Annotated in this window: 60 protein-coding genes and 1 tRNA gene (1 of these 61 running past the window's edge); 43 read left to right on the forward strand and 18 right to left on the reverse strand. The window is 36.2% G+C overall.

Annotated elements, in window-relative coordinates:
• Window positions 1-283 precede the first annotated feature (283 nt).
• From U8521_RS07900 to U8521_RS07915, 4 genes are all read right to left on the reverse strand, one after another.
• Window positions 284-961 (reverse strand): type 1 glutamine amidotransferase domain-containing protein, encoded by a 678-nt coding sequence (locus U8521_RS07900; protein WP_334352378.1) that lies wholly within the window; start codon window positions 959-961, stop codon window positions 284-286.
• Between the two features lie 60 nt (window positions 962-1,021).
• Complete coding sequence (locus U8521_RS07905; RefSeq protein ID WP_334332723.1) at window positions 1,022-1,330, reverse strand: ArsR/SmtB family transcription factor; 309 nt, start codon at window positions 1,328-1,330, stop codon at window positions 1,022-1,024.
• A 99-nt stretch (window positions 1,331-1,429) separates the two neighbouring features.
• On the reverse strand, window positions 1,430-2,665 hold the full coding sequence (gene glyA / locus U8521_RS07910) for a serine hydroxymethyltransferase (protein WP_334332722.1): 1,236 nt from the start codon (window positions 2,663-2,665) through the stop codon (window positions 1,430-1,432).
• 12 nt (window positions 2,666-2,677) lie between these two features.
• The gene (locus tag U8521_RS07915; RefSeq protein WP_334332721.1) at window positions 2,678-3,487 is read right to left on the reverse strand and encodes a DNA/RNA non-specific endonuclease; all 810 of its coding nucleotides are present in this window, start codon (window positions 3,485-3,487) and stop codon (window positions 2,678-2,680) included.
• Between the two features lie 196 nt (window positions 3,488-3,683).
• On the opposite strand from U8521_RS07915, the gene U8521_RS07920 reads away from it, so the two are divergent.
• The 3 genes from U8521_RS07920 (at window position 3,684) to U8521_RS07930 (ending at window position 6,412) form a co-directional block, all read left to right on the forward strand.
• Window positions 3,684-4,280 (forward strand): sugar O-acetyltransferase, encoded by a 597-nt coding sequence (locus tag U8521_RS07920; RefSeq protein ID WP_334352379.1) that lies wholly within the window; start codon window positions 3,684-3,686, stop codon window positions 4,278-4,280.
• Window positions 4,281-4,641: 361 nt separating this feature from the next.
• On the forward strand, window positions 4,642-5,397 hold the full coding sequence (locus U8521_RS07925) for an SDR family NAD(P)-dependent oxidoreductase (RefSeq protein ID WP_135371335.1): 756 nt from the start codon (window positions 4,642-4,644) through the stop codon (window positions 5,395-5,397).
• Between the two features lie 25 nt (window positions 5,398-5,422).
• Complete coding sequence (locus U8521_RS07930; protein WP_334352380.1) at window positions 5,423-6,412, forward strand: 2-keto-3-deoxygluconate permease; 990 nt, start codon at window positions 5,423-5,425, stop codon at window positions 6,410-6,412.
• A gap of 44 nt (window positions 6,413-6,456) precedes the next feature.
• Here the strand turns inward: U8521_RS07930 and htpX are convergent, their stop codons facing one another.
• Window positions 6,457-7,365 carry a zinc metalloprotease HtpX gene (gene htpX, locus U8521_RS07935; protein WP_334332716.1) on the reverse strand — a complete coding sequence of 303 codons (909 nt, stop codon included), beginning with the start codon at window positions 7,363-7,365 and terminating at the stop codon, window positions 6,457-6,459.
• A gap of 12 nt (window positions 7,366-7,377) precedes the next feature.
• Window positions 7,378-7,926, reverse strand: coding sequence for a LemA family protein (locus U8521_RS07940; protein WP_334332715.1), 549 nt, complete (start codon window positions 7,924-7,926; stop codon window positions 7,378-7,380).
• A gap of 163 nt (window positions 7,927-8,089) precedes the next feature.
• Between U8521_RS07940 and U8521_RS07945 the strand changes: the two genes are divergently transcribed.
• A complete protein-coding gene (locus tag U8521_RS07945; RefSeq protein ID WP_334352381.1) occupies window positions 8,090-9,166 on the forward strand; it encodes a serine hydrolase domain-containing protein in 1,077 nt (358 codons plus the stop codon).
• 165 nt (window positions 9,167-9,331) lie between these two features.
• Here the strand turns inward: U8521_RS07945 and U8521_RS07950 are convergent, their stop codons facing one another.
• The 4 genes from U8521_RS07950 to U8521_RS07965 form a co-directional block, all read right to left on the reverse strand.
• Entirely contained in the window at window positions 9,332-9,958 is a 627-nt protein-coding gene (locus U8521_RS07950; RefSeq protein ID WP_334352382.1) for an NUDIX hydrolase N-terminal domain-containing protein, read from the reverse strand.
• A gap of 58 nt (window positions 9,959-10,016) precedes the next feature.
• Window positions 10,017-10,841: a helix-turn-helix domain-containing protein gene (locus U8521_RS07955; RefSeq protein WP_334352383.1), complete on the reverse strand. Its 825-nt coding sequence runs from the start codon at window positions 10,839-10,841 to the stop codon at window positions 10,017-10,019.
• Window positions 10,842-11,010: 169 nt separating this feature from the next.
• Complete coding sequence (nfsA, locus tag U8521_RS07960) at window positions 11,011-11,748, reverse strand: oxygen-insensitive NADPH nitroreductase (RefSeq protein ID WP_334352384.1); 738 nt, start codon at window positions 11,746-11,748, stop codon at window positions 11,011-11,013.
• A complete protein-coding gene (locus U8521_RS07965) occupies window positions 11,732-12,124 on the reverse strand; it encodes a nuclear transport factor 2 family protein (RefSeq protein ID WP_334332710.1) in 393 nt (130 codons plus the stop codon). Before U8521_RS07965 ends, nfsA begins: the two co-directional genes overlap by 17 nt.
• Before the next feature lie 173 nt (window positions 12,125-12,297).
• Here U8521_RS07965 and U8521_RS07970 point away from each other — a divergent pair, with 173 nt between their 5' ends.
• Together U8521_RS07970 and U8521_RS07975 are read left to right on the forward strand one after the other, a co-directional pair.
• On the forward strand, window positions 12,298-13,752 hold the full coding sequence (locus U8521_RS07970; protein WP_442886148.1) for a 6-phospho-beta-glucosidase: 1,455 nt from the start codon (window positions 12,298-12,300) through the stop codon (window positions 13,750-13,752).
• Between the two features lie 97 nt (window positions 13,753-13,849).
• Window positions 13,850-16,117 carry an ATP-binding cassette domain-containing protein gene (locus U8521_RS07975; RefSeq protein WP_334352385.1) on the forward strand — a complete coding sequence of 756 codons (2,268 nt, stop codon included), beginning with the start codon at window positions 13,850-13,852 and terminating at the stop codon, window positions 16,115-16,117.
• Window positions 16,118-16,649: 532 nt separating this feature from the next.
• On the opposite strand, the gene U8521_RS07980 is transcribed toward U8521_RS07975, so the two are convergent.
• The 3 genes from U8521_RS07980 to U8521_RS07990 form a co-directional block, all read right to left on the reverse strand.
• A tRNA-Glu gene (locus U8521_RS07980) sits at window positions 16,650-16,722 on the reverse strand.
• 57 nt (window positions 16,723-16,779) lie between these two features.
• On the reverse strand, window positions 16,780-16,998 hold the full coding sequence (locus U8521_RS07985) for a hypothetical protein (RefSeq protein ID WP_334352386.1): 219 nt from the start codon (window positions 16,996-16,998) through the stop codon (window positions 16,780-16,782).
• Window positions 16,995-17,666 carry a CPBP family intramembrane glutamic endopeptidase gene (locus tag U8521_RS07990; RefSeq protein WP_334332707.1) on the reverse strand — a complete coding sequence of 224 codons (672 nt, stop codon included), beginning with the start codon at window positions 17,664-17,666 and terminating at the stop codon, window positions 16,995-16,997. Before U8521_RS07990 ends, U8521_RS07985 begins: the two co-directional genes overlap by 4 nt.
• Before the next feature lie 95 nt (window positions 17,667-17,761).
• On the opposite strand from U8521_RS07990, the gene U8521_RS07995 reads away from it, so the two are divergent.
• The 3 genes from U8521_RS07995 to U8521_RS08005 all read left to right on the forward strand — a co-directional run bounded on the left by U8521_RS07995 (window position 17,762) and on the right by U8521_RS08005 (window position 22,391).
• Window positions 17,762-19,483 carry an ABC transporter ATP-binding protein gene (locus tag U8521_RS07995; RefSeq protein ID WP_334352387.1) on the forward strand — a complete coding sequence of 574 codons (1,722 nt, stop codon included), beginning with the start codon at window positions 17,762-17,764 and terminating at the stop codon, window positions 19,481-19,483.
• The gene (locus tag U8521_RS08000) at window positions 19,483-21,354 is read left to right on the forward strand and encodes an ABC transporter ATP-binding protein (RefSeq protein ID WP_334352389.1); all 1,872 of its coding nucleotides are present in this window, start codon (window positions 19,483-19,485) and stop codon (window positions 21,352-21,354) included. Before U8521_RS07995 ends, U8521_RS08000 begins: the two co-directional genes overlap by 1 nt.
• Window positions 21,355-21,422: 68 nt before the next feature.
• Window positions 21,423-22,391: a serine hydrolase domain-containing protein gene (locus U8521_RS08005; RefSeq protein ID WP_334352390.1), complete on the forward strand. Its 969-nt coding sequence runs from the start codon at window positions 21,423-21,425 to the stop codon at window positions 22,389-22,391.
• Between the two features lie 74 nt (window positions 22,392-22,465).
• Here the strand turns inward: U8521_RS08005 and U8521_RS08010 are convergent, their stop codons facing one another.
• Entirely contained in the window at window positions 22,466-23,809 is a 1,344-nt protein-coding gene (locus tag U8521_RS08010; protein ID WP_334352391.1) for a MurT ligase domain-containing protein, read from the reverse strand.
• Window positions 23,810-23,961: 152 nt separating this feature from the next.
• Here U8521_RS08010 and U8521_RS08015 point away from each other — a divergent pair, with 152 nt between their 5' ends.
• From U8521_RS08015 to U8521_RS08120, 22 genes are all read left to right on the forward strand, one after another.
• The gene (locus U8521_RS08015; protein ID WP_334332702.1) at window positions 23,962-24,558 is read left to right on the forward strand and encodes a thymidine kinase; all 597 of its coding nucleotides are present in this window, start codon (window positions 23,962-23,964) and stop codon (window positions 24,556-24,558) included.
• Between the two features lies 1 nt (window position 24,559).
• Complete coding sequence (gene prfA, locus U8521_RS08020) at window positions 24,560-25,657, forward strand: peptide chain release factor 1 (RefSeq protein ID WP_334332701.1); 1,098 nt, start codon at window positions 24,560-24,562, stop codon at window positions 25,655-25,657.
• Window positions 25,602-26,483 carry a peptide chain release factor N(5)-glutamine methyltransferase gene (gene prmC, locus U8521_RS08025; protein WP_334352446.1) on the forward strand — a complete coding sequence of 294 codons (882 nt, stop codon included), beginning with the start codon at window positions 25,602-25,604 and terminating at the stop codon, window positions 26,481-26,483. The genes prfA and prmC overlap by 56 nt, the downstream gene beginning before the upstream one ends.
• A 3-nt stretch (window positions 26,484-26,486) precedes the next feature.
• On the forward strand, window positions 26,487-27,497 hold the full coding sequence (locus tag U8521_RS08030) for an L-threonylcarbamoyladenylate synthase (protein WP_334332700.1): 1,011 nt from the start codon (window positions 26,487-26,489) through the stop codon (window positions 27,495-27,497).
• Window positions 27,498-27,508: 11 nt separating this feature from the next.
• Window positions 27,509-28,138, forward strand: a complete 630-nt coding sequence (gene upp, locus U8521_RS08035) for a uracil phosphoribosyltransferase (RefSeq protein ID WP_135371311.1) — start codon at window positions 27,509-27,511, stop codon at window positions 28,136-28,138.
• Between the two features lie 87 nt (window positions 28,139-28,225).
• Window positions 28,226-28,936: a F0F1 ATP synthase subunit A gene (gene atpB, locus U8521_RS08040; protein WP_334332699.1), complete on the forward strand. Its 711-nt coding sequence runs from the start codon at window positions 28,226-28,228 to the stop codon at window positions 28,934-28,936.
• A 23-nt stretch (window positions 28,937-28,959) separates the two neighbouring features.
• On the forward strand, window positions 28,960-29,172 hold the full coding sequence (gene atpE, locus U8521_RS08045) for a F0F1 ATP synthase subunit C (RefSeq protein ID WP_010020175.1): 213 nt from the start codon (window positions 28,960-28,962) through the stop codon (window positions 29,170-29,172).
• 69 nt (window positions 29,173-29,241) lie between these two features.
• Window positions 29,242-29,763 (forward strand): F0F1 ATP synthase subunit B, encoded by a 522-nt coding sequence (gene atpF, locus U8521_RS08050; protein ID WP_442885975.1) that lies wholly within the window; start codon window positions 29,242-29,244, stop codon window positions 29,761-29,763.
• Window positions 29,750-30,298 carry an ATP synthase F1 subunit delta gene (gene atpH / locus U8521_RS08055; RefSeq protein WP_334332698.1) on the forward strand — a complete coding sequence of 183 codons (549 nt, stop codon included), beginning with the start codon at window positions 29,750-29,752 and terminating at the stop codon, window positions 30,296-30,298. Before atpF ends, atpH begins: the two co-directional genes overlap by 14 nt.
• Before the next feature lie 15 nt (window positions 30,299-30,313).
• Window positions 30,314-31,852: a F0F1 ATP synthase subunit alpha gene (gene atpA, locus U8521_RS08060; protein ID WP_334332697.1), complete on the forward strand. Its 1,539-nt coding sequence runs from the start codon at window positions 30,314-30,316 to the stop codon at window positions 31,850-31,852.
• Window positions 31,853-31,869: 17 nt separating this feature from the next.
• Window positions 31,870-32,787: a F0F1 ATP synthase subunit gamma gene (locus U8521_RS08065; protein ID WP_334332696.1), complete on the forward strand. Its 918-nt coding sequence runs from the start codon at window positions 31,870-31,872 to the stop codon at window positions 32,785-32,787.
• 19 nt (window positions 32,788-32,806) lie between these two features.
• Entirely contained in the window at window positions 32,807-34,258 is a 1,452-nt protein-coding gene (atpD, locus tag U8521_RS08070) for a F0F1 ATP synthase subunit beta (RefSeq protein ID WP_442885970.1), read from the forward strand.
• A gap of 17 nt (window positions 34,259-34,275) precedes the next feature.
• The gene (locus U8521_RS08075) at window positions 34,276-34,704 is read left to right on the forward strand and encodes a F0F1 ATP synthase subunit epsilon (RefSeq protein WP_334332695.1); all 429 of its coding nucleotides are present in this window, start codon (window positions 34,276-34,278) and stop codon (window positions 34,702-34,704) included.
• 123 nt (window positions 34,705-34,827) lie between these two features.
• Entirely contained in the window at window positions 34,828-35,058 is a 231-nt protein-coding gene (locus tag U8521_RS08080; protein ID WP_135371318.1) for a DUF1146 family protein, read from the forward strand.
• Between the two features lie 28 nt (window positions 35,059-35,086).
• The gene (gene murA, locus U8521_RS08085; protein WP_334332694.1) at window positions 35,087-36,409 is read left to right on the forward strand and encodes a UDP-N-acetylglucosamine 1-carboxyvinyltransferase; all 1,323 of its coding nucleotides are present in this window, start codon (window positions 35,087-35,089) and stop codon (window positions 36,407-36,409) included.
• A 104-nt stretch (window positions 36,410-36,513) separates the two neighbouring features.
• On the forward strand, window positions 36,514-37,503 hold the full coding sequence (locus U8521_RS08090) for a rod shape-determining protein (protein WP_334332693.1): 990 nt from the start codon (window positions 36,514-36,516) through the stop codon (window positions 37,501-37,503).
• 77 nt (window positions 37,504-37,580) lie between these two features.
• Complete coding sequence (locus tag U8521_RS12765; RefSeq protein ID WP_442886149.1) at window positions 37,581-37,694, forward strand: DNA-directed RNA polymerase subunit beta; 114 nt, start codon at window positions 37,581-37,583, stop codon at window positions 37,692-37,694.
• A gap of 1 nt (window position 37,695) precedes the next feature.
• Entirely contained in the window at window positions 37,696-37,989 is a 294-nt protein-coding gene (yidD, locus tag U8521_RS08100; protein ID WP_334332691.1) for a membrane protein insertion efficiency factor YidD, read from the forward strand.
• 10 nt (window positions 37,990-37,999) lie between these two features.
• Window positions 38,000-38,221, forward strand: a complete 222-nt coding sequence (locus tag U8521_RS08105) for a DUF2969 family protein (protein ID WP_334332690.1) — start codon at window positions 38,000-38,002, stop codon at window positions 38,219-38,221.
• 11 nt (window positions 38,222-38,232) lie between these two features.
• Window positions 38,233-39,432, forward strand: coding sequence for an FtsW/RodA/SpoVE family cell cycle protein (locus U8521_RS08110; RefSeq protein ID WP_334332689.1), 1,200 nt, complete (start codon window positions 38,233-38,235; stop codon window positions 39,430-39,432).
• A 9-nt stretch (window positions 39,433-39,441) separates the two neighbouring features.
• Window positions 39,442-39,738, forward strand: a complete 297-nt coding sequence (locus U8521_RS08115; RefSeq protein WP_334332688.1) for a glycine cleavage system H family protein — start codon at window positions 39,442-39,444, stop codon at window positions 39,736-39,738.
• Between the two features lie 103 nt (window positions 39,739-39,841).
• Window positions 39,842-40,699: a helix-turn-helix domain-containing protein gene (locus tag U8521_RS08120; RefSeq protein WP_334352392.1), complete on the forward strand. Its 858-nt coding sequence runs from the start codon at window positions 39,842-39,844 to the stop codon at window positions 40,697-40,699.
• Window positions 40,700-40,770: 71 nt separating this feature from the next.
• Here U8521_RS08120 and U8521_RS08125 read toward each other — a convergent pair whose 3' ends face one another.
• From U8521_RS08125 to U8521_RS08135, 3 genes are all read right to left on the reverse strand, one after another.
• Window positions 40,771-41,244, reverse strand: a complete 474-nt coding sequence (locus U8521_RS08125; RefSeq protein WP_334332686.1) for a universal stress protein — start codon at window positions 41,242-41,244, stop codon at window positions 40,771-40,773.
• A 76-nt stretch (window positions 41,245-41,320) separates the two neighbouring features.
• Window positions 41,321-41,599 (reverse strand): hypothetical protein, encoded by a 279-nt coding sequence (locus U8521_RS08130; RefSeq protein WP_334332685.1) that lies wholly within the window; start codon window positions 41,597-41,599, stop codon window positions 41,321-41,323.
• A 6-nt stretch (window positions 41,600-41,605) separates the two neighbouring features.
• On the reverse strand, window positions 41,606-42,892 hold the full coding sequence (locus U8521_RS08135; RefSeq protein WP_334332684.1) for a replication-associated recombination protein A: 1,287 nt from the start codon (window positions 42,890-42,892) through the stop codon (window positions 41,606-41,608).
• Between the two features lie 51 nt (window positions 42,893-42,943).
• Here U8521_RS08135 and U8521_RS08140 point away from each other — a divergent pair, with 51 nt between their 5' ends.
• Window positions 42,944-43,543 carry a DUF1054 family protein gene (locus tag U8521_RS08140; protein WP_334332683.1) on the forward strand — a complete coding sequence of 200 codons (600 nt, stop codon included), beginning with the start codon at window positions 42,944-42,946 and terminating at the stop codon, window positions 43,541-43,543.
• A 307-nt stretch (window positions 43,544-43,850) separates the two neighbouring features.
• On the opposite strand, the gene rpsD is transcribed toward U8521_RS08140, so the two are convergent.
• On the reverse strand, window positions 43,851-44,462 hold the full coding sequence (gene rpsD / locus U8521_RS08145) for a 30S ribosomal protein S4 (protein WP_334332682.1): 612 nt from the start codon (window positions 44,460-44,462) through the stop codon (window positions 43,851-43,853).
• A 324-nt stretch (window positions 44,463-44,786) separates the two neighbouring features.
• Between rpsD and U8521_RS08150 the strand changes: the two genes are divergently transcribed.
• The 11 genes from U8521_RS08150 to minD all read left to right on the forward strand — a co-directional run.
• Entirely contained in the window at window positions 44,787-46,475 is a 1,689-nt protein-coding gene (locus U8521_RS08150) for a septation ring formation regulator EzrA (RefSeq protein ID WP_334352393.1), read from the forward strand.
• Window positions 46,476-46,550: 75 nt separating this feature from the next.
• A complete protein-coding gene (locus U8521_RS08155; RefSeq protein WP_334332680.1) occupies window positions 46,551-47,696 on the forward strand; it encodes a cysteine desulfurase family protein in 1,146 nt (381 codons plus the stop codon).
• A gap of 9 nt (window positions 47,697-47,705) precedes the next feature.
• Window positions 47,706-48,923 (forward strand): tRNA uracil 4-sulfurtransferase ThiI, encoded by a 1,218-nt coding sequence (gene thiI, locus U8521_RS08160; RefSeq protein ID WP_334332679.1) that lies wholly within the window; start codon window positions 47,706-47,708, stop codon window positions 48,921-48,923.
• A gap of 650 nt (window positions 48,924-49,573) precedes the next feature.
• A complete protein-coding gene (locus U8521_RS08165) occupies window positions 49,574-52,222 on the forward strand; it encodes a valine--tRNA ligase (RefSeq protein WP_334332678.1) in 2,649 nt (882 codons plus the stop codon).
• A gap of 73 nt (window positions 52,223-52,295) precedes the next feature.
• Window positions 52,296-53,561, forward strand: coding sequence for a bifunctional folylpolyglutamate synthase/dihydrofolate synthase (locus tag U8521_RS08170; protein WP_334352394.1), 1,266 nt, complete (start codon window positions 52,296-52,298; stop codon window positions 53,559-53,561).
• 9 nt (window positions 53,562-53,570) lie between these two features.
• On the forward strand, window positions 53,571-54,209 hold the full coding sequence (gene radC / locus U8521_RS08175; RefSeq protein ID WP_334332676.1) for a RadC family protein: 639 nt from the start codon (window positions 53,571-53,573) through the stop codon (window positions 54,207-54,209).
• A gap of 93 nt (window positions 54,210-54,302) precedes the next feature.
• Window positions 54,303-55,304 carry a rod shape-determining protein gene (locus tag U8521_RS08180; protein WP_334332675.1) on the forward strand — a complete coding sequence of 334 codons (1,002 nt, stop codon included), beginning with the start codon at window positions 54,303-54,305 and terminating at the stop codon, window positions 55,302-55,304.
• A gap of 45 nt (window positions 55,305-55,349) precedes the next feature.
• Window positions 55,350-56,210, forward strand: coding sequence for a rod shape-determining protein MreC (mreC, locus tag U8521_RS08185; protein WP_334332674.1), 861 nt, complete (start codon window positions 55,350-55,352; stop codon window positions 56,208-56,210).
• Window positions 56,210-56,749 carry a rod shape-determining protein MreD gene (gene mreD, locus U8521_RS08190; protein WP_334352395.1) on the forward strand — a complete coding sequence of 180 codons (540 nt, stop codon included), beginning with the start codon at window positions 56,210-56,212 and terminating at the stop codon, window positions 56,747-56,749. Before mreC ends, mreD begins: the two co-directional genes overlap by 1 nt.
• Window positions 56,750-57,418, forward strand: a complete 669-nt coding sequence (locus U8521_RS08195) for a septum site-determining protein MinC (protein ID WP_334352396.1) — start codon at window positions 56,750-56,752, stop codon at window positions 57,416-57,418.
• 2 nt (window positions 57,419-57,420) lie between these two features.
• A protein-coding gene (gene minD, locus U8521_RS08200; RefSeq protein WP_334332671.1) for a septum site-determining protein MinD crosses the window boundary here: on the forward strand, window positions 57,421-57,671 show its beginning. Its footprint extends 547 nt past the window's final position; 251 of the gene's 798 nt are visible here — the first part of the coding sequence; it begins with the start codon at window positions 57,421-57,423; its stop codon lies beyond the right edge, outside the window.

A 57,671-nucleotide genomic window follows, 5' to 3' on the forward strand; every position in this document is an offset into this window, starting at 1 on the left:
AAACAAACATGGATATGATCAAAGTTGGTCAAGTGACATTACATCCATGATGCTTCAAGGGGCAATGACGCTCTTCTGCGTGAATATGAAGCGAATAATGAAATTAATCAATGATAAATAGGGATAAATAGCGAAGTAGAAACACAAAAATATCGCAAAATTATGAAAAAAAAGGAACCTTAAGGTGAAAAACACTTTAAAGTTCCTTTTTGTTTTAATTGAAACTGATAATCAACAGAAGAACGTTGATTTTTCAGCAGCCTCCAAATTTTGTGAAGGTTTTTTAATCTAAATTTTTGATTACTAACTTAGCAACAGCTCGAGCTGAAAAAGGATTTTGACCAGTGATCAATTGATCATCTTGGATAGCGAATTCCTTGTATGCTCGTTTCTTTTGGAAATTGGCACCGTGCGATTTGGCAACATTTTCATTGAGAAAAGGTACGACTTTTCTTTTGCCAGCTAGAATTTCCTCGGCAGTTGTGAAGCCAGTGATGTTTTTACCGGCAATTAAGTATTTGCCGTTGGCATCTGTAACATTTAAGAGGCCAGCGATTCCGTGACAAACTGAAGTTATGAGACCACCTTGTTGATAGATTTTTCTAGTGATCTCTTGAAGTTTAGGGTCAGTAGGGAAGTCCCACATCACACCGTGACCGCCCGTGTAGTAAATGGCTGAATAATCTTTGGGATTGATTTGTTCCGGCTTGAGGGAATTAGTCAGTGCTCTTTGTTGAAAATCTGAACTAGCGTAAATATCCATCGTGGATTTATCGGTATATTTGAAACTGCGAGGATCTAGAGGAACGAATCCACCTTTAGGGCTTACGTAATCGACGGCAAAGTTGGCGTTAGTTACTTCATCCACAAATTCGGTGGCTTCACCTAACCAGAGTCCGGTTGCTTGTTGTGTGCCGTGATATCTGATCGTGTTAGTTAAGACAACTAAAATTTTTTTCATAATTTTCTCCTGATTATAGGTTTAAACGTTTGAACATATAAATCAAAAATAAATCTCATCTTATTTCGATGAAATACTTTTTTCCAGTGAAATAGTCAGATCCTTTAATAACTGAACAGTATCATCTAAAGAAACACGATAAAACCGTTCTTTACCGAGTTTGTTGACGGCAATGACACCAGCATTTAGCATTAATTTTAAGTGATGGGAAACAGCTGGACGTGACAGATCCAATTGGTCAGTGATCTGATTGACCGTCAATTCTTTATTTTTGCATAATAGTAGAATGATTTTTTGGCGGTTCTCATCTTGAAAGATATTGAAGATGGGCATGCCTTTTCTAAATAGATTCATTGTTTCTTCTGCCATGTTAATTTCTCCATACGTTTAAATGTTTAAACGTATGATAATGTATCTTTGATCAAAAGTCAATAAAAAAAACAGAGCGAAAGCTCTGTTTTTCTTTATTTAGTTAAATTCAACTGGATGCTTGTCAGTCAATGCTTTTGTACGAGCATCTAATTTCTTTAATTCTTCTGGATTGTCGTGATTCTTGATAGCGTCAACGATAATGTGTGCTACTTCTTCACAATCTTCTTCATCAAAGCCTCTTGAAGTGATGGCAGGTGTACCTAAACGTAGTCCGGATGTCAATTTAGGAGGTAGTGGGTCGTTAGGAATAGCTTCCTTATTAGTTGTGATGTGGATGGTATCGAGCAAGTTTTGTACTTCCATACCATTTAGACCACTTTCTGTTAAAACGACATTTAACAGGTGATTGTCTGTGCCACCAGTTAATACTGATAAGTTATCCGCTTCATTAATAACTTTTGCCATGGCCGCAGCGTTCTTAACAACTTGTTCCATGTAAGTTTTGAATTCAGGTTGAAGATCTTCACCAAAGGCAACAGCTTTACCAGCAATGACGTGTTCCAATGGACCGCCTTGTGTTCCTGGGAAGACAGCTGAATTGATTTTCTTACCTAATTCAGCTTTGGCAATGATCATACCACCACGAGGACCGCGTAAAGTCTTGTGGGTAGTAGTTGTCACGATGTCAGCCACACCAACTGGAGTAGGGTGAAGACCAACGGCAACGAGTCCGGCGATGTGAGCCATATCGACCATCAAGTATGCACCAACTGAATCAGCGATTTCACGGAATTTCTTGAAGTCAATGATACGGCTGTATGCTGAAGCACCAGCGACGATTAAATGTGGTTTAACTTCTGTCGCAATTCTTTGAACGTCATCGTAATCAATTAGGCCATCAGCGTTAACTCCGTATGAGTGAAAGTTATACATCTTACCTGAGAAATTCACTTTTGAACCGTGGGTTAAGTGTCCACCAGCATTTAGATCCATACCTAAAACAGTATCACCAGGCTTCAAAACGGCTTGATAAGCTGCTGCATTGGCTTGTGAACCTGAATGTGGTTGAACGTTAACGTATTCGGCGTTAAATAATTTTTTGGCGCGGTCGATTGCGAGTTGTTCGATTTGGTCGATGTATTCGCAACCACCATAATAACGATGCCCAGGGTATCCTTCAGCGTACTTGTTAGTTAAAACTGATCCTTGAGCCTTTCTAACATTATCAGAAACAATATTTTCAGAAGCAATCAACTCAATATTTCTATTTTGTCGTTCTTCTTCTTTTTTGATTAGATCAAAAACTTCTGTATCTCCTGTACTATATTGCACTGCAATCACTCCTTAGTTATTATTTACTACACTTGTACCATCGCTATAGTTAATCTTGACACCTTGTTCAATGTTGAAAATGTAGACGTTGAAGTAAATTTGTTTATCTACTTGGCCGTCACTAGTCAACGATTCAGCCATCATCTGCACACCACGAGCGACTAATTCATCATTTCGATAGATCGGTTTGACCCGGTAACGAATGAAATTATTAGGATTTTGCTTGAGGTAATAAGCAATATCATTCTCATGTTTGAGCATTTCGGGTGAATTCAATGAACGTGTACCGGTTATCAAATTTTTCGGATTATTGTTCTGTCCGGTCAATTGAAAACCAATCAGGTGTGATCGATTGTATAGCCAGCCACCTTTGATTCGTTTGTTGTGCCAACCAGTTGGGTTAACATATAAGGCTTCACGTTTCTCGGTAGGCATTAAGCTTTTGCTTAATAGTGCATCGGCTTGAATTGCACGATTCAGATTGTCCAAATCAGCGAATTCTTGCCAAGGACCATTTGAGACATTTAGTTCGGATTTTGTGAAAGTAGGTGTATTATTATTGACCTCAATTTCCTGAGTACCATTGTAGTCGAGATTAGCTAAATTGGATGTATCATAACTTTTAGTTTTCTCAACTTGTTTTGGATTATCACCAGTTTGTCCGGTATTATTTTGCAGATTCTCATAAATTCCCGAACCTCCAGCGATAACCAGGATGATTCCCAGTGAAACTAACTTACGATGCAGTCGTTTTTTTGGCCTGACCATAAAGGTCGTAAATAAGACGATTGCTCCCAAGACAACGAGTAATAACATGTACATAAAAATCTTTCCCCTCACTATGAAGATTTTAAAAATCTCCAGCTTTCATTTTATCATAAATTTTCAGAAAACTTGAACAATATCCATGGATTTAAGGATATTTATTCGGATATAATATTTATCATTATTTCTTTTATATCTTTTCATGATAAAATTTAGACAATAACTATTATAGGTAATGAGGGGAGAAAATTACATGAATTTAGCAGAAAAATTTAAATACATGGCAACTGGGAAACCGTATGATGACGTTGATGATATTTTAGAAAGTCTGCGTGATCAGTCAACAGAAATGACTAACCAAATTAATAATGAAAACAATAAAATTAAAAAGGAAAAATTAATTCATCAATTATTTGGCAGTGTCGGGCAAAAGCCGTTTTTGAATCCTAATTTTCGCTGTGAATTCGGTAGAAATATTCACGTCGGTGATAATTTTTATGCGAATTATGATTGTGTAATTTTGGATGGGGCTCCGGTCAATATTGGAAATTCAGTATTGTTTGGACCAAAAGTTGGTTTATATACTAGTAATCATTTGTTTGACCCAAATGAAAGAGAAATTGGTGGTTGTATTGCTAAGCCCATTACAATTGGAAATCGAACTTGGTTGGCGGCTAATGTGACAGTTCTTCCAGGTGTTACGATTGGCAATGATGTTATTATTGGAGCTGGCAGTGTTGTAACCCATGATATTCCTGATAGAGTGATTGCAGCCGGCAATCCTTGTAAGGTGATTCGTGAAATTACCAACGATGATAAGACGGGATTTGCCGGTAAGGATTTTATTTAGTGTAAATAGTTCTATGGTAATCGAAACTTGATTATCATGGGGCTTTTTTAATGTTTGAATGACCTGGTAAATGTATGCATTTTTCAATAGACAAGATGTCGAATTAAGAAAAAATGATTTTTTGCGTGAATTTTAAATTAAATGTAATTTAATTTAATTATTTTTAATGTTTGTTACTCTACGAAATTTATTCATAAGATAGTTATTTTTTATTTGTGAAACAATATACAAAATGTCGGAAATCCAATTGTGATTAAGCGAGAATGCTGTTAAATGCGATATACACTTTTGTGAATGAAATTGCAAACTATTTGCTTATATGATAATATTTTGCTCATACATAAATAAAGGTGATGATATGATGCGTTACGATTTTGATGGAAAAAATATAATTGTTACAGGTGGAGCTAAAGGAATTGGCAAAGAAGTTGTCAAAGGAATTATCAACGGTGGCGGAAAAGTTGCCTTGTTGGATATTGATGATGAATCTGCTAAAAAGACAGTTACAGAAGTAAGTCCAGAAATTAAGTTTTATCATGTTGATCAGGCCAATCGAGAGGAAGTAAACAAACAGTTTGCTCAAATAATTAAGGATTTTGGAAGAATCGATGGTCTAGTGAATGTCGCCGGAATTATCAGTTCAAAGTCATTTGACGATTTAAGCCCTGAAGAATGGGACAGGACGATTAAAATCAATTTGACTGGACAATTCAATACAGTCAAAGCACTTTGGGAACATTTTAAAGAAATTGGTGGAGGAAGAATTGTTAATGTTTCTTCCGTTGCCGGAAAACTTGGTGGTGGTTTACTCGGAACGGTTGCTTACGCTTCCTCAAAAGCCGGAACCAATGGATTCACTAAAGCCATAGCTAAAGAAGGGGCTAAATACGGAATTTATGCTAATGCTGTTTGTCCTTCGTTTACACATACTTCAATGACAACAGCGCTTTCTGAAGATCCAGATAAGAATTCAAAAGTGATCGGTATGATTCCTCTGAAGAGAGCCGCTGAACCAGTAGAAATTGCACAAATGATTCTTTTCTTTGCTTCAGAAGCCGCAAGCTTCATTACTGGTGAAATTGGTGATTGTGATGGCGGAATTGTAATGGATGGTTAATTAAATATTGACTGGAGATAATATTATGGCAGGTAAAGAAGGTAAAAAGAAGAAATTTTCTATCCCCGGTGGTAATATCATTATTCCGATGTTTATAGGTGCTACCATTAATTCATTTTTTCCAGACCTTTTGAAAATTGGCGGTTTTACAACCCCATTTGCTCAAGGGTCAGGTGCTCTGGTAGGGGCTTTCTTATTTATAATTGGTGGGACAATTTCATTTAAGATTGCTGGGCCAGCCGTAAAACGGGGCGGTATTATTATTTTAACTAAAGTTATTTTGTCAGTCGTTTTTGGATTGATTGTTGGAAAATTAATGAATAATGATTTTCTCGGGCTTAGCGCATTAGCTATTATTGGGGCAATGTCTGGGGCTAATAATGCTATGTATGCTGGAATCGTCCACGACTTTGGCGATTCTGTTGATGAAGCTGCTGTTGGTATTACAATTTTAAGTGTTGGACCTTATGTGACGATGATAGCTTTAGCATCTTCAGGTTTAGCATCATTTTCTGTAGTGACACTATTAGCAACAATTCTACCTTTATTAGTGGGAATGATTTTGGCAAATCTTTTTCCAGCTATTAAAACTATTTTGAATAATGGGATGAATGCCATTATTGTCTGTGTTGGATTTGCACTTGGCTGTACAATGAATTTCCAACAAATCTTTGTTGGTGGAGCGAGTGGAATTCTACTAGGGGTGATTGTTACCTTAGCTGGTGGTGGAATTACAATTGTTGTCGATCGATTAACTGGTGGTTCAGGAGTTGCTGGTGCAGCAATTTCTAGTACTGCGGGAGCTGCGATGGCAACACCGGCTGCAATGGCTGCTGTAGATGAATCTTATGCAGCTGTTCAAGCAACTGCGACGGCACAAATTACAGCGGCAGTAGTTGTCACAGCTATCTTGACACCTATGTTAACTGCTTGGGTGGCAAAAAGGTTCAAGGGTAAGTCTAAAAATAAAGACAGTAAAGATATAAAAGCAGAAAAACTAGATCCACAAGTATAATCCAATAAAAAAGGACCTCGAAATTTTTCGAGGTCCTTTTTGTATTATTCAAATGTTTTCTTCAAAGCAGCAATTCTTTTATCTAATGGTGGGTGAGTGTCGAATAACCCGGAGAAATGTTTTTTCTTGTTGGGGTCATCGATGTAAAGAGCGGCACTAGCATCATCAACTCGCCTCATTGGTTTAGTGCTCTCTTTTAATTTTTCTAAAGCATTGATCAAACCTTGGGGATTTCTCGTTAATTCAGCCCCTGAAACATCAGCCAAATATTCTCTATTTCTAGAGATAGCCATTTGAACTAGGCTGGCAATTAAGGGTCCAAGAATCGCAAAGACTAAACCAACTAGCCACAAAACAATTCTAACCGCACCCGAATTATTATTGTCACGGTCATCACGGTCAACTGGAATCCACCAACGATAGGCGTTACCAATGATGGAGCAAATTAAGATGATAGCTGAGCTCAAAGCCACTGAGATAGTGGAAACACGGATATCGTAATTTTTGACGTGAGAAATTTCATGTGCCAAAACGCCCTCAAGTTCTTCACGATTCATCATTTTGTATAAACCGCTAGTTACTGCTACAGCAGCATGTTTTGGATCACGTCCAGTTGCAAAGGCATTGGGACTTGGGTCGTCGATAATATAAATTTCAGGTAAAGGAATATCTGCTACCATTGATAAATCTTCGACAATATGCCAGAGATCAGGTGCGTCTTTAGCTGAATTGAGTTTTTTTGCACCATTCATTTGCATGACGATACTAGTTGATTGAAAGTAAGTTATCAGTGTATAAACAATTGCAATCACTAAGGCAATAATTATTCCTGAATAAATATTGTCAAAAAAGTAGGCACCAATAAAACTTCCTAGAGCTGCCAGTAACAAAAAGAAGAAAAAGAAAATAAAGTAAGTCTTACGTTTATTACGATCGATTTGTTCGTAAATCATGATAGACCTCGACTAAAACTTAACTTTAGGAGCTTCTTTGTCAGCGTCAGGAATTTGAAGGAAGTCCATTTCTTTAAAGCCGTGGATTCCGGCAATAATATTTCGTGGAAAAGTTTGTAGTGCAGTATCATAGGCTTGCACTTGGCTATTGTATGCTTGACGAGCATAAGATACTTTATTTTCTGTATTAGAAAGTTCTTCCATTAGTTGTGAAAACTCTTGGTTGGCTTTCAAATCTGGATAATTTTCTGCCAAAGCGAAGACTTGTCTCAAGGCACCAGTCAAAGCACTATCAGCTTCAACTTTATCTTGTAGTGAACTTGCATTATTGATGCTGTTTCTCAAGTTAACAACATTACTAAGAGTTTCCTTTTCATGCTTAGCGTAACCTTTAACAGTTTCGACCAAATTAGGAATCAAATCAGTCCGACGTTTAAGTTGAACATCAATTTGTGAACTGAATTCACGTGCACGATTTCGATATTTAACTAAACTGTTATACATGCCAGCATAGGCAACAATTACTACTAGGATAATAGCGATGATAATTAATGTTTTCATAAAAAACTCCTTCTTTTCTTATTGGCTATATTCTACCATATTAGCGATTTACAAGTATCAAAGTTACTTCAGAAAAAAATGAGTAAATCAGTGTTACTTTTCTGAAAAATAAATTATACTTGGTAAATAGAGGAAGGTATTTGAAGGTTCTTAGGTGAATATTATGAAAAAAATTTTTCTACCCGTTTTGATGCTCTCAGCAGCTCTTTTAGGCATTATTCCATCAACCTCCAATGTAGGCGGTTCAGTTGATTCACATTACAACAGTGAATTCGGTCAAAAGGCTAATGACTTGATCAATAAATATGATTATTCCGGAAGTATGTTGATAGTCAAAGGTGGTCGACCAATCTATTCAACTAGTCGTGGCTATGCAGACTATGGCATGAGTCTTCACAATACAATTGATACAACTTATGAAATTGATTCAATTCAAAAATCAATGACAGCCGCAATGATCATGCAACAAGTTGAAGCTAATAATTTGAGCTTGAATGATCGTCTATCAAGATTCTATCCTGAGATTTCTGGCAGTAAGAATGTCACGATTAGACAAATGTTAGACATGACCTCTGGTTTGATTCTAATGGGAGGCGTCGGACCAACAAAAGTTATGTCTGATCCGGATATTATTGATGCTGATATTAAAAACATCAAGTATGTTGGTTTATTACATGGTAAATGGGATTATTCGGCCGTTAATTTTAATCTGTTGTGTGGCATTTTGGAAAAATTAACCGGTAAATCTTATCGTAAATTGTTCAATGAAACTTATGTAGATAAATTGGGCTTGAAACAGACGATTTTCGCTTATGATACTTCACCAACAATTGTCAAAGCGACAGGTTACAATGAACCTAATCCACTGGTCAAAAAGTTGACTTATAAAAATCCTTTTAATATTAAGCGATTTATGGAATACGATGAATTAGGAACTGGTCAAGTTTACATGAGTGTCTATGATCTTTATAAAGTTGAGCAATATATTAACGGACCAATGCTGAGTGAGCAATCACGTAGGGAATTATTCACACCCGGCAGTGTCAGTACATACGGTGGCGGCTTGTATCATCGTCAGAATGATAACTTTGCGAACGGATGGGGTTATGGCTTCCAAGGTGTATTTCACATGTCTGACGATGGAAAGACGGCAGTAATAGCGCTACAAAATTATTCCAGAAGAGGCGCTGACGTAAAACCACTTGTTAAACAACTATATCAATTAGCTAATGAGTCATAATTATGTTAATATAATTAATGCAGATATAGCCTATCTGTATTAATGACTATTTCATACATTCCAAAGTTTTCTATGGAATAGTCTGAAGCCTTACATCACGGATTGATGTAAGGCTTTTTCTTTTGCATAAAAAAACCTCAGTAATTATTTGCTTACTGAGGTTTTTTAATCGAATTTTGTCTCCCAATTTTTTGAATGGTGACAGTCAAAGACCATTTGAAAATCTTCGCGTAAATTTCTTGCCAGTGATAAATTAAGTTTTAGTGCTTCATCAAGTGTAAAGTAGGCTGCATCAGAAGTCTCCACACCGCCGTGAATGTCAGTTTCAGTAGGAGTACATTCGAAGAACAGTTTATAAATATAACTGAGATTTTTCTTAGGATAATGGTTCTTTTGCATGTCCCTGATTGCAATCAAACGTTTCGGTACTACTTCAATTCCAGCTTCTTCAAAAGTTTCTTTTGTGGCAATTTCTCCAGCTGAATATCCAATATCAGCCCAGCCACCGGGAATCGACCAAGTATTACCACGTTTTTCTTTAACTAGTAAAATCTTATCGTTAGAAAAAGTTGCAGCGCGGACATCGACTTTGGGTGTCACGTAACCAGAATCGGCATCAAAAAAGAGATCCAGATTTTCTGGTGTCGCGTTGTGAACTAAATGGGTACTGAGTTTTTTAGCGACATCTTCTAATTGTTGGTATCTCTCTAAATCAAAGACATCTTTACCATAATGTTTACCACTCTGAGCGATTGCTTGTAATTGTTCTAATAATAATTCGATTTCTTCCATTAAGATAACCTTCTTTTAAAAGAAGTATAACATTTGAAAAAACGTTTTCATAATTAAACTAAATGGAGGGCATCAATTTTTGACGAAGAATATTAGCAACTAGATATTCATAAATAGTTTCATCCTTGAACTCTTGATGGGTTTGTAAAGTTTCTGTGATATGAGCCATTAAATAGAAGAGATTGATCAACATAAAATTTGATTTATAAGTTGAGGCTCGTTTGAGGCCTTGTTCAATAATATCTAGAGCTTTGTTGTAGTCATTGAAATGTGAATAAATTAAGGCACCGATAAAGAAGAGGGTATTTTGATTGCCATCATAGTTATCTTTATCCAAATTATACATAGCTAGATCAAAATATGTTTGAGCAGAATTCTTTAAATCAAGTTTGGCATAAATCAGAGCTAAGGCAGCATTACCTAACCGAGTTAAGGTTGAACGTTTGTGCCGTTTTCCTGAGCTTGCTAAAGAGAGCTTTAAAAAAGCCTTTGCATTATCAAGGTCCAAATCAAGCTGAATTGAGCAGATTGCTAGGTAAAAATAATAGGCTTGTGTTTGCTGAGAAGTTTGGACACTGTTAAGCAAAGTCGGTCGATTCAAAAAATTTCTCAATCCACGGTAATCGCTACTGTTGTAGAGTCGCTTAATTATTCGATTGAAATCAGCACATTTACTGACCTTGTAGTTTTGTTGTAAGCAAAGATCAGTGGAACTGATCGAAAGGCGCTTGCATATTTGAATTAAAAGCTGTTTGCTTGGCGCATATTTATTAGCCTCAATTTCTGAAAGGGCTGATTGTGAGCAGAGACTTTCACAAAGCTCCTTTTGTGAAATCAATTTATTTTCGCGAGCCTCTCTAATAATTTCGCCTAAATTCACCATCGTGACTGTGCACCTACTTGTCATAAATTCTTGTTTTATACTTTTTATGATATAGAAGTAGTGTGTATTTTCTGTTCAATTATTGTAAAGTTTTGTAAATATTTATGTAAACTTTCGACAAAATTTCATTAAAATATAAAAAGCTCTTTATTGTGCCAAATTTTAATAATTAATTAAGAGTAAATCCTTGTTCTTTTAAGAAACTAGCTACTTCGGGACGTCTGATCTGCTTAAAAATAGCTAAATTTTTCTTCGACCAATCAGTATCAGCAGCATTAGTTTTGCGCTCAGCATAATAATCGTGAACGACTTTATCATAAGCCGCTAAATCAGTGAATTTTTGATTGTCATAAGAATTGGTAGCAACTTGATTAATTTTAGGCAATCTAGGTTTGTGCTGATTTTTAATCGCAGGTACGCCAATTGTCATACCGAAAACGGGCAAAGTAAATTCTGGTAGTTTCAATAATTCGGCGACACGCTTGATATTATTGCGCAAACTGCCAATGTAGCAAATTCCTAGATCCATTGACTCCGCTGCAATTGCCATATTCTGAGCGGCAATTGTGGTATCAACGATACTAACAATCAGTGATTCCATATTTTTCAAACTATCTAAACTTTGATTTTGAGCCTTTAAAATACTGGCTTGACGGTTTAAATCAGCCACAAAAACATAAAAAGTGTCGGCTTTTTTAACGTGTGGTGAACTGATCGTGATGTCAGCCAATTCATTTCTTAAGTCTGGATCAGTTATTTCAATAATTGAAAAAGCTTGAACAAATTCTGAAGTGGAGCCACTTTGAGCAGCCGCAACCAATGCCTTTTTTTGGTCATCAGTTATTTTTTGATCAGTAAAATTACGAACGGAAACGTGTTCCGTCATTTTTTTAATTGTTGGATTCATTTTTTTCCTCTTTTTTGAATGGCCGAAATGTTTCATGCTTGGATTGATATTCGGCGACGCTACTGATTTTGTTATTTTTAAATTCGATTATAGATACGCCGTCAAAATCATATTCGGTATGTTCGATTGCATGAAAGTACCATAACACGGTATAGGTATTTTTGTCTGTTGATAAAATTTTGTCAATTCGCCAATTCAGAACTTTTTGTCGATTCAACATGTTGTTGATCCATTGGTGTAGTTCATCTAATCCAATATAGATTGGTCCGTAAGATTCGCGGTAAATTATTTTTTCATCAAAGTATTCATCAAGGTTTGAAAAATCTCTCGTCAACCAGGATTGAAAATACTTTCTAATGATGTCTGTGTTGTCCATCTTGATTCTCCGTAATTAATAAGTTAACAACTATTATAAAAATTTTGAATTGCTTTTTCTAGTCTAAATGACAGTCCGACCAGATCTTGAAATATTTACTTGACCTGGGACCAATCCCATCATTTAATATGTTGACATTCTAATAAATAAAATGTAAGCGAGGATCTTTCATAATGAAAAAGATGAAAACCGGTTTGAGAGATGATTTTTTATGGGGTGGTGCTGTTGCGGCTAATCAACTTGAAGGTGCCTGGAATGTCGATGGTAAAGGAGTCAGTGTTTCGGATATTATGACGGCTGGAGCTTATCAAAAACCTAGAGAAATTACAGACGGAATAATTCCAGGGAAAAATTATCCTAATCATGAGGCAATTGACTTTTATCATCGTTATAAAGATGATATTAAATTGTTTTCTGAAATGGGATTTAAATGTTTTCGAACTTCAATCGCTTGGACAAGAATTTTTCCCAATGGAGATGAAGATCGACCTAATGAAGCTGGATTGAAGTTTTATGATGATATGTTTGATGAATGCTTGAAGTATGGCATCGAACCAGTTATTACCTTGTCACATTTTGAAATGCCATATCATTTAGTTACTGAATACGGTGGCTGGCGTAGTCGTAAAGTTATCGATTTTTATGTTAAATTTGCAAAAGTTTGCTTTGACCGTTACAAGGATAAAGTTAAGTATTGGATGACCTTTAATGAAATTAATAATCAAATTACTTTTACAAATGATTTTAATATTGCAACCGATTCAGGTTTGATTTTCCGTAATAACGAATCAGAGGCCGAACGAGAAAAATTGATGTATATTGCTTCACATAATGAATTGATTGCTAGTGCTTTAGCTGTGAACATTGGTCATCAGATTAATCCTAAATTTGTGATTGGAAATATGGTTAATTTTACACTAATTTATCCAGCATCATCAGATCCTAAAGATATTTTATTAGCTGAAAAATCAATGCAAAGGCGTTATTGGTGGGCAGATGTTCAAACTCGTGGTGAGTATCCACTTGACATGGTGGCCTATCTCAAAAATAATGATTTAATGCCTAATATTACCGCTGAAGATAGAGTTATCTTAAAAGAAGGTACAGTCGATTTTGTCGGTTTCAGTTACTACAATTCTATTACGGTTAAATATCGTGATAACAATCCAGAATATAAATTTATAGGTGATCGTGAGACGGTCAAGAATCCAAACTTGGAATATAACGATTGGGGCTGGCCGATAGATCCAGTGGGACTTCGTTATACAATGAATTGGCTGACCGAACACTATCATAAACCAGTTATGATTGTTGAAAATGGTTTTGGCGCTTACGATAAAGTTGAGGCAGATGGTAGTATTCATGATGATTACCGAATTGATTATTTGAGAGCTCATATTGAACAAATGATCAAAGCTGTTGATGAAGATGGGGTTGATTTATTAGGCTATACACCTTGGGGATGTATTGATTTAGTTTCGGCAGGAACAGGTCAAATGTCTAAGCGTTACGGATTTATTTATGTTGATAAAGATGATGAGGGTAATGGAACATTGGCACGCTCGAAAAAAGATTCATTCTATTGGTATCAAAAAGTCATAAACTCAAATGGAGCTGATCTGAGTTAGAATACTTGATTTGAAAAGAGTCGAATTCTAGTAAGTTCAATCACAAGTAGAGTAAAATTGTTGCTGAGATGTACAATATTATGAATCGAGGGCTTATATGACTGATTTATTCAAAGATGGTGCCATCAGTATTCATGGTGCAAGAGAAAATAATTTGAAAAATGTTGATTTAGATATTCCTAAACATCAAATTACTGTTTTTGCAGGTTTATCTGGTTCAGGTAAGTCATCATTAGTGTTTGACACCTTAGCTGCCGTATCTCGAAGAGAATTGAACGAAACCTTTCCTAGTTTTACGCAACAATATTTGCCGAAGTACGGGCAACCGAAGTTTGATCGAATCGATAATTTACCAGTTGCAATCGTAGTTGAGCAAAAACCAATTGGGCGAAACTCTCGTTCGACTTTAGCAACTTATACCGGTATTTATTCAGTTTTACGATTGATGTTTTCACGAATTGGTAAACCTTGGGTCGGATATTCAGAGTGGTTTTCGTTTAACTTGCCACAAGGGATGTGTCCTAATTGTCAAGGCTTAGGTTTTGTCGATGATGTTGATGAAAGTCAGTTGATTGATCCCAATAAGTCACTCAATGAAGGGGCAATGACCTTTACTGGTTTTCAACCTGGAACTTGGCGTTGGAAAGAGTACGGCAACAGTGGACTATTTGATCTCGACAAGAAAATCAAAGATTATTCTGAAAAAGAGTACGATTTGTTCATGCATGCTCCCAGACAGAAACTGAAGAATCCACCTAAAACTTGGGCTAGAACCGCACAGTATGAAGGTTTAGTTCCACGAATGTTGCGCTCAGTGATTCATAGTGCTTCAGGTCGTCATCATCAAGCGGCTTTGGAAAAAATTGTTACCAGAAAAGTCTGCCCTGTGTGTCACGGAACCAGATTGAACCAGGATGCTTTGAAAGGCAAAATCGAAGGGAAGAACATTGCTGAAGTTGGTGAAATGGATCTCGTCAATGTCTTGAAATTTTTAGATAGCATTACTGATCCCAAAGCTGAAACAATGGTTCGTGAATTGCGGAGTAAAGTTCAATCACTAGTTGATATTGGTTTAGGCTATTTATCACTGGATCGCGGCACGGACACCTTATCTGGTGGTGAAGCTCAACGAATCAAAATCGCCAAATACCTAACAAGTTCACTGTCCGATTTGGTTTATGTACTCGATGAACCAAGTGTTGGATTGCACCCGCATGACATTAAGATGATCACTAAATCTTTAAAAAAGCTAAAGGAACAAGGCAATACAATTGTGTTAGTCGACCACAATCCAGCAATTATTTCAGCTGCTGATTATGTAGTCGAGATCGGTCCCAAAGCTGGTAAAGCCGGAGGAACAGTCACTTTCAAAGGGACATATCCAGAATTATTGAAGTCAGATACGATTACTGGACAAATGCTACGGACACCGATTGAATTTCGCCAACCACGTGCCAGCAACGATTGGATCAAAGTTGAAAATGTCAATTCCCATAATTTAAAACAAGTAAAGGCAAAACTTCCGAAAAAAGTTTTGACAGTCGTTTCCGGTCCAGCTGGTTCAGGGAAAAGTACTTTAGTTAATGCCTTTAAAAAGCAAGTTTCAGACCAAGACTACATCGACTTGAGCCAAGACGCCGTCGGAATCAATATCCGTTCGACACCAGCCACCTATTTGAATATCTTAAATCCACTACGAAAACTCTTTGCCGATGCGAATAAAGTTTCCACACAATTGTTCAGTTATAACGGCAAGGGAGCTTGTCCACGTTGTAAAGGCAAAGGCGTCACAATTACCGAGATGGCCTTCATGGACCCAGTCGTTCAAGTTTGTGAACTTTGTGGTGGCAAGCGATATAGTCAAGAGGCCCTGCAATATAGATATCACGGAAAAGATATTTCACAAGTATTGAATATGTCGATTGATGATACCTTGGAATTTTTTAAAGATGTTCCTAAAATTTATAAGAAAGTAGAATTGCTAAAAGAGGTAGGTTTAGGTTATTTAAACCTGAGTCAATCAATGACGACCTTATCTGGTGGTGAAGTTCAACGTGTTAAATTAGCAATGGAATTGGATCATACTGGAAGCATCTACTTTTTAGATGAGCCAACGACTGGCTTACATTTGAATGATACTAAGCGTTTGATTGATTTATTTGAGAGTTTAGTTGATAAAGGAAATACTTTAATCTTGATTGAACACAATTTGTCACTGATTTCTCAGGCTGATTGGTTGATCGAAATGGGACCAGATGCTGGTAAGTACGGTGGTCAAGTTTGTTTTGAAGGAACTCCGAAAGATAGCATGAGAGATTCAGAATCCCGTACTGGTGTAGCTTTGAAACAATTAATAGAGAAATAAAAGGAGTCTAGCTGAAATGAATTCAGTTAGGCTCTTTTTTGCAACTAAGTTTACTTTTTTTCTAGAGGAACCTGACCGTCAATAATTAGGTCGGTATCTTATGATAATCGTTAAAAATCAAATTTTTTTAGACAATTAACGTAATTTGATTAGAGACTGAAAAAGGAGAAATGATAATGATACAAAGTGTTTTTAAACCAATTAGTGATTTTATTTTTGACATATATATGAATGCTTTCATGGGCCTTTTTTCTTGGTGTTGGTCCGTGGCCCAACATCAAGTAATGGGTACTTTTATTTTAATGGGAATTGTCATCTGTTCAATTCAAGGTTTTTTGAGTCGTATTCTTTCAAGTAGAACTAAGAAATATAATCATCGAGGGAAAAGGGGTAGGAACAAAAGGCATCGGTGGTGATCTCAAACTTGTTAAAAAAGTTTTTTTTGTTGGTCTTATCAAAATAAAATAACAATAAAAAAGGTTGTTATATCAGTGTTTTCACACAATATAACAACCTTTAAAAGTTCAGTCAATCACCCGTATGGGAATCGAACCCATAACTCCACCTTGAGAGGGTGGCGTCTTAAACCATTTGACCAACGGGCAAATTTAACAACAAACACAATTCTACCTGTAATTAGGGTTCGCTGTCAATATAGTTTTTCAAATATTTTTATCTTTTGTTTTAATTATTAAAATATAAATTAGCATACCGATCAAGATAATTGTATAGATTGCGCTGATAAAGCCGGCATATTCCATGATAACGCAGCCGGTTACACGAGCAGTAGCTATTAGTAACATCGATAAGACACCGAACATGACTACTTTGCGAAGTAGACTCTGATAGATCTCATTGAATTTTTTTTGATTCTTATTCATTGTAAAATCACCCCGAGAAAATTATTCAAAAAGTGAACGGTAATGTTGGCTTTGATATTTTTAGTACGATAGTAGACACCTGCTAAAACTACTCCTAGCAAAATCTTTGAGAGGGCGTAAAACCAGTCGGTACCGGGACCAAACGGTGCGTGAATGTAACCAAAAATCAAACCACTGACAATAATTGCTACTAAGGGCCGGTCAACGAAAAACCAGTTCATAAATAAACCTCGAAAAATTATTTCTTCTAAAATGGGTGCAACAATGAGGCTAAAAAAGATTAAAATTGCCATGTTATTTTGACCGATCAACTCAAGTGCTTCAACGTTAGAATTAGTTGGTTTCATAAAGGGCAATGTTGCGTAATTTACTAGTGTGACTAAAATCAATGCTACAGCGATGACTAGCCAAGTTTTTTTGGTAAATTTTTGTGTCGGGAAGATTTGAATTTTTTTGAAAACAAAAATAATTATGGTAGCCGCAACAAATAGTAATATAATAGTTACAACTGGCGCTATTTTTGTATAGGATTCATAGTTTGACCCTAATTGTTTTTTGGTTAAAGTCAGAACGCTTAATGGAAGTTGTTCCAGTATAAATAGAAGTAAAAAGGCTATAATATGAGATATGGTTTTTATAGGTTGATAATTATTCTTAGATTTATTCATAAGAAACCACCTTTTCTGGGATAATTATTAGAATTTTTTGAGAATAAGTGTTTTAATACTATAATGCTATGTGAGTTTTTAAAGGGAGTGAACAGATGCTAAAGATTGCTCGAGGTAGGATCAATATGTGGCAAGTAATTGCGGCAGTCATTTTTATGATTTTCCAAGTTGTTGCCACATTATACATCCCAAATCTAACATCCGATATTGTTAATAAAGGTGTTATTACGGGTGATACTGATTTTATTATACATGCCGGAATCCAAATGGTCGTTGTGTCATTGATTAGTTTTGCTGCCGCATTTGGTAACGTATTGATGGCTTCACAGGCGTCGCAAGGATTAGGTCGAAAATTAAGATCCGATTTATTTAAAAAGGTTTTATATTTCACACATGATGAATTTGATAAGTTTGAAACTTCATCACTTACTACTAGAACTACTAATGATGTTGTTCAAATTCAAAATGTGATGATCATGATGTTGAGAATGATGATTATGGCTCCAATTATGTTGATTGGTGCAAGCATTATGGCATATCAAAAGAATGCTGAAATGACAAAAATCTTCTTGATCTCAATTCCTATTTTGCTAGTTTTGGTGGCTGGTGTCATGTATTTTGCCGTGCCACTGTTCAAGGCTATGCAAAAGAAAACTGATCGTTTGAACTTAGTCTTTCGTGAAGGATTAACTGGGGTTCGTGTTATTCGTGCCTTTAGACAGGATAAGTTTGAACAAGAACGTTTCAATGATGCTAACCAAGATTATACCAATAATGCGGTTAAAGTTTTCAGTATTGTTGCTTTGATGTTCCCAATCGTAACTTTGATTATGAGTGGAACAAATGTTGGTATCACATGGTTAGGTGCACATTATATTGCTAATCAGTCAATGCAAATTGGTAATATGATTGCTTTCATGACTTATGCCATGCAAATTTTGATGAGTTTTATGATCTTATCAATGGTCTTCGTCTTTATACCCCGTGCTTCAGCTTCAGCAGCCCGTATTCAAGAGGTTTTTGAAACTAAGAGCCGAATTGATGTAGTTGCTAAACCAGCTACAGTTAAGGATGAACCAGCTTTAAGTTTTAATGATGTCAATTTTAGATATCATGGAGCTGAAAAATTGGCTTTGTCAAATTTGAATTTCAATATGAAAAAAGGCCAGACATTAGCCATTATCGGTGGTACAGGCTCTGGTAAGAGTACTTTGATCAATTTGATTCCACGTTTTTACGATGCTGAAACAGGTGTTGTTAGTTTGAATGGAACCGATGTCAAAGCTCTAAGTACAGAAGATATCAATCGTAAAGTTGCTATGGTTCCACAAAAAGCTTACTTGTTTAAGGGGACTATCCGCGACAACATGCGTTACGGAAAAGATGATGCGACTGATGATGAAATTTGGCATGCCCTAGAAGTTGCTCAAGCAGCTGACTTTGTTAGTGAACTCGACGATAAGTTGGATTCACCAGTTGAACAAGGTGGCGAGAACTTCTCTGGTGGTCAAAAACAACGTTTGGCTATTGCTCGTGCTTTAGTTAAGGACGCTTCAATTTATGTTTTTGATGATTCATTCTCAGCTCTTGACTTCAAGACTGACTTGAATCTAAGAACAGCTTTAAAGAATGATGAAAAAATTAGTCAGAGTGTAGTTGTTATTGTCGGACAACGTATTTCAACAGTTGCTGATGCAGATCAAATTGTTGTCCTAGATGATGGTAAGATGGTCGGTTTAGGAACTCACGCTGAACTAAAAGAAAATAATAAGACTTACCAAGAAATAATTGAGTCTCAATTAAAGGAGGGTAAGTAATGGCTGAGAAAAAATCACAATCACCTTCTGTCGGACATGGACCAGGTAATCATGGACCTAATGTTGTAGTTAAACCAAAGAATTTCTGGAAAACAACCGGACGCTTGGCAAAATACATGTCTACTTATGTCTTTGGGATAATCTTTGTTTTAGTTTTGGCAATTGCTTCAGCCATTTTTCAAATTAAGACCCCTAAAATCTTAGGTGAGGCTACTACTGAAATTTATAAAGGTTTAATGACCGGTGTCGCACAACAAAAAGCCGGAATTGAAATCAATGGTCTACCAATAAATTTTGGTAAGATCGAACATATTATTTTCATCGTAATTTTGATGTACATCGCTTCAGCAGCTTTTAATTTCATTCAACAATTTGTAATGACTCGTATTTCTCAAAATACTGTCTATAAATTGAGACGAGATTTGAAGTCAAAGATGCAACGTCTACCGATCGTATATTACGATTCACATTCAAACGGTGATATTATGTCACGCGCTATCAATGATATGGATAATATTGCCGGAACCTTGCAACAGAGTTTGACGCAATTTGTTACAAGTACAGTTACTTTTATCGGTGTGATTTGGATGATGCTGACAATCAGTTGGAAAATGACTTTGATTGCTTTAGCAACAGTACCTTTGAGTTTAATTGTCGTTGGAATCATTGCACCACAATCACAAAGATTCTTTAAGCGTCAACAAAATTCACTTGGTCTTTTGAATAATCAAGTTGAAGAAAATTACGCTGGACACGTGGTTGTTAAGAGTTTTAATCACGAACAAGATTCAATTGATGACTTTGAAAAAGAAAATACTAAATTGTATAAAGCATCTTGGAAAGCACAAATGATTTCAGGTATCGTCATGCCTTTGATGATTTTTATCAACAATTTGGGATACGTTTTGGTTGCTATTTATGGTGGTATTCAAGTTGCTAACGGTAGAGTTTCTCTAGGTAATATCCAAGCTTTCTTGCAATACATGAATCAATTCTCACAACCAATTTCACAATTGGCTAACTTGACCAATACGATTCAAGCTACAATTGCTTCTGCAGAACGTGTCTTTGAAATTTTGGACGAACCAGAAATGGAAAACAAACAAGTTGATGTTCCTGACGTTCAAACTGATGACAAAGTCACACTTGAACATGTTAAATTTGGTTATGAAAACAAGCCAATTTTACTTGAAGATTACAATTTGAATGTCAAACCCGGACAAATGATAGCTATTGTTGGACCAACAGGTGCTGGTAAAACAACTATTATCAACTTATTGGAACGTTTCTATGATGTTAAAGGCGGTTCAATCAAGCTGGAAGGTAAAGATATTCGAAATATGACTCGTGAACAAGTCAGAAGTCATTACGCAATGGTACTTCAGGATACTTGGCTATTCACTGGTTCAATTTATGATAATTTGAAATACAGTCGTGAAGACGCAACTAAGGATGAAATTATTGCAGCAGCTAAAGCAGCTCACGTTGATAACTTCGTTCGTCAATTGCCAAAGGGATATGATACAGTCTTGAATGAAGAGGCTTCAAATATTTCTCAAGGTCAACGTCAATTGATTACTATCGCTCGGGCCTTTGTAGCGGATCCAGAAATTTTGATTTTGGATGAAGCTACTAGTTCAGTTGATACAAGAACTGAATTACACATCCAACATGCGATGGAACGACTATTGAAGAATCGGACTAGTTTTGTTGTTGCTCACAGACTTTCAACAATTCAAAATGCTGACAAGATCATCGTGATGAATCATGGTTCAATCGTTGAAACAGGTAATCACAATGAATTGATGGCTAAGAATGGCTTCTATGCTGATCTTTATAATTCGCAGTTTGCAGGTAATGTTTCTGAATAAGAAGTGAGATATAATTAGGGCGTGCTTTTGAGCACGTTCTTTTTTTATCTAAAAATTGGGAGATTCAGATGGCAAATTTTGAGGAAACAACTGCACAAATTATTGACTTAGTGAATAAACAAGTCGTACCAGGAGTTAGTTTTGGCTTTATAAATTCCGCTCAGACGAGTCGATTCTTTTATGGCAATAAACAATGGGTACCAGAAATAAAACCGCTTAAAGGCGACGAATTACATGATTTAGCCTCATTAACGAAGGTGATGGGAACCGTTCCGTTGATTTTACAAATGGTTGATCAAAAAATGATCAGTTTAGACGATCCAGTACAAAAGTATTTACCAAAATTTGGTGACGGACGAATTAAGTTATTTCATTTGATCACACACACTTCAGGAATCAAGGGCTATATTCCTGATCGGGATGCCTTAAATTGTCAGCAACTAATTGATGCTTTGTTGAAATTGCCAGTTACTGATACTTTCGACAAAAAAGTCGTTTATACGGATACTGGTTTGATTTTTTTAGGTCTGATTATCGAACAGTTTTATAAAATGCCGGTTCAAGATGCGATTATGAAGTATGTAATTAAGCCAATGGGACTTAAAGATGCTACTTTTGATCCCGACCCTGATCGCTGTGTACCAACTTATCCAGTTGATGGTCAAATGCTTTATGGAATTCCAAATGACCCTAAAGCTCGTCAATTGGGGAAGCATTGTGGTTCAGCAGGGATGTTTGCTACCTTAGATGACGTTTTGAAATTTGCTGGTGAAATGTTGAAACCAGATAAAGAATTTCTGTATCATAATTACACTAAATTAAATCCTGGTCGTTCGCTTGGTTGGGATATTAAACCTGATGGTTCTGGACATGTGATTTTCCATACCGGTTATACAGGAGAATTTTTGGCAGTGGATTATCAACACCAGACTGCAATGGTCGTTATGACAAATCGAGTTCATCCTCATCAATACAATCAGATTTTCTTAGAACGAAGAGAAACAATACTGAATAAGTTCTTGGAAGAGAGTAAATAAACTTTTGTGGTGAAAAATAAAAAGAAGCTGTATTAATGCTCATTTTGCATTAGTACAGCTTCTTTAGTTAGTGCCTATTTTTGTTTGATATAACCTTTATCCATCAATGTCTTACGAAGACTCAACATAGCAGTGTAGGTAGCTAAAACATAGATCTTGTCAGTTGGAATATTAGGAATTTCTTTGACAAAATCTTCAATTTCAACTGTTTCGATATTCTTCTTCATATCCAAGCCAGCTATCTTGAAACGATAGGTGACATCTTTAACTCGTTTACCACCAGTGATAACTAATGGTAATTTTTGATAGTCAAAATCTTCAAAGTTTGCATCCCAGATCCAACTAGTATCAATCCCATCGGCATAATTAGCATTCAACAAGAAAGCTAAGGTATATGGTTCTTTGTCACTGAGGACTGTTTCAATAACCTGGTTCAAACCGACGGGGTTCTTAACTAAAATGATGTTAACGTCTTTACCGTCAACGTTGATAGTTTCCTGGCGACCAAAGACTTTCTCATCATAATTGAAGGCTTTTCTGATTTGTTCGATACTGATACCTAGTTCTGAAGCAACTGCATACGCTGCTAGTGCATTGTAAACATTGTATTTGCCACCGATATTCATGGTGAATTCATTTCCATCGATGTTAAAAACGGTTTTGTTAGGAAGCAACGTTGAAATGTTAGTTACCTCATATTTCAACTCGCCACGTTTAAAATTACAGTTAGGACAGAAGTAACTACCAAGATTAGCATAAGAAATCATGTGATAGTGCAGGATGTGATTGCACTTAGGGCAAAGGACACCATCAGTATTAGTTGGAGCCTTGAAGTCTTCTTCTTCATGTCCCTTGTCTGAAAATCCATAATTGATAACTTTGTTAGGAAGCTCTTTTGAAGCAAAGATAGCTGCGTCGCCGTTAGCAATGATAGTAGCATCTGGAGCAAGTTTGATACCGTCGAGAATCTTTTGATAAGTTGTATAAATTTCACCGTAGCGATCCATTTGATCACGGAAAATATTAGTTAAAACAAAATATTTTGGTTTGATGTATTTACAGATAATTGGAACATTAGCTTCATCGACCTCTAAAACTGCTAGAGGACGTTTACTTTTTTTGTGGTGCGTTACGAAACTAGTTACGATTCCTTGAATCATATTAGAACCAGTTGGGTTAGTTAAAACGTCATCATATTTTTGAACCAACATCTTGTTGATCAATGAAGTCGTCAAGGTTTTACCATTAGTACCCGTTACGACAATCAAATCGTAACCTTTACCAAGACTTTTCAAAATATCGGGATCAATCTTGTAAGCAATTTTTCCGGGGTATGATGAACCACCATTGAAAAATTTGCTCAAAATAAAATAAGATGTTTTTCCTGTAAGTGTTGCTATACCTGATTTAAATGTCATTTCTAAAACCCCAAATTGAATTAATTAAAACAATATTATCATACCTAAAGAGTATTTTATCCGTTTTTGTTTGAAAATGAAAAATCTTTGTTATGTTCAAGAGCATGTTTTTTCGTTATAATTTTGAAGGACAATATTTTGGAGGCGTTAATGTGGCTCAATTATTTTTTAAATATGGTGCTATGAATAGTGGAAAATCGATTGAGATTTTGAAAGTAGCCCACAATTACGAAGAGCAGGGGAAATCAGTTATTTTGATGACGAGTATTTTAGATACACGTTCAGGTACTGGTAAAATCGTAAGTCGGATGGGCTTAACACGTCCAGCGATTGCTCTGAAAAAAGATTCAGATGTTTTTGAAATCGTTAAGCAAGAAAATCCTAATGCTTCGTGTGTTTTGATCGACGAATGTGAGTTTATGACTAAAGAACAAGTCTTACAAGCGACACAAGTGGTTGATGAATTAGGAATTCCGGTAATGGCTTTTGGACTGAAGAATGATTTTCGCAATGAATTATTTGAGGGGACTAAATATTTATTATTGTACGCAGATAAATTGGAAGAAATGAAGACTATCTGTTGGTTCTGTACAAAAAAAGCTACAATGAATATGCGTATGGCAAATGGTATGCCGGTTTATGAAGGTGATCAAATTTCAATTGGTGGCAATGAGATGTATTACCCAGTCTGCCGTCGTCATTACAACCATCCTCCAATGTTAGAAAAAAATAGAAGAAAGGATTGTTAACTTGGATAAAATATTTGAACAATTAGAAACTTTGCTTGATCGTTACAGTGAATTGCAGGAATTGATGAGTGATCCTGAAGTTATCAACGATACTAAGCGCTACATGGCTTATTCTAAAGAAGAAGCCGACATGCGTGACGTCGTGGCAGCATTCAAGCATTATAAAGAGTTAAAAAAGAGTATCAGTGACAGTGATGAAATTTTACGTGAAACTGATGACCCTGAAATGACCGAAATGGCCAAAGATGAAATGGAATCGTCAAAAAAAGAATTAGATAAAGTCGAACATCAAATCACGCTTTTGATGCTCCCTAAGGATCCTAATGACGATAAAAATATCATTATGGAGATTCGTGGTGCTGCTGGTGGGGATGAAGCCAGTTTGTTCGCCGCTGATCTTTTGACAATGTACAGTAAGTACGCTGAAAAACAAGGTTGGACATTTGATATTATCGATGAAACTGACACTGAAGTAGGTGGTTACAAGGATGTTGCCGTTATGATCACTGGTGACAGTGTTTATTCGAAATTGAAGTATGAAAATGGGGCTCACCGTGTTCAAAGAATCCCTGCTACCGAATCTCAAGGTCGTGTTCACACTTCAACTGCCACGGTTGCTGTAATGCCTGAATATGATGAAGTAGATATTGATATTGACCCTAAGGACATTCGAACTGATGTTTATCGTTCATCTGGTGCTGGTGGTCAACATATCAATAAGACATCTTCAGCTGTTCGTATGACCCATATCCCAACTGGTATCGTGGTTGCCATGCAGGATCAACGTTCACAACAACAAAACCGTCAAAAAGCTATGCAAATTTTGAAATCTCGTGTTTATGACTACTATGAATCACAAAATCAAAATGAATACGATGAACAACGTAAATCTGCTGTTGGTACTGGTGATCGTTCTGAACGTATCAGAACTTATAATTATCCACAAAACCGTGTAACTGATCACAGAATCGGTTTATCATTGAATAAGTTGGACCGAGTTATGAATGGTGACCTCGAAGAAATCATCGATGCTTTAATCGTTGATGATCAAACTAAGAAGTTGGAGCAAATTCAAAGTGGAGAAGCTAAGCTATTCTAATGCCCTGAAAAGGGCTTTTTTAATGTTAAAGAGGGAAAATAAATTTCCTGATGATGCTCAATATCTAATGGAAGAGTTGAGTGGATTTAACTATACGCAATTACAACTGCACCGAAATGAAGAAGTTCCTAATGATATTTTGAGAAAATTTCGTCAAGGTGTGATCAAATTGGGGATGGATGTTCCTGTTCAATATATTCTCGGTTACGCTTATTTCATGAATCGTAATTTTACTGTCAACGAAAATGTTTTGATTCCTCGTCTTGATACTGAAGAGATGGTTCAAAAGATTATTGATGAACACGGTCCCACAAAAAAGAATATTTGTGATATTGGGACTGGCTCTGGAATCATTGCAATTACTTTAGCGTTGAATTTTCCTGACGACGAGATTTTAGCGACAGATATCTCAACTGATGCGTTAAGAGTGGCAGAATTGAACGCTGATAATTATCAGACGGAAAATTTATTTTTCTTGGAAAGTGATTTATTTAAGAGCATCAAACCACAAAAATTTGATGTCATAGTTTCTAATCCACCTTACATTGCACAGAGTGAAAAAAAGGACATGGATCCAAGTGTAATTAAATTTGAACCGGATTTGGCTTTATATGGAAGCGATAATGGTTTAGAATTCTATGAGAATATCGTTAAGGTAGTTGATGATTATCTTACAGATGATGGAATTTTGTACATGGAATTTGGATTTAGACAAAAAGATGCGATAAATAAAATTTTTTGTGATAATTTACCCAATTATGTTGTAGAATTTCATAAAGATATGAGTGGTAACTACCGATATCTAAAGGCTAAAAAGGAGATGTAGTATTTGGAAACTAAAATACTCAAGAGTACACAGATTCAAGAAGCTGCGGATTATTTAGCCGATGGACAGTTAGTAGCTTTTCCTACAGAAACTGTTTATGGGCTAGGAGCCGACGCAACAAGACCTGATGTAGTCAAAGAGGTTTATGCTGCAAAAGGACGTCCAAGCGACAATCCTTTAATTGTGCATGTTTTCGGGCCTGAGATGGTTTGGGAGTACGCAGATAATAGTTATAAGCCGTTAGCAGAAAAGCTAATGAAAGCTTTTTGGCCAGGTCCTTTGACAATAATTATGCCGATCCAACCCGGCAAACTTTCTAAAGCAGTTACTGGTGGCTTGTCGACTGCGGCTTTTCGTATGCCAAATAATCAGGCAACGTTAGACCTAATCAAGACTTTTGGCAAACCAATCGTTGGGCCATCCGCTAATACTAGTGGAAAACCAAGTCCAACCTTGGCTAAACACGTCTATCATGACTTGCACGGAAAGATTGCTGCTATCTTGGATGATGGTCCGACAAAACTTGGAGTTGAATCGACAGTAATTGATCTATCTGTTGATGTACCGACAATTTTACGCCCAGGGATGATAACAGTTGATGATTTATTAAAAGTCATAGATAATGTCAATAGTGATCATCACAAGGTTAAGGCCGGTGAGGTTCCAAAGGCACCAGGAATGAAATATAAGCACTATGCACCAAGCGCTCAAGTTGTAATCGTTGACGATAAAAATGACTTTGCCAAAGCAATTTCTGAATTCCGTCAAAAAGACGGTTCGTTAGGAGTTATGGCGGTTGACGATGTACTTGAAGACGTTCCAAGTGATGTATTGACTTACTCGCTGGGAAAAGATATCTACAGTGCTTCTAGAGACTTATTTGCTGGACTTCGTCAACTAGATCTTGATGGAGTAAAATTCATTCTTGCTCAAGGCTTTCCTAACGCTGATCATGGAGAAGCTTATAGCAATCGCTTAGACAAATCAGCTGGTAATACACATTATAAAAACTAAGGAGACACAAAATGTCTAAATTTACAGTATTGAACCACCCTTTGATCCAACATAAATTAACAATCATTAGAAATAAAAACACTGGTACAAAAGTATTCCGTGAAGTTGCTAATGAAATCGGTGAATTAATGGTATACGAAATTACTAGAGATTTACCTTTGAAAGACGTTGTCGTTGAAACACCTATGGGCAAATCAACTCAAAAAGTCCTTGCTGGTAAGAAATTAGCCGTTATTCCTATCCTTCGTGCCGGATTAGGTATGGTTGATGGTGTTTTGGAATTGATTCCAGCTGCTAAAGTCGGTCATATCGGTATGTACCGTGATGAAAAAACTTTGAAACCACATGAATACTTTGTTAAATTGCCAAGTGACATTGATCAACGTGAATTATTTATTGTTGATCCAATGTTAGCTACTGGTGGTTCAGCTAATATGGCAATCGATGCTTTGAAGAAGCGTGGAGCAAAACACATGCGTTTAGTAGTGCTCGTTGCTGCTCCAGAAGGCGTTAAAGCCGTTCAAGAAGCACATCCAGACGTTGACATTTATGCTGCATCTCTAGATGAAAAGATTACAGACAGTGGATATATCTTCCCAGGATTAGGTGATGCTGGTGATAGATTATTTGGGACAAAATAAAGATTTCATTGTTTGAATATATATAATTTAGTGTTATTATTTTGTGGTATCAATTGTTTTCAATAAGCGAAGAAAGGAGGGTTATTATTGGATGATAAGTATAAGTTTATTGATTTCTTAGGGTTAAGATTCAATGTTGCAAATGACTTATCAGTTCTTATCTCTGCAATCCTCGTTTTCATTTTGGTATTTGCATTATCCCGCAAGATCACAATGAGACCAGGTAAAGCACAGAATGTACTCGAATGGATGATTGATTTTACTAATGGGATTGTAAAATCGGCAATGCCTGATGGATCTGGTAGACGCTTTAATCTTTATGCGTTTGTATTATTCCTGTTTATCTTTGTTTCTAACCAATTAGGATTAATATTCCAAGTAAAGGTCGACGGTTTCACATATGTTAAATCACCAACAACCAATCCGTTGATAACAATGGGACTTGCTACGGTTTCACTGTTACTTTCACACTATTATGCTGTGAAGAAGTTTGGTTTTGGTGGTTACTTAGGTAACTATGCTAGACCGGTAAGTTTCTTACTACCAATTAACCTTCTGGAAGAATTTACAAACTTCCTAACATTGTCTCTACGTCTTTACGGTAATATATTTGCCGGTGAAGTACTTCTAGGACTTATTGGAACTGTTGCAAAAAGCGTTGGTGCTGTGACCTTCGTTGCAGCAATACCATTAGCCATGGTATGGCAAGGCTTTTCTGTATTTATTGGAGCCATCCAAGCGTATGTATTTACCACATTGTCTATGGTTTATATTTCACGTAAACTGGAAAAAGAATAACTTTTATTGGAGGATTTTAAATTATGAAAGATATTGCGGCAGCTCTTGCAGCTGGTATCGCTGCTCTTGGAGCATCAATCGGTAACGGACTTGTTATTTCAAAAACTCTTGAAGGTATGGCTCGTCAACCAGAAGTTGCTGATAAATTAAGAGGAACAATGTTCATTGGTGTTGGTCTTATTGAAGCTGTTCCTATTATTGCTATCGCTATTGCGTTCGTTATTCTTTTCGTTTAATACATACAATTTTTCGGCGATAAAAAATCGCCTTTTTATATGTATCTATTTGAAAGGAAGGAGTGAAGAATATTGGCAGGTTTATTAGTTCTCGGAGCTGGCAAAATAGCTTTGGGTGACATGCTTTTCATTCTTGTTTCTTTCATCATTTTGGCACTCGCAGTTAAGCATTTTGCTTGGGGTCCTGTTACAAAAATGATGGATGCCAGATCTGAAAAGATTACTGGTGATCTTGATTATGCGGATCAAGAGCGTGCTCGTGCCAAAAAGTTGGCAGCAGAACGTGAAAATGCATTAAAGAATTCACGTGCTGAAGCAGTCGGAATTGTTAATAAGGCAAAAGAAAGTGGTGAGACTCAAAAGAAGTCCATCCTATCTGACGCCCATAGCGAAGCTGAAGAAGTAAGACAAAGAGCTAGATCCGATGCACAAAAGGCTAAACAAGATGCTATGGCAGATGCACAAAAAGACATAGCAAACTTGTCTTTGGAAATTGCTTCAAAAGTTATTTCTAAAGAACTTAATGCGAACGATCAAAAGTCACTAATCGACTCTTATATTAAGGAGTTGACGGTAAATGAGTCTAAGTAAAAAACAAGTGGGAAAACGTTACAGTAAGGCACTTTTAGAAGTTGCCCAAGAACAAAATTCTGTTGAAGAAATGCTTACGGATTTAAAAATCTTAAAGCAAGTTTATGAAGAGAATCCTAGTTTAGGATTTGCTCTTGCAGGACGTTCTATTTCTCGCACTGAAAAGCTTAAGATTTTAGACACATTAAAGGGTAAATTTAGTACTTTAATGCAAGATTTTCTTAGTTTAGTTTTTGATAACAATCGTATGGACTGTATTTCAGAAATTGCTGATGCTTTTATTGAAAAGTATGACGAGACAAACGGCATTGTTGAAGCTACAGTTACGACTGCAGTCGATTTAGACGAAACTCAAGAAGAAAATCTGAAGTCAGTAATCAAAAATAGATTTTCAGTAAATGAAGTAAATTTAACGAAAATAGTTGATTCAAAAATCATCGGAGGGGTTATAATCCGTGTTGGAGACCAAGTCGTTGATGGTAGTGTAGTTAAGAGATTTAACGACATTAAGAAGACGCTATTAGTTAATAATTAAGTCGAGGTGAAAAGAATGAGCATCAAAACTGAAGAGATTAGTTCGCTGATCAAAGAACAGTTAAAGAACTATAAAAATGAACTCTCAGTTGATGAAGTAGGTACAGTTACATACGTCGGTGATGGTATTGCTCGTGCTAACGGCCTTGAAAATGCTATGGCTAGTGAATTACTAGAATTCCAAGACGGTACTTTTGGTGTGGCTCAAAACCTTGAAAGTGATGATGTTGGTATCATCATTTTAGGTAATTACGATAAAATCCGTGAAGGCGATACTGTTAAGAGAACAGGTCGTATCATGGAAGTCCCTGTTGGTGATGCAATGGTTGGACGTGTCGTTAATTCTTTGGGTCAACCAGTTGATGGTCTTGGTGAAATCAAGACTGACAAGACAAGACCTATCGAATCACCTGCACCCGGTGTTATGCAACGTAAGTCAGTTTTCGAACCTCTACAAACAGGTTTGAAGGCCGTTGACTCTCTTGTTCCTATTGGTCGTGGTCAACGTGAGTTGATCATTGGTGACCGTAAAACTGGTAAAACATCAATTGCCATCGATACTATTCTTAATCAAAAAGATCAAGATATGATTTGTATCTATGTTGCAATTGGACAAAAGGAATCAACAATTAGAGCCCAAGTTGAAACCTTAAGAAAGCATGGCGCAATGGATTACACAATCGTTGTTGAAGCTGGTCCAAGTCAACCAGCACCTATGCTTTATTTCGCACCATATTCTGGTGCTGCAATGGGTGAATATTTCATGTACAATGGTAAGCACGTTTTGATCGTCTATGATGATTTAAGCAAGCAAGCTAATGCCTATCGTGAAATTTCGCTATTGCTTCGTAGACCACCTGGGCGTGAAGCATATCCTGGTGATGTTTTCTACTTGCATTCACGTTTGCTAGAACGTGCTGCTAAGTTGAGTGACGATTTAGGTGGCGGTTCAATGACTGCTTTGCCTATCGTTGAAACACAAGCCGGTGATGTGTCAGCCTATATTCCAACTAATGTTATTTCTATCACTGATGGACAGATTTTCTTGAGTAGTGATATGTTCCACTCAGGTTCACGTCCAGCTATTGATGCTGGTACTTCTGTTTCTCGTGTTGGTGGGGATGCCCAAATTAAGGCTATGAAGAAAGTTGCTGGTACTTTGCGTCTAGATCTTTCTTCATATCATGAATTGGAATCATTTGCACAATTTGGTTCAGATCTTGACGAAGCTACAAAGGCAAAACTAGATCGTGGTCGTCGTACTGAGGAAGTTCTAAAACAACCCGTACACTCACCAGTTCCTGTTGAAAAACAAGTTTTGATTTTGTTTGCTTTGACAAGAGGATATTTGGACGAAATTAACGTTGATGATATTAAAGAATATGAAGCTTCACTTTCTGAATATTTTGACGCAAATCATGCTGATCTATTACAAACAATCAAAGAAAAAGGTACATTACCTGATGAAGACACATTGAAGTCAGCTGTAAGTGAATTTACACAAAACTTTGTTGCTTCAAAGTCTGATTCAGATAGTAAGCAAGACAATAAATAATACTGGAGGTTTGAATAATGGCTGAGTCCCTTATGGATATAAAGAGAAGAATTTCTTCTACTAAGAAAACCGGTCAAATTACAAAGGCTATGCAAATGGTCTCTGGTGCTAAACTCTCTCGTATTGAAAAGAAGTCTATTGCTTATCAATTGTATGAAAAAAAGGTTGAAGCTATTGTTAGACATTTAACTGCGGCTGATGTGTTTAAAGAATTATCAATTTCTGATGATTCGACTGATCCGCTAAGTCTCAATAGTCTTCTTAAAGTTCGTGAAGTCAAGAAGACCGCTTATGTCGTTATTACTAGTGACCGTGGTCTTGTTGGTGGATACAATAGTAATATTTTAAAAGCAATGATGGATCTTTTCCAAAAGAAATATCATGGTGATAAAAGTAAATTTACTATCATTTCCCTAGGTGCCACTGGTACTGCTTTCTTCAAAGCTCGTGGTTTCGATATTGCTTATGAATATACAGGTTTACCTGATATTCCAACAGTTGAAGATATCACACCAATCATGAAGACAATGTTGCAAATGTATCAAGCAGAGTTGTTTGACGAAATTGATATTTGTCATAATCATCATGTCAATTCATTAGTTTCTAATTTTACGACTCAAAAGCTTTTGCCATTGACTGAACCTGATGACGTTACTTCTGAAGAACAACAAGTAGCTAGTGAATACATCACTGAACCAAACCCTAAAGCAGTTTTATCTGCAATTGTGCCTCAATATATTGAGTGTTTAGTTTTAGGAGCAATGATGGATGCAAAAACAGCAGAGCATGCCGCTTCTGTAACTGCTATGAAGAGTGCTTCTGATAATGCTGATGATCTTATTTCAAGTTTGTCACTACATTATAATCGTGCTCGTCAAGCTCAAATCACTACAGAAATCACCGAAATCATCGGTGGAGCTGCTGCACTAGAATAGTTTAGAAAGGAGCCAAATAATGAGTAGCAAAGGTAAAGTTATTCAGGTAATTGGACCCGTTGTCGATGTTGAGTTTGCCATTGATGGTGACTTACCAGAAATTAACGATGCGCTAAAAGTTAAGAAAAACGATGGATCCACTATTACCCTTGAAGTTGCTCTAGAACTAGGTGATGGCGCCTTGCGTGCTATTTCCATGAGTTCTACTGATGGACTTCAAAGAGGTGCTGAAGTTATTAACACTGCCGGCCCAATTTCTGTACCAGTTGGTAAAGAAACATTAGGTCGTGTGTTTAACGTTTTAGGTGAATCAATCGATGGAGGCAAGGAATTTCCTGCAGACTTCCCAAGACATAGTATTCACCGTCCAGCACCTGCTTATGATCAATTAAATACATCAACAGAAATTCTTGAAACAGGAATCAAAGTTATCGACCTTCTCGAACCTTATGTTCGTGGTGGTAAAGTTGGTTTGTTCGGTGGTGCCGGTGTTGGTAAAACCGTTTTGATTCAAGAGTTAATTCACAATATTGCCGAAGAGCATGGTGGTATTTCAGTATTTACTGGTGTTGGTGAAAGAACACGTGAAGGTAATGACCTTTATTATGAAATGAAGGAATCCGGTGTTCTATCTAAAACAGCCATGGTTTATGGCCAAATGAACGAATCACCTGGTGCTCGTATGCGTGTTGCCTTAACAGGTTTGACGATTGCTGAGTACTTCCGTGATGTTGAAGGACAAGATGTTCTATTGTTTATCGATAACATCTTTAGATTTACCCAAGCGGGTTCAGAAGTTTCTGCCTTGCTTGGTCGTATGCCATCTGCCGTTGGTTATCAACCAACATTGGCTACAGAAATGGGTCAATTGCAAGAAAGAATCACTTCAACTAAGAAGGGTTCAATCACGTCAATTCAAGCCGTTTATGTTCCTGCCGATGATTATACTGATCCTGCTCCAGCAACAACTTTCGCTCACTTGGATGCTACAACTAATTTGGAACGTAGATTGACACAACAAGGTATTTATCCAGCTGTTGATCCACTAGCTTCATCATCAGTTGCCCTTGATCCAGATGTTATCGGTCAAGAACACTATGATGTTGCTACAGAAGTTCAAGAGGTTCTTCAAAGATATCACGAACTACAAGATATTATTTCTATCTTGGGTATGGACGAATTGTCTGATGAAGAAAAAACTGTTGTTGCTCGTGCAAGACGTATCCAATTCTTCTTGTCACAGAACTTCAGTGTTGCTGAACAATTTACTGGTGTCCCAGGTTCTTATGTTCCAGTTGAAGAAACTGTTAAAGACTTCCGTGCTATCTTAGATGGTAAATACGATGATATTCCAGAAGATGCTTTCAATGGTGTCGGTGGAATTGATGACGTAATTGCTAAAGCTAAGAAGATGGGCTGGCAACCAGCTGATGGTCAAGCAGAAGACGACAATGAAGCAGTCGCTAATTAACAGAAGGAGGAAATAATATGCCTGGAAATGTTATGAAGGTCAATATTGTTACTCCCGATGGTGTTGTCTATGATCATCACACAAATCTCGTTGTTTTGAGTACTATTGATGGAGAAATTGGTGTCATGGCTCACCATGCTCCAATTATTGCTCCATTGATCATTGATGAAGTTCGTGTTCGTCGTGTTGATAAACCTCATCATGAAGACTCAATTGCTGTAAATGGCGGATTTTTGGAGTTTAGTAATGGTCTAGTTTCAATCGTAGCTAATAGTGCCGAAAGAGCTAGAGATATTGATTTAAGACGTGCTAAGTATGCTAAGCAAAAAGCTGAAAAGACTATCAAAGTTGCTGAAGAAAAACACAACGTTGATGATTTGGCTCGTGCTCAAGTATCCTTGCGTAAAGCTATTAATAGAATTAACGTAAGTTCACATCGTAATTAATATAAAAAAAAGACTGAGGAAACTCGGTCTTTTTTTATTCGCTTAAATTAATCTAAAGTATTGGTTTTATACCCCAAAATTCCTTGTTAAAATGTTAATATCTAAAAAAGTGAGGTTTATAAAATGACAAATCTAGGAATAAATGCAATAATTACGCTTGTAAGCCATATTATCTTTATCTGGATAAGCTTTAATCTACTACAGGTAGTCGATTGGAAAAAGATTTATAACAAAACCAATCCTAAAATGTTACAATTACTTGTAGCGTTTCTTGCAATCGCTCTTGGTTATACTGTAAGCTCTTTTTTCATGAGTATTTTTAGTCTAGTCCAGAATATAGCCTTGCTTTTTTAAATGATTCCAGGTTTTGGAGGAGAATATTGTGCAACAAATAATCGTAAATGGACCTACGCAATTAAAGGGAAATGTAAGAATTGAAGGTGCTAAGAATGCTGCGTTACCGATTTTGGCAGCGACTATTTTAGCATCTAAGGGTAAAACCTCCTTAACAAATATCCCTCCGTTATCAGATGTAATTACAATGTCAAAAGTTTTAAAAGCTTTGGATGCCAAAGTTTCATATGATGAATTTGATGAAGTTTTAACGGTCGATACTAGTGAAGGAACATCTACTACAGCTCCTGAAGAACTCGTTGATAAGATGCGTGCTTCAATTGTTGTCTTAGGTCCTTTGTTGGCTAGAAATAAGGAAGCCCACGTTGCGATGCCTGGTGGCTGTGCAATTGGTTCTAGACCTATTGATTTGCATATTAAGGGTCTTGAAGCAATGGGTGCCAGATTTAATCAAAATGGTGGCTTTATTGATGCCAAAACTGAAGGGTTACATGGTGCAAACATTTATCTAGATTTCCCAAGTGTTGGTGCTACTCAAAATATTATGATGGCAGCTACGTTAGCTGATGGTGAAACCGTCATTGATAACGCTGCTAGAGAACCAGAAATTGTTGATTTAGCAAACGTCTTAAGTAAGATGGGGGCTGAAGTTACTGGAGCAGGTACAAATACTGTGAAGATTCACGGTGTCGAAAGTCTTCATGGTTGTGAACATTCAATCATGCAAGATCGAATCGAAGCTGGGACATTCATGGTAGCTGCTGCTGTAACAAACGGTGATATTTTTATCAAGGATGCCGTTGCAGCCCATAATCGTCCTCTTATTTCAAAATTAATTGAAATGGGTGTAGGAATCGATGAAACCGATGAAGGTATCAGAGTTCAAGGAACTAATCAATTAAAACCAGTTGACGTCAAAACAATGCCACATCCTGGTTTTCCAACAGACATGCAAGCTCAAATGACTTTAGCCCAATTGTTGAGTGTTGGAACAACTGTAATGACAGAAACAGTGTTTGAAAACAGATTTATGCATTTCCCTGAATTCGGAAAAATGAAGGCAGATTATAAAATTGAAGGTAATTCAGTAATCATGTTCGGCCCTGCACAATTAAGTGGTGCTAACGTTGCTGCAACAGATTTGCGTGCAGCTGCTGCACTAGTTTTAGCTGGATTAGTTGCTGAAGGCGAGACAAGGGTTTCTAACCTTCAATATTTAGATCGTGGATATTACCACTTCACTGAGAAATTAAGAAACTTAGGCGCAAACATTAGACGTGTTGCTGTCGATGAGTCTGGTCGAGAAAGTTTAGTATTGAATACAATACCAAGTGTTACGAAATTGGCTTAAACTTAGCTTAAGGGAGTGGAATTTCCACTTCTTTTTTTATTGGCAATTTAATGATTGAGCTGGTTATGATATACTTTTTGTGTTTAGATTTTGGAGGATTACGTATGTCGAAATATCTAGGAATTGATTTGGGTACAGCAAATGTACTTATTGATGTAAAAGGCGAGGGAATTGTGCTTAATGAACCCTCTGTCGTAGCAATTAATACGAATAATAACGATGTCGTAGCCGTTGGTAAAGATGCTTATATGATGGTTGGTAGAACTCCAGCTAATATTAAAGCTATTCGTCCCTTAAAGGATGGCGTGATAGCTGACTTTGATATTACTGAGAAAATGCTTCAATATTTTATTGATAAATTGAATATGAGAAGTCGTTTTTCAAAACCAACTATTATGATTTGTGCACCAACTAACGTTACGCCTGTCGAGCAAAAGTCTATTATTGAAGCCGCTGAACAAGCTGGTGGAGGTAAGGTCTATTTGCAATTGGAACCAAAAGTTGCAGCGGTTGGTGCTGGACTTGATATCTTTAAACCACAAGGAAATATGGTTATTGATATTGGTGGTGGTACGAGTGATATCGCCGTTATTTCAATGGGAGATATCGTTACGAGTCGCTCATTACGTTTTGCGGGCGATAAAATGACTAGTGCCATTCAAGCTTTTGTTAAGCAAAATCACGCTTTGATCATTGGTGAAAGAACTGCCGAACAAATTAAAATAGAAATTGGTTGTGTAATGGATGCTGATGAAAACAAGACTTTCTCAGCTAGCGGAATTGATATTGTAACTGGTTTACCAAAAGAAATTACTATCAATGAAGTTGAAGTCCAAAAAGCATTGGCTGATGGTGTTGATCAAATTGTTGAAGCTGCAAAAAATGTTTTGGAGCAAACTCCTCCAGAATTATCAGGTGATATAATTGATCGTGGTATTATGCTAACTGGTGGTGGAGCACTATTGAGAAATCTCGATAAATTGTTATCCGACAAGTTGCAGGTACCAGTTTTGTTGACTGATAGCCCACTTGACTCTGTTGCACTAGGTACTGGTGTTTTGCTAGAAAATATCGAAAAACATAAGAAATACTAGGGTAAATTATGAAAAGAGATTTTGGTAAAGAATATCGCCATGATATTTTTAAGAAAATTGGTTGGGTACTATTATTAATGTTAATATTTTTAGTTTTGGGTATGTTAATTGGCTCTACTCTAGGTGGATCAAATCCATTGGCTGTATTATGGCCTGGTACGTGGATGCATATGTTCGACTTTTTGAGGTAATATGTTAAAAAAAATTTTAATTGGAATCGTTAGATTCTATCAAAAATTCATATCACCTGTATTGCCACCTAGTTGTCGATACTACCCAACGTGTTCGACTTACTTTATTGATGCGGTAAAAAAGCACGGTGGAATTTTAGGTACTGTCATGGGGATTGCAAGAATAATACGTTGTAATCCCTTTGTGCGTGGTGGAGTAGATCCCGTACCAGATAATTTCACTATTTTTAGAAATCCTCATCCGGAAAAATATGAAGATGAAATTATTGCAAAAAAATTTCATAACAAAGAATAGGAAAGATTCAATGTCTAGAAGAAAAAAAGCAGTTGAAATAAATTTAAAAGATATCAGTAGTGATCCTGAAACTTATGAGCTTTGGGATGGCAAACATTATATCGGAACAATCAAAAAAGACGGGGACCGTTACTTGTCATTTGTTGAAAGCAATGATACTCCCTTTAAGTCGGTAAAATTTGATGATGCGATTAATGAACTGTTGATGCAATACAATTTACATAATCATTAATAGGTGTAGGTATGCAAATAAGAAATGAAAAGAAAAATAATGATGTGGATTCAAGAATTGATTATGGGATAATCTTTTCGGTCATGATGTTAGCCATTATTGGTTTAATGTCGATTTATGTCGCCACGATTCAAGATTCACAGAATCCGTTGCGAAATGTTATCTCACAATTGGCTTGGTATGTCTTAGGGGCAATTATCATCGTCATAATTATGCAGTTTGATGCTGAACAGTTATGGCAAGTCGCGACGATTGCTTACTTTTTTGGACTGGCGTTATTGGTTCTGGTTTTAATCTTTTACAGTCGAGCTTATGCAGCCAATACTGGTGCGAAAAGTTGGTTCGCTATTGGATCATTTACGTTTCAGCCATCTGAGGTGATGAAGCCGGCCTTTATTTTGATGCTAGGGAAAGTTATTACCAATCATAATAGTGAGTACTCACATACGATCAAAAACGACTTCATGTTGCTTGGAAAGCTCTTCTTGTGGACATTACCAGTCATGGTCTTGTTGAAATTACAAAATGACTTTGGTACGATTTTGGTTTTCGTGGCAATTCTTGGAGGAATGATTTTAGTTTCTGGAATTGACTGGCGGATTCTTTTGATTGGATTCCTCATTGTGGCTGTCGTGGGTGGAACCGCCCTCTTATTTGCGACGACTGATTGGGGACGTCAAATCCTAGGAAACTTTGGTTTCAGATCATATCAATTTGCCCGAATTGATAGTTGGCGTAATCCCTCAGCTGATACGACTGAGAACGGTTATCAGATTTGGCAGAATATGAAGGCGATTGGTTCAGGACAATTATTCGGTAAAGGATTCAATGTTTCTAACGTTTATGTTCCAGTTCGAGAATCAGATATGATTTTCTCTGTGATCGGTGAAAACTTTGGATTTGTTGGTTCTTGTGTCTTGATTCTGTTGTATTTCTTGCTAATTTATCAAATGATTCAAGTAACGTTTGATACTAAGAATGAATTTTATGCCTATGTTTCAACAGGTGTAATCATGATGATTTTGTTCCATGTTTTTGAAAATATTGGTATGAGTGTTGGATTATTACCATTGACTGGTATTCCACTACCATTTATCTCTCAAGGTGGTTCAGCTTTGTTAGGTAATATGATTGGTATAGGTTTGATTATGTCAATGAGATTCCATCACAAGAGTTATATGTTTGAAAATGGTACTTTTAAGCAAAGGTAGGAATTAATTATGAGTGATAAGAAAAATTATTATTGGGTAAAAAAGGGTGAGCATACGACACGTATAGGTTTAACTAAAGAGGCTCAAGAGACTTTAGGCGATGTCAAATATGTTGAACTACCTGATCTAAATTCTGAAATCAAACAAGGCGAATCGAGTGGAGAAATTGAAGCTCAAAAAGCTGTTGTGGAGCTAGAATCCCCAGTTAGTGGTAAGATCGTCAAGGTGAATGATAAATTAAATGATAATCCTGAATTATTAAATGGTACCGAAAAAGACGCTTGGTTCTTTGAAGTAAATAATTAAATTTTTAAAATTTATCTTTTTATCGCTGCATATTTCTTGCAACATTTTTTAATAACTGTTTAAATTATCCTTGGAATTAATAAATGAATGGGGATAGTTTAGAATGAAAATCTTAGGTGAAAAAATTCGCCACTACAGAAAACTCAGAGGTATTTCTCAATCTGAGTTAGCTGATGGTATTTGTACACAGGCAACTGTCAGCCTGATTGAAAAAAAAGACAAGATTCCAAGTATGGAAATATTGGTTCGCATTTGTGAGAGACTGGGTATCACAATGAACCTTGTTATCGTCAATGACGATAGTCAGATTTATTCAATAATTAGTGACATTAAAAAGTCATTTTATCAAGATGATTTTGCTGGAATTAGTGATAAACTGTGTAAGCTTAAAAACATCAACGTTAATAACAAACAAGAAATTAAGCTAATTCACTTCTTCCATGGTTTAATTGAATATGTTACTAACAAGAATTATGACAAGGCAATTTTTGATTTCAATCGCGCTATGAATGTGAATATTGCTAATGTTGACATGTATGATATTTTAATTGATGTCTTCACAGCTAAGGCATATATCAATAAGAAATCTGTTGACGAAGCTAGAGTTTATTACGATCAAGCTAAAGACTTGATCAAATCTAGTTTGGATAAGATCGGTGATGAAAATTACCATGATAGTATTTTGATTTATGCTAATATGTCTGATTTATCATTGAGATTAGATGATAATCAAAAGGCAATTGAATATGCCAATGAAGGTATCTTCATTGCTAGAAAAGAACAGACACTATTCAAGCTTGATGAAATGTATTGTTACTTAGCTGATGCTGGTACTCGTGTTGGTCAAAAGACTGATGAGGATTACATTAAAGCATATGTGATTTCAAGCATTAGTGAAAACAAACAAGTTTTTGAAAAATTAAAATCTAAAGTAAAAGATATGCATTTGAATATCTTTTAAATAAAAATAATTTATTAAATTCCAAAAAAAGAGGAACGATTCAATTGAATCGTTCCTCTTTTTGTATTTAATTATTTTCTAGGTTTCTTGATAGCATTGTTGTCAAGATCAGTTCTAACTACTAGTACATCACAAGCAGCTGTTCTAGTTACATATTCAGTAACTGAACCAATCAATAATCTTTCCATAGCGTTGAGACCAGTAGCACCGATCATAATCAAATCAACGCCTAATTTCTTTGGAAAATCAGTTGCGATGATTGATTTTGGAGCACCGTATTCAATACTATAATCAATTTCGTCTAATCCGGCATCCTTAGCCGTTTTAACGTAACTTTTCACAGTTTCCTTAGCTTTTTCTGTAATTTGTTCAACCATTGTTGAATCGAAGCTAGAGACGTTCTGAAAGGCCCTAGTATCGATGACATGAAGCAAGTGTACAGCAGCGTTATTTCTTTTTGCTACTTCGACTGCTTTCTTAAAAGCTAATTCAGCTTCAAATGAACCATCAATTGGTACGAGAATGTTTTTATATTGTTGTAACATAAGTATCACCCCGTTAGTGTAGTATTACTGCTTTTATACTTTCATTTTAGTTGATTGAGACCAATAAATACAGTCATCAGCGAATATTTGCTAAATAAATTGAAAAAGCAGCCGCAATCAAACTACCTAGTATTAGAGTAATTAAATTCATTTCTTTTGTTCCAATCAATAAAATGACAATACCTAAAATTGAGACTAATACTAGTAAGACACTAGTGAAACGCATAATATTTTTCATCGTCAAATTTTCATTTGGTGAATAGATCAGAAACTTTTTATCACTGTGAGACCATAATGTATATGCTAATGCTAAAAGAAAAATAATGAAAAATATCATTAGTACTTTAATTATCATGAATATTTAACCCCGTTTTGAATTCTTTTTCCATTCTTGTATTTGTTGTAGGCGCATATTTAAAGCTTGCTCATATTTACCAGTTGCATTTGGTTGGTAATATTGTTTATTAACTAAATTATCAGGTAAATACTGTTGATTGACCCAAGAATTAGGATAGTTATGGGGATATTTATAGTCGATCCCATGACCTAATTTTTTAGCACCAGAATAATGAGCATCCTTCAAATCATCCGGAATTGAGTTAGCGTGACCACTACGAACATCAGTCAATGCATTATCAATTGCTACCATGCCTGAATTTGATTTTGGACAGAGACATAAATCAATAACGGCATCGGCTAACGGAATTCTAGCTTCGGGCAAACCGACCATCTGTGCTACTTGAGCGGCGGAAACTGCTCGGGCACAAGCTTGAGGATTGGCAAGTCCAACGTCTTCATAAGCACAAACTAGTAAACGTCTGATGGCACTTGTCAATTCACCGGCCTCAAGTAAGCGGGCCAAATATAAGAGAGCAGCGTTTGGATCACTGCCACGAATTGACTTCTGGAAGGCAGAAATAACATCGTAATGGCTGTCACCATTTTTATCGGCAGAGATAGCTTTTCTTTGAATCGATTCTTCAATAGCTTGTAAGTCAATGTGAATCAATTCTTTTTCGTCAGGTTTAGTAGATAATACTGATAATTCCAAACCATTTAATATGCTACGTAAATCACCATTGGTTGAATTAACTAATAAATCCAAGGCGTTTTCATCTAATTTGACGTTGTACTTGCCCAAGCCGTTCTTATCATCACTTAGGGCTCTTTTAACAGCTTTTTTTAGATCATCACTATCAAGTGGATGTAATTCGAAAATTTGCACACGAGAGCGAATAGCAGGGCTTATATTGATGTATGGATTTTCAGTAGTAGCACCAATTAAAATAATTGAACCACTTTCCAGAAGTGGCAAGAGAAAGTCTTGTTTAGTCTTGTCTAATCGATGGATTTCATCAAGCAAAAGGACAACTGTTCCACTCATTTTTGCTTCTTCGGCTACAATCTGTAGATCTTTTTTGCTGTCAGTTGCGGCATTTAATTTTCTAAAAGCGTATTTGGTACTTCCCGCAATTGCACTAGCAATACTAGTTTTACCAATCCCAGGAGGACCGTAAAGAATCATTGATGAAAGCATTTTGGCTTCAACCATGCGCCGAATAATTTTATGTGGGCCGACTAAATGTTGTTGCCCAACGACTTCATCAATATTTGTCGGTCGCATTCGATATGCTAATGGTTTTTGCATAATTCCTCCTATATAATTAATATGTATATTTTACATCAAAGGACTGAGAACATGTTTGATAAAAAAGATTTTCAAGTTTTCGATGATGATACTTTGGACGGACGTTTGAATTTGATCAGAAACCAACTCGATCCTAAATTTGAATCGTTCGGCCAAGAATTATTGAAAGCACTCGAAACAGAATATCAGCAACAGTTTTTTATGAAGATTGCTAAGCATCAACGTCGGACCAAAAATCCACCACCTGATACTTGGTTAGCAATCAACCAAGATAAAAAGGGCTATAAGAAAACACCGCATTTGGAATTTGGCTTATGGCCAGATCGGTATTTTATTACATTTAGCTTGTTAGCCGACATTCGTAATAGAAATAATTATTATCCAATATTAAATGAGTATCAAAGTAAAATCATAACAGAAGGCTGGGGAGTGTCAAATGATCATACCTCCAGTACTTTGAAAAAATCGACCGATTTTGAGCAAGTAATCGCTCATTATCAAAAAGTTAAGTCGAGTGATTTAGTAGTTGGATTTGAGTTACTCAAAGATGATCCAATTGTTTTAGAAGGAAATTACGATCGGATGCTGAAAGATAAATTTCTTCAATTGAGCAAGTACTTGGTTATTTTTAATCAGGAAGTGGATAAGTGAGGAAAATAGTGTAATTCTTTTGTTGGGGTTGGAAGACGGTATCCTATTTTTTGCAAATGATCAGTAAAGTCTGAAGTGGATATTATTCTATTTAGAATGAGTGAAGAACTAGTTTATAGTTCGGATACGTTATGGTTTTTCAATTTTTAATTAATTTAAATTGATATAAAAATAGAGGATCTTATTAGAATCGCAGTGATTACTGCAGTCTAGTAAGATCCTCTTTTTTAAAGGAATGGAAAGCAAATACCCAAAAAAAATAAAAAAATACATCCACCAATAAGTGAATGTATTTTTGACCAAAATATTAAAGAATTTGGTTGTAGTATTCAACGATCAATGATTCGTCAACATTTGGTTCTAGTTCGTCACGTTCTGGAACACGAACAAGTGAGCCAGTCAATGTGTTGTCATCGAATGTAACGAAACCAGGACGTCCAACAACGTTTTCAAGGTTATCCTTAACAATTGCAAGGTCCTTTGACTTTTCACGAAGGCTGATCTTTTGACCAACTTTAACTTCGTATGAAGGAATATCAACACGTTTGCCATCAACAGTGATGTGACCATGGTTTACAAGTTGACGAGCTTGTGGACGTGAGCTTGCTAAACCTAAACGGTAAACTAAGTTATCCAATCTTTCTTCAAGAAGGATCATCAAGTTAACACCGTGGATTCCTTCCATTTTACCGGCACGGTTAAATAGGTTACGGAATTGACGTTCGTTAACATCATACATGAAACGTAACTTTTGCTTTTCAGCTAATTGTTGACCGTATTCTGAAACCTTACGACGGCCACCGTTTGGTCCATGTTGACCAGGGGCATAGTTTCTACGGGCAATTTCTTTACCTGTACCTGAAAGTGAAATTCCTAAACGACGTGATAATTTCCAACGAGGTCCTGTATATCTTGACATAAAATAAATTCCTCCAAAATGTTTGTCTGGAGTAAAATAATTAACTAGAACTTAGCATTCGTGCAGTTATCGTTACAAGTTTCGCCGTGCGCAGCCACAGGTTACTAATTGAACTAAATCGTCGATAACTGTTGACGTTCTTGCCGTCCTTTGCTGCATATTTTACACGAAGACTAGTGTAACGTGATTGATATCAATTGTCAAAGGTAATTTTTTTCTAATAGTTTAAAACTTTATTATGAAAAACCGATAGCACTAATAATAGTAATAATATTTGGTATAATTTCTTAAAGATAAGACTGAATTGTCATTAGGGGTGTAAAAGTGTTCGCAATTATTATTGGAATAATCTTAGTCATCTTGGTCTTCTTATGGTATATGTGGTTTTTGCAAAAGAAGAATGCTGCCACATTAAATAAGCTAAAGGACCAAACGGACCGATTAAAAAAAGCTAAATTAGATGAAAAAATTGAAAAACTTGAGCAGATGAAATTAGCTGGTGCTAGTAGTGATCGTTTCCATCAACTAGAAACTTCCTATAAAAAACAAATTGATCAAGTTTTTCCAAATATTTTAAAAGAGATCAGAAGTGCTGAGTACAAAAATACAGAATTTAAAGTCTTTGGTTCAGCTAACGAATTAAAGAAAGTCGCTTCTGAAGTTGATAGTTTTGAAAAAGAATTAGGTGAAATTTCTAAAGGATTTGAAGATCTCTTAGTCAGCAATGAACTCAATGCGACTCACAGTGAAGAATTGCAAAAACAATATCAAACCCTCAGAAAACAAGTTTTAACACAATCCTTTAATTATGGACCGGCGACAGAACGTCTAGAAGATGAGTTATCAGAGATTGCCAATCTACTAGATAAAGAAAAACAACTGACCAATAAAGGTGATCACATTGAAGCCAGTCAATATCTAGATGATGTTAAATTAAAATTAGGTTTAATTACTGATCAGTTGAAAGTAATTGAACCTTTGTATCATGATCTGAATGAAGTTTTCCCTGGCCAAATCGATGAAATTAAATTTGTTTACCAAAAAATGGTTAAGCAATATTATCAATTTCAAGCTGATATTGACCAGTTACTTACCGATGTTCAGGCTGAAATCGATGAATCCAATACTAAGTTAGGGGATTTAAACTTTGATGCTGTCAATACTAACAATGAAGATATTAAGCAAAGAATCGATGATCTTTATGAAACTTTGACTTTGGAAATCGATGGCAAAAAGTCAGTCCTAAAAGAACAAAAGCCAGTCTTGGATTATTTAAATCATGCAGTTTTCCAACACAATCGTTTGGATAAAAGAATTCGCAAATTACAAGAAGGTTATATTTTAACGGACAAAACAGTTAAGACGTTTAATGATAATTTGCAATTACTCAATGAAGTTCGTAGTGAATATGATAGTGATGTGCAAAGTATCGCTGACAAACAAGTGATTTTTTCTGAAGTTAAAGAAGATTTTAAAGAGATCGTTAAGCATTTGGACGATATTGAAGCCAGTGAAAAGACCATCAATGATGATTTGAATCAGATGTTGTCCAGTGAACAAATAGCTCGTGGAAGTGTTGATGACTACGCTAAGCGTCTCGAAATTCAGAAAAAGATGGTCGAACAATTACGTTTGAATGGTTTACCGGATGATTATTTGGATTACTTCTATATGGTTTATGATGAAATCAATAAATTGTATGATGAGTTAGATGCTGATCAAATCAATATGGAGGACATCAGTAAACAAGTTATCGTTACTCAAGAGGATTTGAGTAATTTAATTGAAAAAACTAAGAAATTGAAGTACAACGTACTTCTTTGTGAAAAACTTTTACAATACGCTAACCGTTATGCCAACAAAAATCCAGAATTTACGGATCAATTAGTTAGAGCTCGGGCTTTGTTTGACACTGATTATAATTATGATGAGGCGGTAGAAGTGATTTCTAAAGCGCTTGAAGAAGTTGAATCAGGTTCAGTTGCTCGAATAAAAGAAACAATTAATGCATAATGGTATAGTTTTGTGTTAAGTTATAAGAGATAAAATTTTAGGCCTTCTGGGCCTTTTTATTTTGGTGAGGCAGAAATGATATATTTTGATAATAGTGCAACAACAAAAGTTAATGATTCTGTTTTAAAAACTTACAATGCTGCTAGTGAGCAATACTTCGGTAATCCTTCTAGTTTGCATAAATTAGGTTTGAAAGCATATGAATTGTTAGAAACTTCTCGTAAACAAATTGCGAGTCAATTAGGTTTTAAACAAGATGAGGTTGTTTTTACCAGTGGTGGTACAGAGGGGAATAACTGGATCATCAAAGGTACAGCATTCAAGAAGCGTGAATTCGGTAAACATATTATCACTACTGAAATTGAACATCCTTCAGTCCTTAATACGATGCATCAACTTGAAGAATTAGGCTTTGAAGTCACTTATTTACCAGTTGATAAAACCGGTCACATCAGTGCAGATGATTTGAAGAAAGCTATCAGAAAAGATACAATTTTGGTTTCGACTATGGCTGTTAATAATGAAATCGGAGCTATTCAACCAATTCATGAGATTGCTAATGTGTTAAAGGATTACCCAAGTATCAGTTATCACGTTGACTCAGTTCAAGCAATTGGTAAGAATTTACAAGATAGATTTATGGATCCTCGAGTTGATTATTATACTTTCTCTGGACATAAGTTCCACGCACCACGTGGAATCGGCTTCATTTATATGAAGGAAGGCAAGCAACTTGAACCTTTGATGGCAGGTGGCGGTCAAGAGTCTAATCTTCGTAGTGGAACTGAAAATACACCTGCAATTGCGGGAATGGCTAAGGCTATTCGTCTGTTAAAAGAAAATGAAGCTCAAAAAGCAGACAAGATGGAACATTTAAAGGAAAAATTAGTTAACCACTTGAAGACTTTAGATAACGTTCACGTATTCTCACAAATTGGCGATGATTTTGCACCACACATTATTTGTTTTACTATTGATGGCGTACGTGGTGAAACGATTGTCCACACTTTTGAAGAACGTGATATTTATATTTCTACAACTAGTGCTTGTTCTTCTAAGAAGGGCTTAGAATCAGGTACTTTGAAGGCAATGAATGTTCAAGAAAAGGTTGCTACCAGTGCTGTTCGGGTTAGTCTGGACGAAAGCAATACTGAAAGTGAAATGGATGAATTTATTAAGAATTTGGATGAGATCCACGATCATTTCCAAATTTTGAATTAGGAGATTTAAATGGAATATACTGAAATTATGGTTCGTTACGGCGAGCTATCAACAAAGGGTAAGAATCGGAAGAGTTTTATCGACCGCCTACATGGTAACGTCGCTAAAGTTCTCAAGAATTACCCAGATCTTAGAATGAAACCACATCGCGATCGTTTACACATTCAATTAAACGGAACTGACGCTAAGCCTGTAATGGAAAAGTTAAAGAATGTCTTCGGAATTCAAACTTTCTCACTCAGTGTTAAAGTGTCACGCAATTTTGAAGATGTGAAGAAAAAAGCTGTTGAAATGATGCATGAGGCCTATAAGCCTGGCATGAGTTTCAAAGTTGGAACAAAACGTGCTGATCACACTTATGAACTTGATACTAATCAAATCAACTTACAATTAGGGGATGCCATTTGTGAAGCATTTCCTGGTATTGATGTTGAAATGAAGAAACCGGATATTAAAATTTCTGTTGAAGTAAGACAAGATGGAATTTATTTATCTTATTTGACTATCAAAGGTGCCGGTGGTTTGCCTGTCGGTACAGCTGGAAAAGCTATGTTAATGTTATCTGGCGGAATCGATTCACCCGTTGCTGGTTACTTAGCCATGAAGCGTGGTGTTGACATAGAGATGGTTCACTTCTTTAGCCCACCATATACTTCTGAGCAAGCCTTGAACAAAGCCAAAGAATTAACTTCTAAATTGACTGCTTTTGGCGGTAATATCAAATTTATTGAAGTTCCTTTTGCTGAAATTCAAGAAACAATCAAAGCCGGTGTTCCTGAAGGTTACTTGATGACAATTCAACGTCGTTTCATGTTGAGATTGACTGATTTGATCCGTGAAAAGGAAAATGGATTGGCAATCTTTAACGGTGAGGCTGTTGGTCAAGTCGCTTCTCAAACCTTAGAGAGCATGGCAGCTATCAATGATGTAACAACAACACCAATCTTACGTCCAGTAGCAACGATGGATAAAACAGAGATCATTCGTTTGGCTGAAAAAATCGATACATTCAATTTGTCGATTCAACCATTCGAAGATTGCTGTACCGTCTTTGCACCACCAGCACCAAAGACACGTCCCAATATCGAAAAAACTCGTAAATTTGAAAGTTCACTCGATATTGACGGTTTGATCCAACGCGCTATGGATGGAATCAAGATTACGACCATCGAACATGGTGATAAATTTATGGAAAGTGATCAAGAAAACATCAATAGTTTGCTATAAAAATTAATTGACGTTTCACAAAGAATGATTTATTATCAAAATATCAGCTTTGATCAGGAGGGTTGATTAGTTAGATTTCAGAGAAGGCATGTGGTTGCGAATTGCCGAATCAAGCTAATCAATTGTTACCTGTGAGCTATCTAAATGATCGGGCCACCGTTATCTGTTGAGTGAAGAGTCTATTTGACTCTTAATTTAGGTGGTACCGCGAGTCTTCGTCCTATTGGATGAAGGCTCTTTTTTGTATAGTAAGTTTTTTGGGGTTCTTTTTTTAGTTAAGACCGTACTGGTTAGGGATAACTACCTTATGACTTTTTAGATTTTTCGTTTTAGTTCTATATAGTGAGAATTGAAACAAACTGCATCACTTGTCTTCTTACTTATTGAAATAAGTATAGGAGATGTTATCTAGTCTGGAGCACAAGCCCTGTGATGACTTAGCCGCCAAATTATCCTTAGTGCTTTAGCACTTAGGATAAGGCCAAGCTTTGAGATTTTTCCGGGTTTGAAAAAGCTCAAAGTTGTGCCGGCAGCGTTCCAGCTCATCACAGGGCTTGTGCGGAAGACGGAACCTTACACTAACCAAAATAAAGAATCTATAAATACATACATACTTTTTAATTAATATAATCAAACACGGAGGAATCAACATGAGAGAAATTGATATGGATACAAAATACAATCCTCAAGAAGTTGAAGCCGGTCGTTACCAAACTTGGTTAGACGATGATGACTTTAAACCTTCTGGAGACAAGAAAGCTAAACCTTATTCAATCGTTATCCCACCACCAAATGTTACTGGTAAATTACACTTAGGACATGCTTGGGATACAACGATTCAAGATACTTTGATCCGTTATAAGAGAATGCAAGGTTACGATACGCTATATCTTCCTGGAATGGATCATGCTGGTATCGCTACTCAAGCTAAAGTTGAAGCAAAATTACGTGAACAAGGTGTAACTCGTTATGATCTTGGCCGTGAAAAATTTGTTCAAGAAGTTTGGAATTGGAAAGATGAATTTGCTAAGATCATCAAATCTCAATGGGGTAAATTAGGTTTATCACTTGATTACTCACGTGAACGTTTCACACTTGATGAAGGTTTATCTAAAGCTGTTCGTAAAGTCTTCGTTAAATTGTATAACGAAGGTTTGATCTACCGTGGCGAATACATCATCAACTGGGACCCACAACTACAAACTGCTTTGTCAGATATCGAAGTTATTCACCAAGACGATCAAGGTGCTTTTTACCACGTTAAGTATCCATTCGCTGATGGTTCAGGATTCATTGAAATAGCTACAACTCGTCCAGAAACAATGTTTGGTGACGTTGCCGTTGCCGTTGCACCAGATGATGAACGCTACAAGGATATTGTTGGAAAAGAAGTAGTCGTTCCATTAGTTGACCGCAAAATTCCAATCATCACGGACCATTACGTTGATAAGTCATTTGGTACTGGTATGGTTAAGATCACACCAGCCCATGACCCTAACGACTTTGCTGTTGGAAACCGTCATGACCTCAAACGGATCAACACAATGAATGCTGATGGAACAATGAACGAAAATGCTGGTAAATATAACGGCATGGATCGTTTTGATGCACGTAAGGCAATCGTAAAAGACTTACAAGATCAAGGTTACATGATCAATATCGAACCATATGTTCACAGTGTTGGACATTCAGAACGTTCCGGTGTTCAAGTTGAACCAAGATTATCAACACAATGGTTTGTTAAGATGAAGCCACTTGCTGAAATGGCTTTGAAGAATCAACAAGGCGACAACAAGGTAAACTTTGTTCCCGATAGATTCGAAGATACATTCACGCAATGGATGGATAACGTCCATGACTGGGTTATTTCAAGACAATTGTGGTGGGGACATCAAATTCCTGCTTGGTATAACAAGAAGACTGGCGAAACTTACGTTGGTGAAGAAGCTCCTAAAGATATTGAAAACTGGGATCAAGAATCCGATGTATTGGATACATGGTTCTCAAGTGCCTTGTGGCCATTTTCAACTATGGGCTGGCCTGATACTGACTCAGAAGACTTCAAGCGTTACTTCCCAACTAATACTTTAGTTACTGGTTACGATATTATCTTCTTCTGGGTTTCTCGAATGATTTTCCAAAGTTTGAAATTTACTGGTAAAAAACCTTTCGACCACGTAGTTATTCACGGTTTGATTCGTGATGAACAAGGCCGTAAGATGAGTAAGTCCTTAGGTAACGGAATTGATCCAATGGATGTTATCAAGAAGTACGGTGCTGATGCACTTCGTTGGTTCTTACTAAATGGTTCAACTCCAGGACAAGATACTAGATTTAGCTATGACAAGATGGATTCAGCTTGGAACTTCATCAATAAGATTTGGAACGCATCACGTTACGTTATCATGAACTTGGACGATGATACTCCAGCTATGGATGACCTTTCTAAAGTAACTAGTTATGACTTATCAGATAAGTGGATTTTGGCTAAGTTGAATCAAACTGTTAAAGAAGTTAACCGTTTAATGGATAACTTTGAGTTTGGTGAAGTTGGCCGTAATCTTTACAACTTTATTTGGAACGATTTCTGTGATTGGTATATTGAAATGAGTAAGGCAACTTTGACAGGGGATGACGAAGCTGCTAAGAAGCAAAAGAAGATGCTTTTAACTTATGTTCTCGATCAAACACTACGTTTGATGCACCCAATCATGCCATTCGTAACTGAAAAGATTTGGTTAACAATGCCTCATAATGGTAAGACAATTATGCATGCTAAGTATCCTGAATATCAAAAAGACTTAGACAACGCTGAGGCTATGGATCAAATGGATGTTTTGATCGACTTGATCAAGTCACTCAGAAAGATCCGTTTGGAAGCTAATGCACCAATGTCTAAAGCTGTCGATATTTTAATCAAGCCTCAAGATGAAAAAGTTAAAGATGTTATCTTGAATAACAAAGAATACATCGACCGCTTCATGCATCCAAAGGACTTGCAAGTAGATACTAATATCAAGGCACCAGCTCTTGCGATGACTTCAGTTACAAATGGGGCTGAATTGTACGTTCCACTAGCAGAACTGATTAACATTGATGATGAAATTGCTCGTCAAAATGAAGAAAGTCAAAAACTAGATAAAGAAATTGAACGTATCAATAAGAAATTATCTAATAAAAACTTTGTGGCTAAAGCACCAGAGAAGGTCGTTAATGAGCAAAAAGAAAAATTAGCTGATTATCAATCACGTCAAGCAAAAGTTGAACAAAGAATTCAACAATTGAAGGATAATAAGTAAAAAATGAGTATATAATATTGGGGTTGGCAGATGTCCAGCCCCTTTTCTTTAATAAAAAATGGAGATTTTCGAATTGTTAAATACTTATCAAGAAGCAGTCGCTTATATTCATGGATTGCCAAAATTTCATCGTACTAATAATCTAGATAACATAAAAAAAGCTTTGCACAAATTAGGTGATCCGCAAAATAGTTACGAAACGATTCACGTAACAGGAACAAATGGTAAGGGGACAACTAGTAACTTCTTGGCCAATTTGTTCGAAGCGGATGGTAAAAGAGTCGGATTGTTCATTTCACCTTATGTCAAAGTTTTTAATGAGCGAATTCAGATCAATCATCAAAATATTCCCGATGATGATCTATTGAAGACGGTCAATTATCTAATTACTAAAATTGGTGAAATTTCTTTGGCAGAGTTCGAGTTTGTCACGATTTTAGGATATTATTACTTTCGTGATCGTGTCGACATTGCAGTGATCGAAGCAGGTATCGGTGCTAGACATGATAAAACTAATGTCATCACGCCCCAAGTTTCTGTTATTACTTCAATCGATTTGGATCATGAAAAGCTAATTGGACCGACGTTACGTGATATTGCCTTTGAAAAAGCTGGTATCATTAAGCCTCAAAAGCCAATAGTCACCGGATCTTTACAAGCTTCTGTCAGTGACATCATTGAAGACACCGCAGCTAAAAATAAAAGCTCGTTATTAAGATTTGGTCAGAATTTTGGCATCAAAAAAATAATTATAAAAAATTTGAAAATATCATTTACATATTATGACGATAAGGTAACAATTGAAGATATACATTGTGATGGTTTTGAAAAGACAACTGCGATGAATGCTGCAATTGCAATCCAAGCTTTTATTCAATATAAAATAACTCATAATCAAACAATAGATTCTGAATTAATTAAAGCTAGTCTTGATAGGAATCATCTGTTAGGACGAGCACAAATAGTTCAAAAACAGCCTTTGATTATGATGGATGGAGCACATAATATTTCAGCAGTTTACAATTTAATAAATTCTTTGAATACAATTTATGAAAATAAAGATATAATTGTTTTGTATGCTGGAATGAAGGATAAAGATCGTAATGATATTTTGGATGAATTGACACCCAAAGTAAAACATGTTTACGTTACAACTCTTGATATGCAGCGTTCAGCCGACATGAGTGATTATGATTTAACAAATTACAGTAATGTCACTTTTGTTGAAAATTACCATCAAGAATTACAGAAAATAATTGCTAGTTTATCTGATCGACAAATGTTATTGATCACCGGTTCTTTTTATTTGATTTCAGATCTAGAGAATTATTTTGCGTAATTTTAATGTATGATGATAAATTTAAGAGAAAAGATTTTACTACATGGTGCTAGCACGTTAAAAAATGAAGAATTGTTGGCCGTTATAATAGGTAATGGGACGAAGAAAAACAATGTCTTGGATTTAGCCAGAAAAATTGTTATTGATTCGGGTAGTTTAAATTTGAATTTAGAACAGCTTATGGCTTTTAATGGTATTGGAGTAGCTCAGGCATGCAAAATTTTAGCGGCACTTGAGTTGGGTACTAGAAAAGTCGAGTCTGACACAATTTCTAAGAGTGTTGTTTCAATCGACGATGTTGGCAAACACTTAATAAATAAAATAGGTAACGCTCCACAGGAAAAATTAATTGCTGTTTACTTGAATAATAGCTATCACTTAATTGATGAGAAGGTTATTTTTATGGGAACAGTCGATCAGGCAACAGTGCATCCTCGAGATGTTTTGCGTGAAGCCTTAAAGATTTCAGCAACGCAAATCGTGATTGCTCATAATCATCCTAATGGTTCTTTGATGTTTTCCCAAAATGATTGTGAATTCAGCCAAAGACTGAAAAAAGGCTGTTCGTTAGTGGGAATTAATTTGATAGATCATTTGATCATTACCAAAAAATCCTACTCAAGTCTAAAGAGTTTAAATTTAATTTAGGATATGATTTCGTCATACTTTAAATCAGTATTTTGTATGATATAATTTTGATTAGCGTAAAATGTGGTGTGTACTTTAAAGGAGAGAAATAAATTGTTTGGTATTGGATCAAAGAAGCTCGGCATAGATTTAGGAACGGCAAATACTTTAGTTTATGCTGAAGGCAAAGGTATCGTGTTGAACGAACCTTCAGTTGTCGCAAAAAATAATAATACAGGAGAGATAGTTGCAGTTGGATCAGATGCACGTGAAATGATTGGACGTACACCTGGCAGTATCTCAGCTATTCGTCCAATGCGTGATGGTGTAATTGCTGATTATGACACAACAGCAGCTATGATGAAGTATTTCATTGAAAAGACTGCTAATAACTCCAAGCCATCCGTTATGGTTTGTGTACCAAGTGGTGTTACAGAAGTTGAAAAGAGAGCTGTTATCGAAGCTACTCAACACGCTGGAGCACGTGAAGCATATGTGATCGAAGAACCATTTGCTGCAGCTATCGGTGCAGGACTTCCAGTTATGGATCCAACAGGTAATATGGTTGTTGATATTGGTGGTGGTACAACTGATGTTGCTACAATTTCATTAGGTGGTATCGTTTCATCACGTTCAATCCGTGTTGCGGGTGATAAGTTCGATGAGTCAATTTCAGCTTATATCAAGTCAAACTTCAACTTGCAAATTGGTGAAAGAACCGCAGAAGATGTTAAGATTCAAATTGGTTCTGCATCAATTGAAAAAGCTAAAGAAATTGATTCAATGCAAATTCGTGGTCGTGATTTAGTTACTGGATTGCCTAAGACAGTTCAACTAACTGGCGTAGATATTGCGACTGCTATTCATGAAAATGTCGAAGAGATCATTGAAACAATCAAGGAAACTCTTGAAGAAACATCTCCTGAAATTGCTGCCGACGTTATCGATCATGGTATCGTTCTAACTGGTGGTGGAGCATTATTGCATCACTTACCAGAAGTTATTTCAGAAGCAACTGGAGTCCCTGTATTCATTGCTCAAGACCCACTAGATTGTGTGGCCATCGGTACTGGAGAATCACTTAAAAATATCGATGTAATGCGTCGCCAAAAATAAGCGGGTTAATCCCGTTTTTTTTATTTGATCTACTAGGAGGAAGCAATGCAAAAATTTTTTTCAAATAAAAAATTAATTATTTTAATGATACTTATTATTGTGACTTTCGGCTTATTGGCGATCACTGTAAATATTCGTGATAAAAAGAGTACGCCGCCAGTAGTTCAGCAAGTCGGTAATGATGTCGTCAGTGTAGTAGGAGGAGTTTTTGCTTATCCAACTAATGCTGTAAAAAATGCTACCTCAGAATTCTCTGATTTATATAACACTTATTCTGAAAACAAGCGTTTGAAAAAAAGAATCGGTGAACTTGCTCAAAATCAGGCTAAACTAGAAGTAGTTCAAGATGAAAATAAGAAATTGAAACAAGAATTGAAGCTAAATGGTACTTTAACTGATTATAGTACAGTCAATGCTTCTGTTTTGTCACGATCACCAAGTAGTTGGCAAAATTATTTGACGATCAATCGCGGAACAACCAGTGGTATCAAAAAGAACATGCCGGTTATGTCTGGTAAAGGATTGATTGGTCGAATCGTTGAAGCTGATAAAATCAGTTCTAAAGTTGAATTGATTTCAACTAACAATGAATTAAACGACAAATTCGCTGCAGAAATTATCGGTAATAATAAGAACATTACTGGTGTCGTTAGTCGTTATGATAGTGATACTGGTGATTTAGTTATGGAAAACGTAAATTCCACAAAGAATATTAAAAAAGGCCAAAGTGTTATTACCTCTGGATTAGGTGGTTTAACGCCACGTGGATTGTACATTGGTAAAGTTTATGGTATTAAAAAAGATAATTACGGGATGACAAATTCAGTTTACATTACACCAGCAGCTGAATTGAGAGACTTCACAGTTGTGACGGTTATCAAGTCTTCTGTACATGGTGAAGAGTAATGACAATAAAAAATCGGAAGATTTTTGGACAAATATTATTCATTTTAATAGCATTTTACTTAGACGGTTTGATGAAATGGGCCTTTTTGAATAATATGAATCGTGGAACAGTTATAATTTTGCCGCAATTAATGTTGATGACAATTGTTATGTTGACGATGAGAATTGAAAATCGTCGGCAATTGATCATTTATGGTGTAGTATTTGGCGTGATTTACGACTCTTACTACTATGGAATTATTGGATTGTACACAGTCTTATTGCCACTATTGATGGTGGGAATCGATCACTTCAGATTTCTTTTGATCAAAAATAATATGGGGTATGATTTATCCATTTATTTTTTGGCTTTGACTTTTCTACAATCTGGTATTTATTTGTTAGAAAGATTATTGCAACAAACTAGTACAGACGCATTAGATTTCATCACTTTCACTTTGGGGCCAACTTTACTTTGGAATATTTTAGTATTCTTTCTCTTATATATTCCGTTGTCTAAGTTGTCTGAATGGTTGGTGAAATATCGGAGGGATAAGTAAATGAGTGACATCATTTTAAAAGGTGGTAAAGATGGTTTTTCAGTCATATTTAGTGATTTAGCCAACTATGACTCGGCGTTTAAAGAGTTAAAGGATTTGATCATGCAACAAAACGTTAAGTCAACCAACGAAAATGATGATGTTATTTCTTTTACGATAAAAACTGGAAATCGCTTATTGACCAGCGAGCAAAAACAAAAGATAATAGAATTTTTTGAAAAATATCCACAATTGGAACTCAAAGATATTGAATCAGATGTCGAATCAAAAGATGTTGTTGCCGAGATTTTAGATAAAAATAAAACTAATGTTGAATCAGGTATTGTTCGAAGCGGTCAAAAACTTGAATACAATGGTGATTTGATTTTTCTAGGGACTTTACATCGTGATGCTCAGATTTGTGCAACAGGTTCGATTTACGTTTTAGGTCAAGTTGATGGCGTGATTCAAGCTGGTTATCCCAATAATACGAATGCAATTATCTTTGGTAATCTCAAAGATGTTGATCAGATCAGAATTGCCGATGTTGTTGAGATCGTGACTGATGATAATAAGGCTGATTTTGACAATGGTAAGTTTGCTTTTATTGATGACTTACATGCTATCAGCGTGGATGATTTACAAAATTACAAAGATAGAATGAACGATTTAAGAAAAAGGACAGGTTAACTATGGGGATATCAATAGTTGTAACTTCAGGTAAGGGTGGTGTAGGTAAAACTACTACTACTGCTAATGTAAGTACTGTCTTGGCAAGTCTAGGTAAAAAAGTTTGTATGGTTGATTTAGATATTGGTTTGCGTAACTTGGATGCGGTCATGGGATTAACTAATCGGGTCGTTTACGATATTGTTGATGTCGCACAGCATCGGGTGGTTGTTTCTCAAGCTTTGGTCAGAGATCCTAGATTTGAAGACAATTT

It is taken from the genome of Companilactobacillus miaonis, assembly GCF_036913615.1.
Classification (GTDB): Bacteria; Bacillota; Bacilli; order Lactobacillales; family Lactobacillaceae; genus Companilactobacillus.

Bases quoted from the DNA above. Each gene is read 5' to 3' on its own strand.
- U8521_RS07900 (WP_334352378.1), bottom strand. From the start codon at position 961: ATGAAAAAAATTTTAGTTGTCTTAACTAACACGATCAGATATCACGGC.
- U8521_RS07905 (WP_334332723.1), bottom strand. From the start codon at position 1,330: ATGGCAGAAGAAACAATGAATCTATTTAGAAAAGGCATGCCCATCTTC.
- U8521_RS07915 (WP_334332721.1), bottom strand. From the start codon at position 3,487: ATGTACATGTTATTACTCGTTGTCTTGGGAGCAATCGTCTTATTTACG.
- U8521_RS07920 (WP_334352379.1), top strand. From the start codon at position 3,684: ATGAATTTAGCAGAAAAATTTAAATACATGGCAACTGGGAAACCGTAT.
- U8521_RS07925 (WP_135371335.1), top strand. From the start codon at position 4,642: ATGCGTTACGATTTTGATGGAAAAAATATAATTGTTACAGGTGGAGCT.
- U8521_RS07930 (WP_334352380.1), top strand. From the start codon at position 5,423: ATGGCAGGTAAAGAAGGTAAAAAGAAGAAATTTTCTATCCCCGGTGGT.
- htpX (WP_334332716.1), bottom strand. From the start codon at position 7,365: ATGATTTACGAACAAATCGATCGTAATAAACGTAAGACTTACTTTATT.
- U8521_RS07940 (WP_334332715.1), bottom strand. From the start codon at position 7,926: ATGAAAACATTAATTATCATCGCTATTATCCTAGTAGTAATTGTTGCC.
- U8521_RS07945 (WP_334352381.1), top strand. From the start codon at position 8,090: ATGAAAAAAATTTTTCTACCCGTTTTGATGCTCTCAGCAGCTCTTTTA.
- U8521_RS07950 (WP_334352382.1), bottom strand. From the start codon at position 9,958: ATGGAAGAAATCGAATTATTATTAGAACAATTACAAGCAATCGCTCAG.
- U8521_RS07955 (WP_334352383.1), bottom strand. From the start codon at position 10,841: ATGGTGAATTTAGGCGAAATTATTAGAGAGGCTCGCGAAAATAAATTG.
- nfsA (WP_334352384.1), bottom strand. From the start codon at position 11,748: ATGAATCCAACAATTAAAAAAATGACGGAACACGTTTCCGTTCGTAAT.
- U8521_RS07965 (WP_334332710.1), bottom strand. From the start codon at position 12,124: ATGGACAACACAGACATCATTAGAAAGTATTTTCAATCCTGGTTGACG.
- U8521_RS07970 (WP_442886148.1), top strand. From the start codon at position 12,298: ATGAAAAAGATGAAAACCGGTTTGAGAGATGATTTTTTATGGGGTGGT.
- U8521_RS07975 (WP_334352385.1), top strand. From the start codon at position 13,850: ATGACTGATTTATTCAAAGATGGTGCCATCAGTATTCATGGTGCAAGA.
- U8521_RS07985 (WP_334352386.1), bottom strand. From the start codon at position 16,998: ATGAATAAGAATCAAAAAAAATTCAATGAGATCTATCAGAGTCTACTT.
- U8521_RS07990 (WP_334332707.1), bottom strand. From the start codon at position 17,666: ATGAATAAATCTAAGAATAATTATCAACCTATAAAAACCATATCTCAT.
- U8521_RS07995 (WP_334352387.1), top strand. From the start codon at position 17,762: ATGCTAAAGATTGCTCGAGGTAGGATCAATATGTGGCAAGTAATTGCG.
- U8521_RS08000 (WP_334352389.1), top strand. From the start codon at position 19,483: ATGGCTGAGAAAAAATCACAATCACCTTCTGTCGGACATGGACCAGGT.
- U8521_RS08005 (WP_334352390.1), top strand. From the start codon at position 21,423: ATGGCAAATTTTGAGGAAACAACTGCACAAATTATTGACTTAGTGAAT.
- U8521_RS08010 (WP_334352391.1), bottom strand. From the start codon at position 23,809: ATGACATTTAAATCAGGTATAGCAACACTTACAGGAAAAACATCTTAT.
- prmC (WP_334352446.1), top strand. From the start codon at position 25,602: ATGATCAAACTAAGAAGTTGGAGCAAATTCAAAGTGGAGAAGCTAAGC.
- upp (WP_135371311.1), top strand. From the start codon at position 27,509: ATGTCTAAATTTACAGTATTGAACCACCCTTTGATCCAACATAAATTA.
- atpE (WP_010020175.1), top strand. From the start codon at position 28,960: ATGAAAGATATTGCGGCAGCTCTTGCAGCTGGTATCGCTGCTCTTGGA.
- atpH (WP_334332698.1), top strand. From the start codon at position 29,750: ATGAGTCTAAGTAAAAAACAAGTGGGAAAACGTTACAGTAAGGCACTT.
- atpA (WP_334332697.1), top strand. From the start codon at position 30,314: ATGAGCATCAAAACTGAAGAGATTAGTTCGCTGATCAAAGAACAGTTA.
- U8521_RS08065 (WP_334332696.1), top strand. From the start codon at position 31,870: ATGGCTGAGTCCCTTATGGATATAAAGAGAAGAATTTCTTCTACTAAG.
- atpD (WP_442885970.1), top strand. From the start codon at position 32,807: ATGAGTAGCAAAGGTAAAGTTATTCAGGTAATTGGACCCGTTGTCGAT.
- U8521_RS08075 (WP_334332695.1), top strand. From the start codon at position 34,276: ATGCCTGGAAATGTTATGAAGGTCAATATTGTTACTCCCGATGGTGTT.
- U8521_RS08080 (WP_135371318.1), top strand. From the start codon at position 34,828: ATGACAAATCTAGGAATAAATGCAATAATTACGCTTGTAAGCCATATT.
- U8521_RS08090 (WP_334332693.1), top strand. From the start codon at position 36,514: ATGTCGAAATATCTAGGAATTGATTTGGGTACAGCAAATGTACTTATT.
- U8521_RS12765 (WP_442886149.1), top strand. From the start codon at position 37,581: ATGTTAATATTTTTAGTTTTGGGTATGTTAATTGGCTCTACTCTAGGT.
- yidD (WP_334332691.1), top strand. From the start codon at position 37,696: ATGTTAAAAAAAATTTTAATTGGAATCGTTAGATTCTATCAAAAATTC.
- U8521_RS08105 (WP_334332690.1), top strand. From the start codon at position 38,000: ATGTCTAGAAGAAAAAAAGCAGTTGAAATAAATTTAAAAGATATCAGT.
- U8521_RS08110 (WP_334332689.1), top strand. From the start codon at position 38,233: ATGCAAATAAGAAATGAAAAGAAAAATAATGATGTGGATTCAAGAATT.
- U8521_RS08115 (WP_334332688.1), top strand. From the start codon at position 39,442: ATGAGTGATAAGAAAAATTATTATTGGGTAAAAAAGGGTGAGCATACG.
- U8521_RS08120 (WP_334352392.1), top strand. From the start codon at position 39,842: ATGAAAATCTTAGGTGAAAAAATTCGCCACTACAGAAAACTCAGAGGT.
- U8521_RS08125 (WP_334332686.1), bottom strand. From the start codon at position 41,244: ATGTTACAACAATATAAAAACATTCTCGTACCAATTGATGGTTCATTT.
- U8521_RS08130 (WP_334332685.1), bottom strand. From the start codon at position 41,599: ATGATAATTAAAGTACTAATGATATTTTTCATTATTTTTCTTTTAGCA.
- U8521_RS08135 (WP_334332684.1), bottom strand. From the start codon at position 42,892: ATGCAAAAACCATTAGCATATCGAATGCGACCGACAAATATTGATGAA.
- U8521_RS08140 (WP_334332683.1), top strand. From the start codon at position 42,944: ATGTTTGATAAAAAAGATTTTCAAGTTTTCGATGATGATACTTTGGAC.
- rpsD (WP_334332682.1), bottom strand. From the start codon at position 44,462: ATGTCAAGATATACAGGACCTCGTTGGAAATTATCACGTCGTTTAGGA.
- U8521_RS08155 (WP_334332680.1), top strand. From the start codon at position 46,551: ATGATATATTTTGATAATAGTGCAACAACAAAAGTTAATGATTCTGTT.
- thiI (WP_334332679.1), top strand. From the start codon at position 47,706: ATGGAATATACTGAAATTATGGTTCGTTACGGCGAGCTATCAACAAAG.
- U8521_RS08165 (WP_334332678.1), top strand. From the start codon at position 49,574: ATGAGAGAAATTGATATGGATACAAAATACAATCCTCAAGAAGTTGAA.
- radC (WP_334332676.1), top strand. From the start codon at position 53,571: ATGATGATAAATTTAAGAGAAAAGATTTTACTACATGGTGCTAGCACG.
- mreC (WP_334332674.1), top strand. From the start codon at position 55,350: ATGCAAAAATTTTTTTCAAATAAAAAATTAATTATTTTAATGATACTT.
- mreD (WP_334352395.1), top strand. From the start codon at position 56,210: ATGACAATAAAAAATCGGAAGATTTTTGGACAAATATTATTCATTTTA.
- U8521_RS08195 (WP_334352396.1), top strand. From the start codon at position 56,750: ATGAGTGACATCATTTTAAAAGGTGGTAAAGATGGTTTTTCAGTCATA.